At 63.7% G+C, this 56,013-nt stretch carries 52 protein-coding genes, 1 riboswitch and 1 other annotated feature (2 of these 54 only partly in view); of the genes, 15 read left to right on the top strand and 37 right to left on the bottom strand.

What is annotated here, in order from left to right:
• Positions 1-496: the beginning of a pyruvate:ferredoxin (flavodoxin) oxidoreductase gene (nifJ, locus tag I2C21_RS06230; protein ID WP_195278812.1), read on the bottom strand. It extends 3,041 nt beyond the left edge of the window; the window shows 496 of its 3,537 coding nt (coding positions 1-496); it begins with the start codon at positions 494-496; its stop codon lies beyond the left edge, outside the window.
• A gap of 338 nt (positions 497-834) precedes the next feature.
• Between nifJ and I2C21_RS06225 the strand changes: the two genes are divergently transcribed.
• Entirely contained in the window at positions 835-2,355 is a 1,521-nt protein-coding gene (locus I2C21_RS06225; protein WP_195278811.1) for a YifB family Mg chelatase-like AAA ATPase, read from the top strand.
• Positions 2,356-2,412: 57 nt separating this feature from the next.
• Here I2C21_RS06225 and I2C21_RS06220 read toward each other — a convergent pair whose 3' ends face one another.
• From I2C21_RS06220 to I2C21_RS06190, 7 genes are all read right to left on the bottom strand, one after another.
• Positions 2,413-3,651: a competence/damage-inducible protein A gene (locus I2C21_RS06220; protein WP_195278810.1), complete on the bottom strand. Its 1,239-nt coding sequence runs from the start codon at positions 3,649-3,651 to the stop codon at positions 2,413-2,415.
• Positions 3,652-3,739: 88 nt separating this feature from the next.
• On the bottom strand, positions 3,740-6,061 hold the full coding sequence (locus tag I2C21_RS06215; RefSeq protein WP_195278809.1) for a hypothetical protein: 2,322 nt from the start codon (positions 6,059-6,061) through the stop codon (positions 3,740-3,742).
• 222 nt (positions 6,062-6,283) lie between these two features.
• Positions 6,284-7,456, bottom strand: a complete 1,173-nt coding sequence (thiI, locus tag I2C21_RS06210) for a tRNA uracil 4-sulfurtransferase ThiI (protein WP_195278808.1) — start codon at positions 7,454-7,456, stop codon at positions 6,284-6,286.
• Between the two features lie 71 nt (positions 7,457-7,527).
• Positions 7,528-8,541 carry a tRNA 2-thiouridine(34) synthase MnmA gene (mnmA, locus tag I2C21_RS06205; protein ID WP_195278807.1) on the bottom strand — a complete coding sequence of 338 codons (1,014 nt, stop codon included), beginning with the start codon at positions 8,539-8,541 and terminating at the stop codon, positions 7,528-7,530.
• 27 nt (positions 8,542-8,568) lie between these two features.
• Positions 8,569-9,255, bottom strand: coding sequence for an MBL fold metallo-hydrolase (locus I2C21_RS06200; RefSeq protein WP_195278806.1), 687 nt, complete (start codon positions 9,253-9,255; stop codon positions 8,569-8,571).
• 24 nt (positions 9,256-9,279) lie between these two features.
• Positions 9,280-11,142 carry a tRNA uridine-5-carboxymethylaminomethyl(34) synthesis enzyme MnmG gene (gene mnmG, locus I2C21_RS06195; RefSeq protein ID WP_195278805.1) on the bottom strand — a complete coding sequence of 621 codons (1,863 nt, stop codon included), beginning with the start codon at positions 11,140-11,142 and terminating at the stop codon, positions 9,280-9,282.
• A 48-nt stretch (positions 11,143-11,190) separates the two neighbouring features.
• Positions 11,191-12,090 (bottom strand): diacylglycerol/lipid kinase family protein, encoded by a 900-nt coding sequence (locus tag I2C21_RS06190; protein ID WP_207724886.1) that lies wholly within the window; start codon positions 12,088-12,090, stop codon positions 11,191-11,193.
• A gap of 167 nt (positions 12,091-12,257) precedes the next feature.
• Between I2C21_RS06190 and I2C21_RS06185 the strand changes: the two genes are divergently transcribed.
• Both I2C21_RS06185 and I2C21_RS06180 read left to right on the top strand, forming a co-directional pair.
• Entirely contained in the window at positions 12,258-12,974 is a 717-nt protein-coding gene (locus I2C21_RS06185) for an AzlC family ABC transporter permease (RefSeq protein ID WP_186963160.1), read from the top strand.
• Positions 12,968-13,336: a branched-chain amino acid transporter permease gene (locus tag I2C21_RS06180; protein WP_101692434.1), complete on the top strand. Its 369-nt coding sequence runs from the start codon at positions 12,968-12,970 to the stop codon at positions 13,334-13,336. Before I2C21_RS06185 ends, I2C21_RS06180 begins: the two co-directional genes overlap by 7 nt.
• A 59-nt stretch (positions 13,337-13,395) precedes the next feature.
• Here the strand turns inward: I2C21_RS06180 and I2C21_RS06175 are convergent, their stop codons facing one another.
• The 5 genes from I2C21_RS06175 to I2C21_RS17515 all read right to left on the bottom strand — a co-directional run bounded on the left by I2C21_RS06175 (position 13,396) and on the right by I2C21_RS17515 (position 17,149).
• A complete protein-coding gene (locus I2C21_RS06175; protein WP_195278804.1) occupies positions 13,396-14,217 on the bottom strand; it encodes an HAD-IIB family hydrolase in 822 nt (273 codons plus the stop codon).
• Positions 14,218-14,238: 21 nt separating this feature from the next.
• Positions 14,239-14,820, bottom strand: coding sequence for an energy-coupled thiamine transporter ThiT (locus I2C21_RS06170; protein WP_235964107.1), 582 nt, complete (start codon positions 14,818-14,820; stop codon positions 14,239-14,241).
• 78 nt (positions 14,821-14,898) lie between these two features.
• Positions 14,899-15,013: riboswitch (TPP riboswitch) on the bottom strand.
• 47 nt (positions 15,014-15,060) lie between these two features.
• Positions 15,061-15,981 carry an RluA family pseudouridine synthase gene (locus tag I2C21_RS06165; protein ID WP_101692436.1) on the bottom strand — a complete coding sequence of 307 codons (921 nt, stop codon included), beginning with the start codon at positions 15,979-15,981 and terminating at the stop codon, positions 15,061-15,063.
• Positions 15,956-16,447 carry a signal peptidase II gene (lspA, locus tag I2C21_RS06160; protein WP_101692437.1) on the bottom strand — a complete coding sequence of 164 codons (492 nt, stop codon included), beginning with the start codon at positions 16,445-16,447 and terminating at the stop codon, positions 15,956-15,958. Before lspA ends, I2C21_RS06165 begins: the two co-directional genes overlap by 26 nt.
• Positions 16,448-17,017: 570 nt before the next feature.
• Complete coding sequence (locus tag I2C21_RS17515) at positions 17,018-17,149, bottom strand: hypothetical protein (protein ID WP_286167222.1); 132 nt, start codon at positions 17,147-17,149, stop codon at positions 17,018-17,020.
• A gap of 180 nt (positions 17,150-17,329) precedes the next feature.
• On the opposite strand from I2C21_RS17515, the gene I2C21_RS06155 reads away from it, so the two are divergent.
• Positions 17,330-17,518 (top strand): YlcI/YnfO family protein, encoded by a 189-nt coding sequence (locus tag I2C21_RS06155; protein ID WP_195278803.1) that lies wholly within the window; start codon positions 17,330-17,332, stop codon positions 17,516-17,518.
• A 65-nt stretch (positions 17,519-17,583) separates the two neighbouring features.
• On the opposite strand, the gene ileS is transcribed toward I2C21_RS06155, so the two are convergent.
• The 10 genes from ileS to I2C21_RS06105 form a co-directional block, all read right to left on the bottom strand.
• Positions 17,584-20,379, bottom strand: a complete 2,796-nt coding sequence (gene ileS / locus I2C21_RS06150; RefSeq protein WP_195278802.1) for an isoleucine--tRNA ligase — start codon at positions 20,377-20,379, stop codon at positions 17,584-17,586.
• Between the two features lie 91 nt (positions 20,380-20,470).
• Positions 20,471-20,716: a binding site (T-box leader), on the bottom strand.
• A 52-nt stretch (positions 20,717-20,768) separates the two neighbouring features.
• Positions 20,769-21,533 carry a DivIVA domain-containing protein gene (locus I2C21_RS06145; protein WP_193535783.1) on the bottom strand — a complete coding sequence of 255 codons (765 nt, stop codon included), beginning with the start codon at positions 21,531-21,533 and terminating at the stop codon, positions 20,769-20,771.
• Between the two features lie 72 nt (positions 21,534-21,605).
• Positions 21,606-22,079, bottom strand: coding sequence for a cell division protein SepF (locus I2C21_RS06140; protein ID WP_101692442.1), 474 nt, complete (start codon positions 22,077-22,079; stop codon positions 21,606-21,608).
• A gap of 83 nt (positions 22,080-22,162) precedes the next feature.
• Positions 22,163-22,873, bottom strand: a complete 711-nt coding sequence (locus I2C21_RS06135) for a YggS family pyridoxal phosphate-dependent enzyme (protein ID WP_195278801.1) — start codon at positions 22,871-22,873, stop codon at positions 22,163-22,165.
• 35 nt (positions 22,874-22,908) lie between these two features.
• Positions 22,909-24,201: a biotin/lipoyl attachment domain-containing protein gene (locus I2C21_RS06130; protein WP_101692444.1), complete on the bottom strand. Its 1,293-nt coding sequence runs from the start codon at positions 24,199-24,201 to the stop codon at positions 22,909-22,911.
• Between the two features lie 44 nt (positions 24,202-24,245).
• Positions 24,246-24,497, bottom strand: a complete 252-nt coding sequence (gene hfq / locus I2C21_RS06125) for an RNA chaperone Hfq (RefSeq protein ID WP_101692445.1) — start codon at positions 24,495-24,497, stop codon at positions 24,246-24,248.
• Positions 24,498-24,626: 129 nt separating this feature from the next.
• Entirely contained in the window at positions 24,627-26,678 is a 2,052-nt protein-coding gene (mutL, locus tag I2C21_RS06120; RefSeq protein WP_195278800.1) for a DNA mismatch repair endonuclease MutL, read from the bottom strand.
• A gap of 46 nt (positions 26,679-26,724) precedes the next feature.
• Complete coding sequence (locus I2C21_RS06115) at positions 26,725-27,423, bottom strand: CPBP family intramembrane glutamic endopeptidase (protein WP_195278799.1); 699 nt, start codon at positions 27,421-27,423, stop codon at positions 26,725-26,727.
• Between the two features lie 38 nt (positions 27,424-27,461).
• Positions 27,462-30,059, bottom strand: a complete 2,598-nt coding sequence (mutS, locus tag I2C21_RS06110; RefSeq protein ID WP_195278798.1) for a DNA mismatch repair protein MutS — start codon at positions 30,057-30,059, stop codon at positions 27,462-27,464.
• A gap of 149 nt (positions 30,060-30,208) precedes the next feature.
• Positions 30,209-30,418, bottom strand: a complete 210-nt coding sequence (locus I2C21_RS06105) for a helix-turn-helix domain-containing protein (protein WP_186963173.1) — start codon at positions 30,416-30,418, stop codon at positions 30,209-30,211.
• Between the two features lie 91 nt (positions 30,419-30,509).
• Between I2C21_RS06105 and I2C21_RS06100 the strand changes: the two genes are divergently transcribed.
• The gene (locus I2C21_RS06100; RefSeq protein ID WP_186963174.1) at positions 30,510-30,776 is read left to right on the top strand and encodes a hypothetical protein; all 267 of its coding nucleotides are present in this window, start codon (positions 30,510-30,512) and stop codon (positions 30,774-30,776) included.
• Here the strand turns inward: I2C21_RS06100 and miaB are convergent.
• Positions 30,756-32,159, bottom strand: a complete 1,404-nt coding sequence (gene miaB, locus I2C21_RS06095) for a tRNA (N6-isopentenyl adenosine(37)-C2)-methylthiotransferase MiaB (protein ID WP_243207910.1) — start codon at positions 32,157-32,159, stop codon at positions 30,756-30,758. The two genes, I2C21_RS06100 and miaB, sit on opposite strands and share 21 nt — an antisense overlap.
• A gap of 190 nt (positions 32,160-32,349) precedes the next feature.
• Here miaB and I2C21_RS06090 point away from each other — a divergent pair, with 190 nt between their 5' ends.
• The 6 genes from I2C21_RS06090 to I2C21_RS06065 are packed head-to-tail and all read left to right on the top strand — an operon-like array spanning position 32,350 to position 37,903.
• Positions 32,350-33,417: an alanine racemase gene (locus tag I2C21_RS06090; protein WP_193535769.1), complete on the top strand. Its 1,068-nt coding sequence runs from the start codon at positions 32,350-32,352 to the stop codon at positions 33,415-33,417.
• A 30-nt stretch (positions 33,418-33,447) separates the two neighbouring features.
• Positions 33,448-33,891, top strand: a complete 444-nt coding sequence (gene dtd, locus I2C21_RS06085; protein ID WP_195278797.1) for a D-aminoacyl-tRNA deacylase — start codon at positions 33,448-33,450, stop codon at positions 33,889-33,891.
• 26 nt (positions 33,892-33,917) lie between these two features.
• A complete protein-coding gene (locus I2C21_RS06080; RefSeq protein WP_195278796.1) occupies positions 33,918-34,529 on the top strand; it encodes an MBL fold metallo-hydrolase in 612 nt (203 codons plus the stop codon).
• A 39-nt stretch (positions 34,530-34,568) separates the two neighbouring features.
• The gene (hemZ, locus tag I2C21_RS06075; protein WP_195278795.1) at positions 34,569-36,065 is read left to right on the top strand and encodes a coproporphyrinogen dehydrogenase HemZ; all 1,497 of its coding nucleotides are present in this window, start codon (positions 34,569-34,571) and stop codon (positions 36,063-36,065) included.
• A gap of 21 nt (positions 36,066-36,086) precedes the next feature.
• Positions 36,087-37,034 (top strand): uridine kinase family protein, encoded by a 948-nt coding sequence (locus I2C21_RS06070; protein WP_193535761.1) that lies wholly within the window; start codon positions 36,087-36,089, stop codon positions 37,032-37,034.
• Positions 37,035-37,078: 44 nt separating this feature from the next.
• Positions 37,079-37,903, top strand: a complete 825-nt coding sequence (locus tag I2C21_RS06065; RefSeq protein ID WP_195278794.1) for an Mrp/NBP35 family ATP-binding protein — start codon at positions 37,079-37,081, stop codon at positions 37,901-37,903.
• 77 nt (positions 37,904-37,980) lie between these two features.
• On the opposite strand, the gene I2C21_RS06060 is transcribed toward I2C21_RS06065, so the two are convergent.
• The 4 genes from I2C21_RS06060 to I2C21_RS06045 all read right to left on the bottom strand — a co-directional run bounded on the left by I2C21_RS06060 (position 37,981) and on the right by I2C21_RS06045 (position 42,554).
• Positions 37,981-39,438, bottom strand: a complete 1,458-nt coding sequence (locus I2C21_RS06060; protein WP_195278793.1) for a M20/M25/M40 family metallo-hydrolase — start codon at positions 39,436-39,438, stop codon at positions 37,981-37,983.
• Between the two features lie 31 nt (positions 39,439-39,469).
• Positions 39,470-40,030: an MntP/YtaF family protein gene (locus I2C21_RS06055; protein ID WP_193535757.1), complete on the bottom strand. Its 561-nt coding sequence runs from the start codon at positions 40,028-40,030 to the stop codon at positions 39,470-39,472.
• A gap of 107 nt (positions 40,031-40,137) precedes the next feature.
• On the bottom strand, positions 40,138-40,554 hold the full coding sequence (locus I2C21_RS06050; protein ID WP_186963179.1) for a hypothetical protein: 417 nt from the start codon (positions 40,552-40,554) through the stop codon (positions 40,138-40,140).
• Between the two features lie 233 nt (positions 40,555-40,787).
• Positions 40,788-42,554, bottom strand: coding sequence for an ABC transporter ATP-binding protein (locus tag I2C21_RS06045; RefSeq protein ID WP_101692498.1), 1,767 nt, complete (start codon positions 42,552-42,554; stop codon positions 40,788-40,790).
• A 156-nt stretch (positions 42,555-42,710) separates the two neighbouring features.
• Between I2C21_RS06045 and I2C21_RS06040 the strand changes: the two genes are divergently transcribed.
• Positions 42,711-43,649 (top strand): AEC family transporter, encoded by a 939-nt coding sequence (locus I2C21_RS06040; RefSeq protein ID WP_186963181.1) that lies wholly within the window; start codon positions 42,711-42,713, stop codon positions 43,647-43,649.
• 57 nt (positions 43,650-43,706) lie between these two features.
• Here the strand turns inward: I2C21_RS06040 and I2C21_RS06035 are convergent, their stop codons facing one another.
• Complete coding sequence (locus I2C21_RS06035) at positions 43,707-43,994, bottom strand: DUF1294 domain-containing protein (RefSeq protein WP_195278792.1); 288 nt, start codon at positions 43,992-43,994, stop codon at positions 43,707-43,709.
• Positions 43,995-44,131: 137 nt separating this feature from the next.
• Between I2C21_RS06035 and I2C21_RS06030 the strand changes: the two genes are divergently transcribed.
• Positions 44,132-45,217 (top strand): S-layer homology domain-containing protein, encoded by a 1,086-nt coding sequence (locus I2C21_RS06030; RefSeq protein ID WP_195278791.1) that lies wholly within the window; start codon positions 44,132-44,134, stop codon positions 45,215-45,217.
• A 142-nt stretch (positions 45,218-45,359) separates the two neighbouring features.
• Here I2C21_RS06030 and I2C21_RS06025 read toward each other — a convergent pair whose 3' ends face one another.
• From I2C21_RS06025 to I2C21_RS05990, 8 genes are all read right to left on the bottom strand, one after another.
• Entirely contained in the window at positions 45,360-47,225 is a 1,866-nt protein-coding gene (locus tag I2C21_RS06025; protein WP_193535751.1) for a DEAD/DEAH box helicase, read from the bottom strand.
• A 175-nt stretch (positions 47,226-47,400) separates the two neighbouring features.
• Positions 47,401-48,090: a methenyltetrahydromethanopterin cyclohydrolase gene (locus I2C21_RS06020; protein ID WP_195278790.1), complete on the bottom strand. Its 690-nt coding sequence runs from the start codon at positions 48,088-48,090 to the stop codon at positions 47,401-47,403.
• A gap of 15 nt (positions 48,091-48,105) precedes the next feature.
• Positions 48,106-49,068, bottom strand: coding sequence for a methenyltetrahydromethanopterin cyclohydrolase (locus I2C21_RS06015; RefSeq protein WP_195278789.1), 963 nt, complete (start codon positions 49,066-49,068; stop codon positions 48,106-48,108).
• 209 nt (positions 49,069-49,277) lie between these two features.
• Entirely contained in the window at positions 49,278-50,030 is a 753-nt protein-coding gene (locus I2C21_RS06010) for a GntR family transcriptional regulator (protein ID WP_101692507.1), read from the bottom strand.
• 17 nt (positions 50,031-50,047) lie between these two features.
• The gene (locus tag I2C21_RS06005) at positions 50,048-50,551 is read right to left on the bottom strand and encodes a shikimate kinase (protein ID WP_101692508.1); all 504 of its coding nucleotides are present in this window, start codon (positions 50,549-50,551) and stop codon (positions 50,048-50,050) included.
• 19 nt (positions 50,552-50,570) lie between these two features.
• Positions 50,571-51,956: an MATE family efflux transporter gene (locus tag I2C21_RS06000; RefSeq protein WP_195278788.1), complete on the bottom strand. Its 1,386-nt coding sequence runs from the start codon at positions 51,954-51,956 to the stop codon at positions 50,571-50,573.
• A 5-nt stretch (positions 51,957-51,961) separates the two neighbouring features.
• Positions 51,962-52,546, bottom strand: a complete 585-nt coding sequence (locus I2C21_RS05995) for an HD domain-containing protein (protein ID WP_101692510.1) — start codon at positions 52,544-52,546, stop codon at positions 51,962-51,964.
• Positions 52,547-52,689: 143 nt separating this feature from the next.
• Positions 52,690-53,532 carry a DegV family protein gene (locus I2C21_RS05990; RefSeq protein WP_186963190.1) on the bottom strand — a complete coding sequence of 281 codons (843 nt, stop codon included), beginning with the start codon at positions 53,530-53,532 and terminating at the stop codon, positions 52,690-52,692.
• 285 nt (positions 53,533-53,817) lie between these two features.
• On the opposite strand from I2C21_RS05990, the gene spoIIP reads away from it, so the two are divergent.
• Both spoIIP and ytvI read left to right on the top strand, forming a co-directional pair.
• Positions 53,818-54,993 carry a stage II sporulation protein P gene (gene spoIIP / locus I2C21_RS05985; protein ID WP_186963191.1) on the top strand — a complete coding sequence of 392 codons (1,176 nt, stop codon included), beginning with the start codon at positions 53,818-53,820 and terminating at the stop codon, positions 54,991-54,993.
• Between the two features lie 90 nt (positions 54,994-55,083).
• Positions 55,084-56,013 carry the 5' portion of a sporulation integral membrane protein YtvI gene (gene ytvI, locus I2C21_RS05980; protein WP_180956820.1) on the top strand. The gene runs 249 nt beyond the window's last position, so the window shows 930 of its 1,179 coding nt (coding positions 1-930); its start codon is at positions 55,084-55,086; its stop codon lies off the right edge, out of view.

Raw genomic sequence — 56,013 nt, 5'->3', positions numbered from 1 at the left:
GAACACGGGACTTGATGGCAGCCAGATGGGCCACAGCAGCCAGGTCCATGACCTCCTGCACATTGCCCTCGGCCAGCATGGCAAAGCCGGTCTGGCGGCAGGCCATGACGTCGGAGTGGTCACCGAAGATGTTCAGCGCGTGGCTGGCCACAGTACGGGCAGACACGTGGAACACACAGGGCAGCAGCTCGCCGGCGATCTTGTACATGTTGGGGATCATCAGCAGCAGACCCTGGGAAGCCGTATAGGTGGTGGTCAGGGCACCGGCGGCCAGAGAGCCATGAACGGTACCGGCGGCACCGGCCTCGGACTCCATCTCGATCACCTTGACGGTGGTGCCGAAGATATTCTTACGACCCGCGGCGGCCCACTGGTCCACATTGTCGGCCATGGGGCTGGAGGGGGTGATGGGGTAGATACCCGCAACCTCGGTAAAGGCGTAGGATACATGGGCGGCCGCTGTATTGCCGTCCATCGTTTTCAGCTTACGAGCCATGAAACGATTCCTCCTTGTGTGTTTTCCTTTTCAGCAGCGTCCTTATTCTATCACCAACCATTCTGTTTGTAAATCGCCCTCCCCGCAGAAAAAACGCTTTTCATTAAAAAATCACGATTATAAATTATAATGCCCGTATTAGCTAATTAAACTCACTGTTTCAATTGAAAAAAGCATATAAATACGATATGATAAACGCGGGTTTTTTCTTTTTAACAAATGGGAATCGTGGACAGCGTTTTTCCACGCCGCCCCCATCCCCGGGGGACATTTCTTCTATGATTTGCTAAGCACGGTTCTTTCATACCGTTACTGTTTTGGAAAAAGGTGGAGTCAAAATGTTCTGTCATGTGCGCTCCCTGGGTCTTCAGGGGCTCAATGGATATGAGGTCCTGGCTGAGTGCGACCTCTCCAATGGCCTGCCTGCCTTTGATGTAGTGGGCCTGCCCGATGCGGCGGTGAAGGAGGCCCGCAACCGGGTGCGCTCCGCCGCGAAAAACTGTGGGTTTTCCTTTCCTGTCTCCCGCATCACGGTCAACCTGGCTCCTGCCGACCGGCGGAAAGCGGGTACGGTCTACGACCTGCCCATGCTGGTGGGCATTCTGGCGGCCGGAGGACAGCTTCCGCCCCTGCCGGCAGGTGCCGCCTTTGTGGGGGAGCTCTCCCTGGCCGGGGCGCTGCGCCCGGTGACCGGCATGCTCCCCATGGCCCTGGCCGCCCGCCGTGTCGGGATCACCGACCTCTATGTCCCGGCCGACTCGGCCGCCGAGGCCACATTGGCCGGCGGTCTCACCGTCTATCCGGTGGAAGACGTGGGCCAGCTGGTGCGCCATCTGCGGGGAGAGGAGGCCCTTGTTCCCGCCCCCCGCTGGGTCCCTGGCGATCCCACAGGTGCGGAGCTGGACTTTGCCGACGTAAAAGGACAGGACCAGGCCAAGCGGGCCCTGGAGATCGCCGCGGCCGGAGGGCACAACCTGGCCATGATCGGCCCGCCCGGCTCGGGGAAATCCATGCTGGCCCGCCGGCTGCCCTCCATTCTGCCCCGACTCAGCGAGCGGGAGGCCCTGGAGGCCACCCAAGTCCACTCCGTCCTGGGACTCACCTCCCGTGAGGCCCCCATGGTAACCCGCCGGCCCTTCCGCTCCCCCCATCACAGCATCTCGGCCACCGGCATGGCCGGGGGCGGCTCTCCCATTCCCCGGCCCGGGGAGATCTCTCTGGCTCACAACGGGGTACTCTTCCTGGATGAGCTGCCCGAATTTCACAAGGACGTGCTGGAGTCCCTCCGCCAACCCCTGGAAGAGGGACGGGTGCAGATCGCCCGGGCCGCCGCCAGCGAGATCTTCCCCAGCCGCTTCATGCTGGTGTGCGCCATGAACCCCTGCAAATGCGGCTGGTACGGCCAGCCCGGCGGCCGGTGCCGCTGCTCGGAGGGGGAGGTCAAGCAGTATCTTGGGAAGCTCTCCGGCCCGCTTTTGGACCGGGTGGATCTCTATGTGGAGGTCCCGGCCCTGGACTTTGACGCACTCTCCCGCCGCGCACAGGGGGAGAGCTCCTCCGTCATCCGCGCCCGGGTGGAGGCCGCCCGGGCACGCCAGAGCGCCCGCTTCGGCCCGGACGGCCCGGACTGCAACGCCCACATGGGTCCCCAGGAGATCCAGCGCTTCTGCCCCCTGGACCAGGCGGGGCAGGAGATCATGCGGGGGGCCTTCCAGCGGCTGGGCCTCACTGCCCGGAGCTATGACCGCATTCTGCGGGTGGCCCGCACCATCGCCGATCTGGACGGGACCGAGGCGATCCAGCCCCACCACCTGGCCGAAGCAGTGCAGTACCGAGAGAGCCCCTATTTCCGCCGCTGATGCCACATGTAAAAACGCTCTGTATTTTGATAAACTCAAAATACAGAGCATTTTTCTTTATTTGGTCAGATAGCGGCGGACCAGGTCGAAAGCATTGTGGGCGGCAGCGGTACGCACCCGCTCCCGGCCACTGCCCGCGTGGAGCTCCCGCAGCCGGGTCCCCTCCGGTGTGGCGATGGCCACATAGACCAGCCCCACCGGGTTCCCCCGGTCATCGGAATCGGGCCCGGCCACGCCGGTGGTGGAGACCGCGATGTCGCATCCCAGGACCCGGCGGGCTCCCTCCGCCATGGCGCGGGCCACCGGCTCGCTTACTGCCCCGTACTCCTCCAGCAGGGCATGGGGCACACCCAGGACCCCCTCCTTGACCGCATTGGTGTAGCTCACCACGCCGCCCCGGAATACGGCGGAGGAACCGGGCAGATCGGTCATGCGCTTGGCAATCAGGCCCCCGGTGCAGCTCTCGGCACTGCCCAAGGTAAAGCCCCGCTCCCGGAGCAGGGCAAACACCGCCTCCTCCAGGGAAGAGATGTCCGCACCGTAGATCTTGTGGCCGAAGAGCGCGCGCAGCTCCTCCTCTACCGGAGCAATGAGAGCCCGGGCCTCGGCCTCGGTAGGGGCCTTGGCGGTGATGCGCAGCTCGCACTCCCCCTCCTTGGCATAGGGGGCCAGGGTGGGATTCTCCATGGCGTTCATCTTCTCCCGCAAGAGTTCCTCCATGCCCGACTCGCCGATCCCAAAGAGCTTGAGGGTGCGGGAGACGATGGCCCCCTCGGACAGGCTTCGGAGATAGGGAACCGCCCGGTGGCGGAACATGGCGGTACACTCCCGGGGCGGGCCGGGCAGCATAAGCACGTGGACCCCGCCCTCCTCAAAGGCGCAGCCGGGGGCGGTACCCCAGTCGTTCTGGAACACCACGGCCCCCTCGGGCACATAGAACTGCTGGGCGTTGTTAGCGGTCATCTCCCGCCCGATTCTCTGGAAAAAGGAGCGGCAGCGCGCCTCGGCCTCGGCGTTGTAGACCAGCTTGCGGCCAAAGCACTCCGCCAGGACATTTTTCGTCAGGTCGTCACAGGTGGGTCCCAGCCCTCCGGTGGTGATGATGAGGTCGGCCCGGGATTTGGCCAGCTCCACAGCGGCGCGGAGCCGTCCGGGATTGTCCCCCACCACGGTGTGGTAGTAGACGTTGATGCCCAGGGCGGAGAGCCCCTGGGAAAGCATCTGCGCGTCGGTATTGGCGATGTTGCCGAGCAGCAACTCTGTACCGACCGCGATCAATTCGGCGGTGTGTGACATGGCAAAAGACCTCCTCACGGCTTGGATGGGGACAAAAAGGGCCCCCGGTATGGAGTGTAATACCGGGGGTCCTGTACGTCAAGGGAGATTATTTGGTGATCTGGAAGGAGCGGGTGAGGGGTGCGGCCATGTAGTTTCCGCCCAGGATGCAGACGGTGACCACATAGCGGCCCGGCTCAGTGGGAGGCGTGGTGGTGGAAGAGTAAATGCGCCACTTGCTGGTCATGCCGGAATAGAGGTAGTGGACGCTGCTCTGATCTTCCACAGCTTCCCCATCACAGGTGAGGGTGGCCTTGAAATCAAAGCTCTTGGCATCAGCGGCGGAGAGCTTGCCGTTCGGAATCTCCCGATTCCAGGTCAGGTGGGTGCCGCTCAGGCGCATCTTGACCAGCAGGAAGCCCATGCCCACGCCGGTCTCATAGTTCTTGTTGTCGGTGACCACGGCCACAGTGTACAGGCCGGCCCGGTTGGGGGTACCGAAGGAGATGCGCACGCTGTCCAGGATACCGGGCAGCTTGTTGATGACGGTGAGGATCTGGCCGAAGGTGCCGGTGTCGATGTTCAGCTTGTCCAGCAGGTCCAGCAGCTCCTGGGTGCTCAGCAGCTCCCGCAGCTCGCCCACGGTGATGCCCTCCCGCATCATCTGGGTCAGAGTCTTCTGACCGATGGCCTCCAGCGCCTTGTCGATGGTCTGGATGAGCAGAGAGTTGTCGGTGTAGCGCTCAGGCAGGTCCAGATAGAGGCCGGTGGTGACGTTGCTGGTGACGCCGGCGTAGATGGTGTAGAGGTCGAACTGGTCAGCGGGGCTGGTGGTGATGAAGTTCTCGGGCAGCTCGTCTCCAGCAAAGATGTTGGTGGAGTTGACCTTCACGGACACCTTGGCCTTGTTGACGGTGACAGTGCCCTCGGCATTCTCGCTGGGACGGAAGTTGGCGTCGCCCTTGTAGCTGACGTGAATGGACTGCTCACCGGCACCCATCTGAGGATAAGTACCCAGGTTTACATTGCCCAGGTCATAGCTCTTGCCCTCCAGAGGGACCCAGCTCTTGATACCGGAGTCGATGCCGCCGTCAAAAAGAATGGCTTCACTGTAGTATGTGATTTCAAAATCGTCGGCGCTCAGGGTCTCCTTGGCGGGGAGGGTGGAGTTCTCCCAGTCAATGGCATTATCGAAGATGGCCTGCTCCATGACGGAGGCGTCCATGTTGTAGGTGAAGGACACACCGGGCTTGAGGGCCACGATGCTGGCAGGGCGACTGTCGGTCATGTTCACTGTCACGATCGTGGAGTTGCCCTTGTACACCTTCGTATCGCCCACGGAGATCTTGATCTCCCACTCGCCGGTGCCGAACTTTATCAGGCCGGTAAGATCGGTCTCGTTCAGGGGCTTGAAGCTGTCGGTAATGCTGGTCTTGTCCACGTTGTATTCCACGGACACCTGACCATCGGAGGCAGGGGTGATGGAAGCTACCACGGCGTCATAGATGGCGGCGGCGGTGGCGTCATAGTCATAGCCCTGCTCAGCGTCAAAGACTAAGCCCACCTCGTAGGGAGCGGGGTTCAGGTTGAACTGAACCTGCTCGCGGTCGGTAAAGGTAACGTCAATCTCAGCGGAAGTGCCATAGATGGTGTCGGTCCCGGCGTAGGAGACACGGATCTTCTGACTGCCCTCAGAGATGGCGGGGTAGGTCACAGGAATGCCCAGCACAGTGCCCTTACCGCCCTCCAGGGGCATCCAGTCCTTGCCCTGCTCGCCGACGGAGCCGGTGGTGGCGGTGGCATAATACTCGATCTTCACATCGCTCAGGGTCAGCACAGGGTCAGTGGACTCCACCACGGTGTTGAAGATACTCTGATACAGGGTTTCAAAGTCAACCGTGGCATCCTCGTTGTAGGGCAGGCCTACGGTGCAGCCCTCGTTCAAAGTAATGGAGGAGGACAGCTTGGCGACCTTGTGCAGGGTGACCTCAGCGGTAGTACCGGCCAGACGGACCTGGTAGTTTCCGTCCTCGTTCGCGGACAGGGCCGGGTGGGTAAACGTAGTGGGAACAAACACGACTTTCTTTTCACTGGTAAAGCCATTCACAGAGCCCCAGGCGTCATTGGTCAGGAGACCGTTTTTGCCGGTGCAGTAATACTCCCACTCCAAACTCTCATCTTCCACCTGGTCTTTGTTGGCAACCAGTGTGTTAAAAAGAATCTGCTCGACCTCTTCAAGGCTTGCGTCCTCGGGAATCACGGCTTCGCCGCTCTGAAGCTGGGGCGCAGCGAAAGCCACGGCCTCCTCTGCAGCTTCCGTGACCTTGGTCAGATCGGCCTCGGCAGCCAGCGCGGCCAGGGACGTGCCCTGCACCAGGGTGAGGGTGGCCAGCACAGCGGCCAGTCCTCTGCGGATGTCTGTGCGCTTCATGTCAAATCCTCTCTCCTTTGCAGTCATCATAAATAAATGCCTGGAGGTGCGGACCACAACACATCCCCGCACGCTCCAGGCACTCATTATAACTCTCAAAAGGAAAAAAGCAATGACTTAGCGCAATATTTGTCACTCTATTCCAACAGAAATTTTCATTTTTTACAGATACGGAAATATATTTTCATCATTTCCAGCATTTGTTACTTTTGACTTGTGACTTTACGGGTCGATCTTGATGCGCTCGATGCTCTCCACGGCCTGGGCCACCATGGCGTCGATGTCCAGTTCCGCCTCGGCGGCCTCGATCTCCCCGGGCAGGGGGCGCAGGCGGGGATGGCGGGGAGTAAAGACAGTGCAGCAGTCCTCATAGGGCAGGATGGAGGTCTCGAAGGTGTTGATCTTCCGGGCGATGGTGACGATCTCCTCCTTGTCCATGCCCACCACCGGGCGCAGGATGGGGAGGGAGCACACGGCGCTGGTGGCCTTCATGGCCTCCATGGTCTGGCTGGCCACCTGGCCCAGGCACTCGCCGGTGACGATGGCCCCGGACTTGGTCCGCTCGGCTACCTTCTCGGCAATGCGCATCATAAAGCGGCGCATGAGGATGGTGAAGAGCTCCTCGGGGCACTTGCGGCGCAGCTCCTCCTGGATGGCGGTGAAGGGCACCACATGGACCATGAGCCGTCCGCACCAGGGGGTGAGGAGCTTGGCCAGGGTGAGCACCTTCTGCTTGGCCTCCTCAGAGGTATAGGGGTAGGAGAAGAAGTGGACCATCTCCAGGGCGATGCCCCGCTTGGCGATCATCCAGGAGGCCACGGGGGAGTCGATGCCGCCGGAGAGCAGGCTGACCGCCCGGCCGTTGATGCCCACGGGCAGACCGCCCGCACCGGGCTCGGGGTCGGCGTGGACATAGGCGGCGTAATCCCGCACTTCCAGATAGACGGTGAGCTCCGGGTGGTGCACGTCCACCTTCAGGTTGGGATAGAGCTCGTCCAGCTCCCCGCCCACATACTGGGAGAGCTGGATGGAGGTCATGGGGAAGGTCTTGTCGGCCCGCTTGGACTCCACCTTGAAGGTCCGGGCGGCGGAGAGCCGGTCCCCCAGGTACTCCTGGGCGGTCTTGAGCATGGCGTCCTTGTCCTTGGCGCAGGCCCGGGCCCGGGAGAGGCCCACCACGCCAAAGAGACGCTTCATGGCCTCATAGGCCCCGTCCAGATTGCAGGAATCCTCCTGGGGCTCCACATACAGGGTGGACTGCTTGGTGTACACCCGGAACTTGCCGAAGGGCCGCAGGCGGCGCTGGGCGTTTCCGATGAGTTTGTCCTCAAAGCTGCGGCGGTTGAGGCCCTTGAGCACGATCTCGCCCAGCTTGAGCAGAATGATTTCATCCATGGATGGTAACTCCTTTATCTCAAAATCTCCCGCCCCGCTCCGGGGCGGGCAGGTATGCAGGGTTCCATGGGTCAGCAGATCCATCCGCTGCCCAGCACAATATCCCCGTCGTAGAACACCGCCAGCTGCCCCGGCGTGGGGGCCCGGGCCGGGGTGAGCATGCGGATCTCCACCGCGTCCCCGTCGGGACAGAGGATGGCGGGGGTCTCCACCTTGGAGTGGCGCAGGCGCACAGTGCATGCCCGCTCCCCCTCCAGGCCCTCTATGGCGATCCAGTTCAGGTCGGTGCACCGGGTCCGGTCCGCGTGGAGGTCGGTTCCGTCGGAGAGCACCACTTCATTGGTCTCCGGCCGGATGGCCGAGACAAAATACCGGTGGGGGCCCGACACCCCCAGGCCCCGCCGCTGGCCCAGGGTATAGTGGTGGATGCCCTTGTGCCGGCCCAGGACGCGGCCCTCCCGGTCCACAAAGTTGCCGGGGGGCGGCGTGTTTCCCCGGCGGTCCAGCCAGGCGGCATAGTCTCCGCCCGGGATGAAGCAGATCTCCATGGAGTCGGGCTTCTCCGCCACGGCCAGGGCGGCCTCCCCGGCCAGGGCGCGGACCTCCCGCTTCTCATACTCCCCCAGGGGAAAGACCACCCGGCGCAGGATGTCCTGGGGCAGGCGGGAGAGCATATAGGACTGATCGTTGGCGGGCCGTCCCTTCCGCAGCAGGGCCCTTCCGTCCGCCCCTGTGCCCCGGCGGGCATAGTGGCCCGTGGCCACATAGGGCGCGCCCAGGCGGTCGGCCAGGGCCAGCAGGGCAGGGAATTTCACCGTGGGGTTGCACAGGGCGCAGGGCAGGGGGGTCTTGCCCGCCAGATAGGTCTGGGCAAAGGGGGTGCAGACCCGCTCCTCCAGGGCGTCCCGGATGTCGGCCGTCTCAAAGGGCAGGCCCAGCTCCTTTGCCACGGCGGCGGCATCCTCGCCGCCCCCCAGGCCGATGTCCAGCCACAGGCAGGTCACGTCGTACTTCTCCCGCAGAAGACGGGCCGCCACGGCGGAGTCCACTCCGCCCGACAGGCCCAGTACCAGCTTTTCTCTCATGGGTCACTCCATTTCTGTTTTTTCCTATCAGATTTGATCGAGCTCCAGCCGCCGGAGCGGGAAGGGCTTTCCGTGCCCGGGGTAGAGCATCCGTCCACCGGACTGCCGCAGGACCTTCCAGCTCTCCCGGCAGTCCTCCAGGGACTCCACCGACACCGGGCGGTGCCGCCGGATCAGGGGACCGGACATGGCCGCATCCCCGCAGAAGAGGGTCCCGTCCTCGGTGAGGAGGGACATGGAGTCGGCTGTGTGTCCGGGCGTGTCCAGAAAGCGGACCCCCAGGCTGGACTCCAGCTCCCGCCGGCGCATCCCCTCCAGCGGGATGCAGCGGTTTTCCATTCCCCGGGAAAGGGGCGGGAAGGCGGCCGTCTCCTGGCCCAGCAGGTGGGTCAGACCGCCCACCAAGTTCTCCCAGCGGCCGGGCGCGCGGCCCAGCCCCGGGTCTTTTCCGCTTCTCAGCCGCTCCAGTCCCAGCGGGTGGAGGAGCACCCGGGCCCGGGTGCCCTTGAGGAGCCCCTCCAGTCCCCCCGCGTGGTCGGCATGGGCGTGGGTGAGGAAGATCCATTGCAGCTCGCTCAGTCCGATCCGCCGGCTGAGCTGCCGCAGCAGCTCCTCCGCAGTTCGCTCACAGCCGGTATCCACCAGCAGATACCCCGCCAGGGTGGGGAAGAGGTAACAGCCGGCCCCGGCGGGGCCCAATGACAAGGGACGCATGGCATTCCTTCCTTTCTGCGGTCCTCACCGCTCCAGCGCCACCAGAAGCACCGCCAGATCGGCGGGGCTCACGCCGGAGATGCGGCTGGCCTGGCCCAGATTCAGGGGCCGGATCCGCTGGAGCTTCTGTCGTGCCTCCAGCCGCAGCCCTTCCATATGTTCATAGTCCAGATCCGGGGGGAGGGGGCGGCCCTCCAGCTTGCGCATCTCCTCCACCTGCCGGAGCTGTTTGTCGATGTATCCCTGGTATTTGACCGCGATCTCCACCGCCTCAGCCGTGGCTTCGGGCAGAGACGGGCGATCCGGGTCAAAGGGGGCGAGATCCCCGTATCCGATCCGGGGCCGCCGGAGCAGGTCGGCCAGCCGCGCTCCATTGGGGGCGGGAGGCTCCCCATGCCCGGCCAGCATGGCGTCCAGGGCGGGAGATGGGGCGGCTCCGGTGTGCTCCAGGCGTTTGCGCTCCTTCTCCACGGCGGCGTATTTCTCCAGCACCCGGCGGTAGCGCTCCTCACTCACCAGTCCCACCGCGTGTCCCACGGGACACAGGCGCTGGTCCGCATTGTCCTGGCGGTGGAGGAGACGGTACTCCGTGCGGGAGGTCATCATGCGGTAGGGCTCCTGGGTACCCTTGGTCACCAGATCGTCGATCAGGACCCCGATGTACCCCTGGTCCCGGCCGATCACCATGGGGGGACGGCCCAGCAGCTTCAGCGCGGCGTTCACCCCCGCCACAAAGCCCTGCACCGCCGCTTCCTCATAGCCGGAGGAACCGTTAAACTGTCCCGCTCCGTAGAGTCCCTGGACCACCTTGCTCTCCAGGGTGGGGAGGAGCTGGGTGGGGTCCACACAGTCGTATTCGATGGCGTAGGCCGTCCGGGTCATCTCGGCGTGCTCCAGCCCCGGGATGGTGCGCAGCATGGCCATCTGCACGTCCTCGGGCAGGGAGGAGGAGAGGCCCTGGATATAGAGCTCCTCGGTGTCCAGGCCCATGGGTTCGATGAAGAGCTGGTGGCGCTCCTTATCGGCAAAGCGGACCACCTTGTCCTCAATGGAGGGACAATAGCGGGGTCCCACCCCCTCGATCATCCCGGAGTAGAGGGGGGAGCGGTCCAGATTGGCCCGGATGACCGCATGGGTCTCCTCGTTGGTATAGGTGAGCCAGCACACCGCCCGGTTTTCCGGCGGCTGCTCGGTCTCAAAGGAGAAGGGGACTGGAGTCCGGTCTCCCTCCTGGCGCTCCATCCGGGAGAAATCCACACTCCGTGCGTGGACCCGGGGGGGCGTGCCCGTCTTGAAGCGGCGCAGGCTCAGCCCCAGCTTCTCCAGGCTCCGGGTGAGGGGGAGGGCGGCGGCCAGCCCGTCAGGGCCGGAGTCCCGGGCCAGCTCCCCCACGATGGTGCGCCCGCCCAAATGGGTACCTGTGGCGATGACCACCGCGCGCACGGTATAGATCCCGCCGGAGGCGGTGCGCACGGCCCGGACCGCTCCGTCCTCCGTGAGAACGTCGGTGACCTCAGCCTGCTTGAGCCAGAGGTTCTCCTGTCCCTCCAGGGTGCGCTTCATGACCTTCTGGTATTCCCGCCGGTCGGCCTGGGCCCGCAGGGACCAGACCGCCGGTCCCTTGCCCTTGTTGAGCACCCGGTATTGGATGCAGGCCGCATCAGCGGCCCGGGCCATCTCGCCTCCCAGGGCGTCCAGCTCCCGGACCAGGTGGCCCTTTCCCGTGCCGCCGATGGCGGGATTACAGGGCATATTGCCCACCGCGTCCAGATTGACGGTGAAGCACAGGGTGCGCAGGCCCAGACGGGCGGCGGCCAGAGCCGCCTCGATCCCGGCGTGGCCGGCGCCGATAACGGCGATATCATATTCTCCAGCGTGATAGTCCATATTCGCTCCTAACAGTCGGTTCTTTGCACGGGCGGGAAGGGGGCCGCGCTATTTTCCATAGACGATCTCCACCGCCCGGGGAAGATTCTCAATTTCGGCCACCCGGGGCGCCCCGCCATACTCCCCGTCCAGGGTCCAGGGCAGCTCGCCGGCACAGGTCACCCGCAGGCGTGTGGTCTGGAAGGCCACCACCGCCCCGCCCGGCTCGGGCTTGGCCTGCATCAGCCCCATCACGATGCTCTGGAGCTGGGCGGCATTCTGGGGCTGACGGATCAGGACCACCTCAAACTGCCCGTCGTCCAGTTCCACCCGCTCGGTGTTGGCCCCCTTGAAGCCCCCTACCGACACGGTGTTGCTCACCATCCCGAAGAGGAAGTCCCCCTCCTCGGTGCCCCCGTCGTGCTCCACCCGCAGGCGGTAGGACTGAAGGGAGGGCAGCCGTGCCGCTCCCTCCAGCACATACGCCAGATGTCCGAATGCGTTTTTAAAGGGCTGGGGCGTATCGTAGGCCACATCGGTAAAGGCCCCGAAGGCCGCCACATAGATAAAGTACTCCCCATTGAAGCGGCCTATGTCCACCGGCCGGGGCACCCCTGCCCCGGCGGTCTCCATCCGGCCCGCCAAGCTGCGGGGCAGGTGGAGGTTCCGGGAAAAATCGTTGGTGGTCCCGGCGGGGATATAGCCCACCGGCGGGCGGTTGGTGAGGCCCATGAGCCCGGTGATGGTCTCGTGGAGGGTCCCGTCTCCCCCGCAGCACACCACCCGGTCAAAGCTGCCCCCCAGATCGGCGGCCACCGCTGCGGCGTCCGCCTTGCCCTGGGTGGGGTGGATGGTCACCAGCCAGCCCTGCCGGGTAAAGCAGTCCACAACATCGGAAATATGGCTCTTGCTCCGCCCCTTGCCCGCATGGGGATTATAGATAAACAGCAGACGTTTCACCGCAGACATCCTTCCTTTCCTGCGCCCCCGACCGCAGGGTGGGGCGCACCTTCTTACAGTAGACATTATTATACAAGAATCCGCCAAAAAAACAACCTCAGGCCCGGGACTTGCTTTTTTCTCTCCACTTTAGTACAATGCTGTATCAGATACCATAGAGTTGGAAGTGATTTCACATGGACCGCAAATCCCTGGCCGCCGCCTTCCCGGTGACGGTCCCCGTCCTGATGGGGTATCTGGCCATCGGCATGGCCTTTGGCTTCATGCTCCAGGCCATCGGATACAATTTCATCTGGGCCTTTTTCATGAGTCTGACCATCTACGCCGGCTCCGGGCAGTATCTGGGGGTGAGCCTGCTCTCCTCGGCCGCCGCTCTGAGCACCGTGGCCGTGATGACCCTGCTCATCAATTTCCGCCACCTGGTCTACGGGCTCTCCATGCTGGAAAAATTCCGGGGCATGGGTCTGCGCAAGTTCTACATGATCTTTTCCCTCACGGATGAGACCTATGCGCTGCTCAGCTCGGTGCAGCCCCCCGTGGGCGTGGACCCCAGGAATTTCTATTTCTCCATCGCCCTGCTGGATCAGTCCTACTGGATTTTAGGCTCGGTCATCGGCGCGGTAGCGGGGGCTCTTCTGCCCATCGACACCACCGGCATCGACTTTGCCATGACCGCCCTCTTTGTGGTCATCGCCGTGGACCAGTGGAGCGCCTACAAGCGCCATCTCCCCGCCCTGCTGGGGGCCGGGGTGACCCTGCTGAGTCTCTTCCTGGTGGGGGCGGAGAATATGCTTCTGCCCGCCCTGGGCGTGATCGTGCTGGTGCTGCTCCTGCTGCGCCAGCGTCTAGATGAGCGCGGCACCGCCGCCGGAGAGGAGGAAACCACATGCTGACCCCTATACAGGCCGTGGCCGCCATCGCCGTGATGGCGGTGGTCACCTTTTTGACCCGGGCCCTGCCCTTTCTCCTCTTTGACCGGGGAGACCATCCGCCCAAGCTGGTGCTCTATCTGGGCCGGGTGCTGCCCCCCGCCATCATCGCCATGCTCATCATCTACTGTCTCAAGGGTCCGCTTCTGGCCCTGCGGGACGGCTTTCCCCATCTGCTCTCCCTCCAGGCCGCGGGGGAGTGGCTCCCCGCCTTCCTGTCGGTACTGGTGGTGGCCCTCCTCCACCTGTGGAAGCGCAACACGCTCCTCTCCATCTTCGGAGGGACGGTGCTCTACATGGTACTGGTCCAGGCGGTCTTTCCCTGAGAGGCAAAGCTGCCCTCCGGCGCAGGATTGCGCGCCGGAGGGCAGTTTTTTCACGCTTTTCACGGCCGGGTCGGATAGCGCCCGTCCAGGATGCCGATGATCTCGGCCACGCAGCTCTCATCGCAGGAGGAGACCAGGCGGGCTCCCCACTCCCGCACCACGGGGGCGCAGTTGGACGGGGCAAAGGGGATGGCCGAGCGCGCCAGCATGGGGATGTCGTTCTCATTGTCTCCCACGCAGTAGATGTGCTCCGCCCCGATCCCCAGGCGGCGGGCCAGTTCCTCCACCATGCCGCCCTTGTTGCTCCCCTTGGCGGTGAGCTCCAGCAGCACCTGGTTGGAGAAGATGGCCTCATAGTGCTCCCCCCAGCGAGAGAGGATGTACTCCCGGGCCCGCTCCAGCACGCTGCGGCGGTCGTGCTCCAGCAGGACCTTGGAGAGGGGGCCGGGGATGTCCCGGATGGCCTTCTCCTCTCCGGGCGCGCCCACCCGCGCCAGATGGTTGCGGGTGATGATGTTGGGATTGTGGAGATAGATGTCGTCCCCGTGGTAGGCCTCCAGCCCGATCTCGGGGACCACGAAGGTCAGCTCCATCAGGTCCCCCAGGACCCGCTCGGGCAGGAAGGTCTCACAGACCATCTCTCCCCGGTCGAAATCGTACAGGGCCGAGCCGTTGGACAGGATGACCGGCGCATTGATGGGGGCCAGGGAAGCGCAGGGGGCAAAGGCAGGCCGGGCCCGGCCCGTGGCCACCGTAAAACGTCCGCCCTCCGCCGTAAAGTAGGCGATGGCCTCCACATTCTCCCGGGACACGGTCAGATCCGTCCCGTAGAGGGTGTCGTCAAAATCACTTACCAGCAGTACGCCGTCAAACTTGCCCAAGGGATCACCCTACCTTCCTTCTTATTCGATGTCCGCGCCGGTCAGATACCGCCCCATGGGCCGGTAGAGCAGCGCCCCGATGACCAGCGCCAGCACCATGTTGGGCAGCATATACACCCCGTTGTAGAGCAGGGAGTAGAGCCAGGGGCTGGTCATGGTCATGCTCAGAAACTCCTCCGGCATGTACTCGGCCCAGATGGTGGCACCCACCACATAGTGCACCAGGAACCGCCCGGCGCAGCCCAGCACGGTCCCGGCAAAGATGCCCCAGCGGCGGCCCCGGAACACACCGGCCAGCCCCAGCGCCGTGAAGGCCAGCAGATAGTCCCCCAGGATGGACTGCCACCCCAGAGCGAAGCCGCCGTCAAACATAAATTGCAGGATGCCCAGCACAAGGCCACCCAGCAGCCCGTCCTTCCACCCCCAGCGCACCGCGAAGAGCAGCACCGGGAACATGGCCGGGGTCAGGGAGCCGCCGTTAGGCAGCTCCAGAAATTTTACATAGCTGAGGATCTGGGCGGCCGCCACCAAAAGGGCCCCCTCACACAGCATGCGCACCCGGGTCCGGCTGGCCCGGGGCCTGGCTTCCATGGTCAGGTTCATATCGTTTTCCTCCTAAAAAGATGTACCGCAGCGCAGCCCCTGGGCGCAGTGCGGTACGAGTGAAACGACATGGTCCTTCCCCGTATGAATCCAACTTCCTACGCCGGCATGATCCGGATCAGGTCAAGGGTCCCCGCGCGGCGCTACGCGCGGATCTCAGCCGGACTTGCGCCCGACACCCCTGGGATTTGGAGTTGTTCTGTGGTTATACCCTATTCTATACCGGCCCCGTTTCCCTTGTCAAGGCGCGGCACTCATCCGGCGCAGCTTGGCCAGCACGGCCTGGAACCAGTCGGGCAGGGGGCACTCCACCGTGATGCGCTCCCCGGTGCGGGGGTGGACGAAGGAGAGCCGCCGGGCGTGGAGACACTGGCCCGCCAGGCCGGGGTAGGGACGCTTGCTCCCGTACACCACGTCCCCCAGCAGGGGGTGGCCGATGGACGCCATATGCACCCGGATCTGGTGGGTGCGCCCGGTCTCCAGACGGCACTGGATGTAGGCGTATCCGCTCAGCCGCTCCAGCACGGTCCAGTGGGTGACGGCCTCCCGCCCCTCCGGGTCCACCGCCATGCGCTTGCGGTCGGTGCGGTGCCGGGCGATGGGTGCATTCACTGTGCCCTGGTCCTCCCGGAGGTTGCCCACGCAGATGGCCTCATACTCCCGGTAGAGGGAGTGGTCCTGGAGCTGTTCGGCCAGTCCCAGATGGGCAAAGTCGTTCTTGGCGGCGATGAGCAGGCCGGAGGTGTCCCGGTCGATCCGGTGCACGATGCCGGGCCGCAGCTCCCCGTTGATGCCCGAGAGGCTGTCGCCGCAGTGGTGGAGGAGGGCATTGACCAGCGTGCCGTCCGGGTGGCCGGCGGCCGGGTGGACTACCATGCCAACGGGCTTGTTGACCACGATGACGTCGTCGTCCTCATACACCACGTCCAGCGGAATGTCCTGGGGCAGGATGTCCACCGGCTCTGGCTCCGGGAGGGAGAGGATCAGCGTATCCCCTTCGGTGAGCTTCTCGTTCTTTTTCACGGAGGCGCCGTTTTTCCGCACCGCCCCCTCCTCCAGCAGCCGCTGGGCGGCAGAGCGGGTGAGGCCCTCCACCGTCCGGGCCAGGAAGCTGTCGGCCCGCTCTCCGGTCCGGTCAGCCCGCAGTTCCAGCGTCGTCATGGCCGCTCTCCTTTCCCTCCAGCTTCTCATAGAGGAAGAGATAGTAAGCGCAGAAGCCGATGCCCCCCAGCACCACGCAGATGTCGGCCACGTTAAAGACCGCGAAATTCATAAAGGTGGTCTCAAACATATCGGTGACAAAGTTGAAGAGGGCCCGGTCGATGAGGTTGCCCACCGCCCCGGCCAGCACCACCGCCACGCATACCCGGCCCAGCCGGGTCCGGGTGACCCAGCCCTTGACCAGCACCAGGACCAGCAGGACCGACACGACCAGCGAAAGCAGGGTGAGCATCCAGGTGTGCTCGGAGAACATGGAAAAGGCCGCCCCGGTGTTCTGCACATAGGTCAGATCCATCACATGGGGCAGGAAGGGGATGGACTCCCCCAGCGGGATGTTGGCCCGCACCAGGTATTTGACCACCTGGTCGATGGCCACCAGGGCCGCAACAAGCACTGCATACAGCATGAAAAGGCTCCTTTGGAAGTTAGAATCGTTTTATTTTATCACGGTTCCGGCGGTGTGGCAACTGGAGTACGCCTGCCCGGCGGGGGGAGCGCGCCTATTCGGCGGGAACCCCTCTTTCTTTTCCAAAAGAAAGAGGGGGGAAAGAAAACGCCGGAGGGGGAACAAGGGTGATTCCCCCTCCGGACCTCCCCCTCAGTGCATCCCCGGCGGAAAAGAGGGACCAGCGTCAGCAGAGGTGCATGCCCATATCCGTGAGAGCCTTTCGCCGCTGACGAGAGGTTTTGGTCTGGCACTTTTGGTAGCGCTCAACTTCGACCCTCGTCGGGAGAGAGCACCCAGTTAACTACCAGGCTCACCAGGTACCTCATAGGCGGAAAGCCATTGCCTTTGGCTCAACGGACTTTTGCAATTGCTGAGACTTTCAGCTTAGCCCGTTGGGGCGTACTTGGAGGGGGTGCCGGGGGAACCATCCCCCGGCCCGTTCTTTCCCACCGCTTTCTTACGGAAAAGAAAGCGGTGCCCCCGCCGGGCAGGCGTGGCTGTCCAGCCAGGACACCGGCAAAAGGCCGATTATTCCTCCGGCTCCACGGGGATCTTGCCGTGCTCCTTCTCGTACTGCTCCAGATAGGTCTCCACCGCCAGGCAGAGCTGCATATTGATGGAGCGCTTGTCCCGTTTGGCTAAAACTTTAATTTTTTCCATATGCTCTTTTTCCAAGCGCAACGGATACGGATTGGCCTGTACAGACATCGTCGTCACTCCTAATGACTCTAATAGATGCTATTATCATACCCGCTCTACTTTTTTACAACAATAGTTCTAATAGATACAAATAGATATTGACTATATCTATCTAAATGATATTATATAGATACAAAGGAGGTGACACCTATATCTAATTCCAAAAAAGACCAGTGCATTTCCGTCCAGGTCCCCCCGGAACTCAAGGCCAAAGCCCGCGCCCTGTCCAAGCAGACCAACCGCTCCCTGTCCCGCTATGTCCGCCTGGTGCTGCGCAGCCATATCCGGGAGTATGAATTGCTCTACGGCCCTGTCTCTACCGATCCGTGATAAAAGCCCGCTCCCGGAAGGTTCCGGGAGCGGGCTTTTTATAAAATCGGATTTTAAGGGGCAGATTAACCCTCCACCACGGCGGCGCAGCGGTCGCACAGCTCGGCGTGGTGACCCTCGGTCCCGATGGAATCGCAGTGGTTCCAGCAGCGGGGGCACTTGGGGGCTTCAGAGAGCTTCACGGCGATGGTGCAGGGGATGAGGGACTCCTCGTTCCGCTCGCCCTCCACCGCCTCGGTGGTAACGATGACCTTGGACACGATGCACAGGCTGGCCAGGTCCACGCCGGCCAGGAAAGCGGCGTCCGCCTCAGACACGGAGAGGGTGATCTCGGTGTCCTGGGCCTTCTTAAACACGCCGGCATTGCGGGCGTTCTCCAGGGCCTTGTTCACGGCGTCGCGCAGGCTGACCAGCTTCTCCCAGCGGGCCTTGGCGGCCTCGTCCAGGGCATAGGCGGCGTTGTCGCCGGGCATCTCGTTGAAGAGAACGCTCTCGCCGTCCACGTCCTTGGCGTGCTTCATGGCGTGCCAGATCTCGTCGGAGGTGAAGGCCAAGATGGGGGCGATGAGCCGGGTCATGCCGTCCAGGATGCTGTACAGGGCGGTCTGGGCGGAGCGGCGCTCGGCCTCATTGCCGCAGTAGAGGCGGTCCTTGATGATGTCCAGATAGAAGTTGGACATATCCACAACGCAGAAGTTGTAGACGGCGCGGTAGACAGCGTGGAACTCATAGCGGTCGTAGGCGGCACGCACGGTCTTGACCAGCTCGTTGAAGCGGTACAGCGCGTAGCGGTCCAGCTCCATCAGGTTCTCCACGGCCACGGCATCGGTGTCGGGCTCGAAGTCGCAGAGGTTGCCCAGCATGTAGCGGGCGGTGTTGCGGATCTTCAGGTAGGCCTGGGAGAGCTGCTTCATGATGTCCTTGGAGATGCGCATGTCCTGGGTGTAGTCGGCGCTGGCCACCCACAGGCGGAGCATGTCCGCACCGTAGTCCTTGATGACCTCCTCAGGGGCCACGGCGTTGCCCAGGGACTTGTGCATGGCTCTGCCCTCGCCGTCCACGGTCCAGCCGTGGGTGATGATCTGCTTGTAGGGAGCCACGCCCTTGGCGGCGATGGAGGTCAGCATGGAGGACTGGAACCAGCCGCGGTACTGATCGCCGCCCTCCAGGTAGACGTCGGCGGGGAAGTGGAGGTAGGGGCGCTCATCCAGCACGGCGGCGTGGGTGGAGCCGGAGTCGAACCACACGTCCATGATGTCGCTCTCCTTGGAGAAATGGGTCTTGCCGCACTTGGGGCAGACAAATCCCTCGGGCACCAGCTCGTCGGCGGTCTTGTCAAACCAGATGTTGGAGCCGTGCTCCCGGAAGAGAGCGGAGATGTGGGCGATGGTCTCGGGGGTGACGATGTCGGCGCCGCACTCATCGCAGTAGAAGATGGGGATGGGCACGCCCCACACGCGCTGGCGGCTGATGCACCAGTCGTTGCGCTCGGTGATCATGCTGGTCATGCGGTCCTTGCCCCAGTCGGGCTTCCACTGGATGGAGTCGCAGGCCTGGACGGCGGCGTCCTTGATGGCGTCCACGGAACAGAACCACTGCTCGGTGGCACGGTAGATGATGGGGTTCTTGCAGCGCCAGCAGTGGGGATAGGAGTGGGTGATGTTCTCCTTGGCGACCAGGAAGCCCTCCTTCTCCAGGTCCTCCACCACCATGTCGTTGCCCTTGGCGTAGAACTGGCCGTTGTAGCGCTCGTCGGTCATGACGCCCTTGGCGTTGACGGGAACGGGCACGCCGATGTGGGTGAGGCCGGCCTTGTCGTACTGCTGGCAGATCTGGAAGTCTTCGGCGCCGAAGCCGGGGGCGGTGTGGACGCAGCCGGAGCCGGCGTCCAGGGTGACGTGCTCACCGTTGAGGATGACGCTCTCCCGGTCGAAGAGGGGATGCTTGGCGGTCATCAGCTCAAACTCGCTGCCCTTCAGGGTCGCCAGGACCTGGCAGGCCTCAAAGTCGATGTGGGCGGCCTTGCAGACGCTCTCGGCCAGATCCTTGGCCAGGACGTACACGTCCCCGCCCGGCACCTGGAGGAGGACATAGTCAAACTCGGCATTCAGGCAGATGGCGAAGTTGCCGGGGATGGTCCAGGGGGTGGTGGTCCAGATCACGAAGTAGACCTTGGAGAGGTCGGCGTACTGGCCCAGCTTGCCCTTGTCGTCCTGGACGGGGAATTTTACGAAGATGGTGGTACAGGGATCGTCGGCGTACTCGATCTCGGCCTCGGCCAGAGCGGTCTGGTCGGCGGGGCACCAGTAGACCGGCTTCATGCCCTTGTAGATGTAGCCCTTCTCGGCCATCTTACCGAAGATCTCCACCTGCTTGGCCTCAAACTCGGGCTTGAGGGTCAGGTAGGGATTCTCCCACTCGCCCAGCACGCCCAGGCGCTTGAACTGCTCCCGCTGCTTGTCCACGAAGTCCAGGGCGTACTCCTTGCACTTCTCCCGGAACTCGGAGGTGGTGAGCTCATCCCGCTTGATCTTCTTGTTCTTGAGGATGGCAGACTCGATGGGCAGACCGTGGGTGTCCCAGCCGGGCACATAGGGGGCGCAGTAGCCGGTCATGTTGCGGTGCTTGACGATGATGTCCTTGAGGATCTTGTTGAGGGCGGTGCCGATGTGGATGTTGCCGTTGGCGTAGGGAGGGCCGTCGTGGAGCACGAAGGTGGGCTTGCCCTCGTTCTTCTTCATCAGCTTGTGGTAGAGGTCGTGGTCATACATCTCCTGGAGCATGTCCGGCTCCCGCTTGGGCAGGCCCGCCCGCATGGGGAAGTCGGTCTGGGGCAGGTGAACGGTCTGGTTGTAATCCATGGGTTGGTTCTCCTTTTATACTCAGATTTGATTGGTCAGTTCTCTCCCGGGCGGTCCGCAGACAGCAAAAAACGCCTTTGTCTCCTGAACTTCAAGAGACAAAGGCGTTTTGAACCTCTGCGGTACCACTCTTCTTGCCGCGCAATGCGGCCCCTCGGTCCCACGGGCGCAATACCCCCATGGGCGGGCGGATAACGGCCGCCGGCCGTCCCCGCTTACTGTCCTTCAGCGGGCCGCTCCGAGGTGATCTTCCCGCCGTACCGCTCTCCGCCTTGCACCAAACGGCGGCTCTCTGGGCAGCAAATACGGCGCTACTGGTCCTCATCTGCGCGTTTTTCCTATAAAGCGTTACTATCTTATCCGCTTTTCCCGGTTCTGTCAAGAGGGGCTCACTTGATTTCGTAGTCCTTGCCGAACTGGAGATTGGAAAAGTCGATGCGCCGGGTGGGGGCGGTGTCGTCCTCCTCGCTCTCGCTGGGGGCGGGCGCGGGGGTCTCGATGGGCTGACGGATGGGGCGCTTGTGGCGCTCCCCCTCGGCGGGGTTCATGTTCAGCTCCATGAGCTCGGCGTACAGGCCGCCGTCCTGCTTGTCCTCCACGGGCACCTCGATGGTGATCTTCTCCTCCTCGCGGACGGATTCCTCCACCGCGTGCTCGATGGCCTGGGCGGTCTCGCTCACCGGGTCGGCCTTGGGTGCGGCGGCCGTGAGCTTGCTCAGTCCGTTGAGGTAGTCCATCTCGTGCTGGTAGAGCTCCTTGAGCTTGCCCACATACTCGGCGGTGGCCTGGCGGGCGGCGCTCAGCCGGGCCTCCTCATTGGCCAGCTCCTGCTGGAGCTGGATGCGGCGGACCTTGGCGTCGGCCTCCACATTCTGGAGCAGCTCGTTCTTCTTGGCCTCGGCCTCGGCCACCATCTCATCGGCCATCCGCTGGGCGGTGAGCAAGGCCTTGCGCATGGCGTCCTCGGTGGAGCGGTATTCCTCCACCTTTTCCACCAGGACCTTCATCTTGCTCTTGAGCACGGCGTTTTCCTTATAGAGCGCGGTATAGTCCTCGGTGAGCACGTCCAGGAACTCGTCCACCATGGCCATGTTGTAACCTCCGAACGAAGCCTTGGCAAAGGCGTGCTCGGAGACTTCCTGAGGCGTCATCATAATTCCAATACCCCATTTCTCTTATTGCTTCTCTACATGTTCCGGGGCTGCCCCCGGCGGCCCGCTCTCCGCTTAGAAGTAGAGGCCGTTGTTTTCCAGCTCGTCGATCAGATCGCCCAGAATATCCACATTGTACGGGGTGATGATGTAGGTGGACAGGGCGACCTTCTTGATCTTGCCCTCGTTGGCGTAGGCCACGCCGGAGAGGAAGTCCAGCAGGCGCCGGGCAATCTCCTTGTTGGTCTGCTCCAGATTGAGCACCACCGTGCGCTTCTCCCGCAGGTGGTCGGCGATCTCGGCGGCATTCTCAAACCGGTCGGGCTTGACCAGCACCACCTGGAGCTGGGTGGTGGTGTGGATGTTGACCACCTTGTTGCTGCGCCGCTCGGGCTCCAGGTTGAACGAGGCGCTCTCCTTCTTGGGGGCGGACTTGCGCTCGCTGAAGTCGTTCCGGCTGGTATCTTCAAAGTCGTCCTCGTAGCCGTCCATGTCCTCTTCATCCTCATAGGGACGGGCCAGACGCTTCAAATCATCGATAAATCCCATGTTTGTTCCCTCCTGCATGGCAATACGTTGGGGCTATCCGGACCGCGGACCGGTCCGGCAGGAGGCCTGTGCCTCCATCCGGTTTACCCGGGCTGTCCCATGGGCGGCCGGGGCCCGAAGAGGGCCGTCCCCACCCGGACCAGCGTGGCGCCTTCCCGCACCGCGTCCTCATAGTCGCGGCTCATACCCATGGAAAGGCAGTCGATAACAGATTTATTATCGTCCATTTTTTCCTTTATGTCAACAAAAAGCTGGCGCATTTGGGCAAAAAACGGGCGGTTTTCCCCCTCATTCTGTGCCACAGGCGGAATGGCCATCAGCCCACGCAGGCGCACATGGGGCAGCTCGGCCGCCCGGGCGGCCAGAACGGGCAGCTCTGCCACACTCACGCCGCTCTTGCTCTCCTCGCCGCCCACGTTGACCTCCAGCAAAATATCCTGCACCACGCCCACCTTGGCGGCCTGCTGCTCGATGGCCTCCAGCAGGCGCTGGGAGCCCACCGACTCGATGAGGTCCACACGGCCCACCACAAACTTGACCTTGTTGGTCTGGAGATGGCCGATGAAGTGGAGCTTGGCCCCCTCATAGGCGTTGTCAGCCAGGTGGGCGGTCATCTCCTGCACCCGGTTCTCTCCGCACACCTCCACGCCGGCGGCGATGGCCTCCCGGATGGTCTCGGAGGTCTGGACCTTGGTGGCAGCCACCAGGGTGATCTCACTCGGGTCCCGCCCTACCTCTCGGGCCGCGGCGGCAATGTTCTCCTCTACCTGCCGGATCTTTTCTGCCAATGACATCACAAGCACCTCTGTTTCTCTCTGGTTTGAACGGATCAGCGCACTACTTTTCCGTCAAACAGGTCTTTTCCTGTCACAATGATCTCATCTCCGGAGCGCAGGGCCTTCTTATCGGTCCCCGGTACGCCGGTGGTCACCGGCGTCACCACGCAGTAGCCCTCCCGCTGGTCCACCACGGTCACTTCCTTGAACTCGGCCTGTACGCCGACGATGGCATAGACGCCGGTGACCTGGCGCACCGTGGTCTCTCCGGTCTCCTCATTGGTCTCGCTGCGCTCCTCCGTACGGATGGCCTGGGTGGGCACCCGGATGCCGCTCTTGCTGCGGAACACCAGGTCCACCGTCTGCTTGCGCAGCAGGGTAGTGTCCGCCAGGAAGCGGTCGGTGGAGAGGATCACGGTCATCCGTCCGCCCTGGGGCGGACCGAGGCGCTCCACCTCCATGTCCACCGAGCCCGACCAGTCCCGGGAAAAGCGGACGGTGATGTCCTTCCCCTCGGTCAGGTTGGCGGCCTCCTCCTCCGAGAGGGCGCAGACAAAATACCAGGTGGAGCTGGTGATGAGCTTTCCCACCGCAGTGGTGTCCTGCTGGGGCGTCTGGGCGCTCAGCTTGTCCAGATCTGCAGGAGTCAGGTTTTCCAGTCCGTCCGGGGTCAGGAGGGTCTCAAAACCGTCCACCATGCCGGAGAAGGTCCCCGACTGGCTGACCGTGACGCGGGTGGTGTCCTGACTGGACTGGGACTGAAGGGCGCTGATCTGGGCATTGAGCTCCTGGATGCGGTTTTGCATCTCGGCTACGGTGGTGCCCCCCTCTTCCTCCGTGCCGAAGGCGTCGGCCCGCTGGTAGATCAGGCTCTTGAGCTCCAGCGTCTGGTCCTCCAGGCGGGTAAAGTCCTCGGAGGCCACCGAGGAGCGCAGGGTGGTGATGGCATCGATGATCTCCCCGCTCAGCCGGGCGTTGTCCCCGGCGTCGGCGCTCTGGGTCAGGGCGTACTGGAGCTGATCCCGCTCATTTTCCAGCGCCAGCAGGGTATTGCGCCGCTCGGCAGCCTCGGCGCTGCCGTAGAGCACCGCCACAGTCTGCCCCCGTGCCACCTTTTCTCCCTCGTTGAAAAGCTGGTCCACCACGGCTCCGTTCCCCTGGATGACCTGCTCCTCCCGCACCAGGAAGCCGGTGGCCTCCATGGCGTCGTCCACCGTGCAGGCATAGGCCGTGGCGGTGGTAAAGGGATCGTTCATGCTGTCCCAGACATATACGCCCAGGTAGATGAGCAGGGCCGCAAAGAGCACCAGCATCAGGATTCGGTTGAGGAGGGGTCCCTGTTTCATGTCGTTCCTTTCTTCCCGCGCCGGAAGCCCGCCCGCTCAGGATCTTATCCCTCCGGCTCCTCCGCGGAGAGGGGCGTGGGGCGCAGATCCACCGGACGTTCCGGGATAATGGTGGAAATGGCGTGTTTATAGATGATCTGCTGCTTGCCCTCGCTGTGGACCACCACCACAAAGGCGTCAAACCCGGCGATCTGTCCCCGGATCTGATAGCCGTTCATGAGGAATACCGTCACATTGGCGCGGGTGCTCCGGGCCCGGAGCAGAAACAGTTCCTGAAGATTGTTGGTCTTTTGCATCACAGTGCACTCCTTTTCTTTCTAGGGCCTGTCCTAAGACGGCCGTCGGAATGCCACTATAATACCCAATTATTGGAAGTCTCGCCTGCGAAATCGGTCGACCGGGGGAGACTTTTTGTTCCCGGTCCCTCAGGCCCGCTTGAACTGCTTTTCCAGTTGGCCCCGGGTGAGCTCAATGGCCACCGGGCGCCCGTGGGGGCAGTATTTCACCGCTCCGCTCAGGACGGCTTTGGCCACCCGCTCCAGCTCGTGGGGATCGTTCTTCTGCCCGCCCTTGATGGCGGCCTTGCAGGCCATGGTGTGCATCACACCGTCCCGGGCGGCGGCCGGGTCGGCCCGCCCGGTGGAAAGCAGCCTGCCCGCCAGCTCGGAGAGGGTGGATTCAATGTCTCCGGCGTCCACATAGTCGGGACACTGACGCACGATGAGTCCGCCGCCGCCGAAATCCTCCACCTCAAAGCCGAAGTCGGCTAGGAGCTGCTGGTTCTGGAGCAGCACCGCGCCCTCCTCGGCAGGGGGCGTAAAGACCACAGGCGTCAGCAGCATCTGGCACATGGGCGTATAGCCCGCCGCCTTGAGCCGGTCAAAGTGCATCCGCTCATGGGCGGCGTGTTTGTCGATGAGCAGCACCCGCTCCCCCTGTTCCACGATGATATAGGTGTGGAAGATCTCCCCGGCCAGCCGCCAGGGCTCCGGCTCGGGCTCCTCCGCCACAGGGGGGAGGACCTCCGGCGCGGCGGGCGCGGTTTCGGCTTTGGCCTCCGGCTCCGGATGGGTCGGAGGCGGGGAAACCGGCCGTTCATCCGTAGAGGAGGGTTCCTCCCGCTCCGGGACCGCGGGCGCCGGGCGGGGGCTGGGGGACGCGGGGGCGGTGCGCGCCTCCGGTTCTGTCCGGGCCACGGGGGCGGATGCCGGTTTCGCCGGGGTGCTGACCGGGGCCGGGGCGGCCGGGGTGCGGGGCGCCGTGTAATCGTGCAGGGGCAGACGCTCCCCCGGCAGGGGGGCGGTGCGGATCCGCTCCAGGGCCGAGAGGCCCGGCCGGACCGGGTGCCGGCGCTCCGGAGCGCCCTCCGCCGCGCCCTGGCTCGTCAGGGCGCGATACTGCTGGGCCGTCATGGTCTGGAACCTGGTCTGGTTGGGGGTGACGCTGTCGTGGGCCCGGGGCCGCTCCAGCACGGCGGTGGGGCGGGTCTGATCCTGCTCCAGGGCGGCCCGCACGGCGTAGTACACCGCGTCAAAGACCTTGCGCTCGCTGCCGAACTTGACCTCCTGCTTGGTGGGGTGGACGTTCACGTCCACCGCGTTCAGCTTGGTGGTCAGGTGGAGGACACACCCCGGGAACTTGCCCACCATCTTCTGGTTGGCATAGGCCTCCTCCAGGGCGGCCATCATGGTGCGGGACTTCACATAGCGTCCGTTGACAAAGAAGTGCTGGTATCCCCGGGTGCCCCGGCAGCAGGTGGGGAGGGAGGTGAAGCCGTTCACCGTCATCTCCTCCCCAGAGCCGGTGACGCTCCGCAGGCCCAGGGCCATCTCCCGTCCCAGGACGGCGTAGACCGCGCTCTTGAGCTGTCCGTCGCCGGGGGTGAGGAGCTCCTGCCGGCCGTCCCGCAGGAAGCGGATGCTCACCTCCGGGTGGGAGAGGGCCTGCCGCTGCACGGCGGCAAAGACGGCCGCCCCCTCCGCCGAGTCCTTTTTCATGAATTTCAGCCGGGCGGGGGTGTTGTAGAAGAGGTCGCGCACCACCATCGTGGTGCCCTGGGGACAGCCGGCCTCCTCCCGGGAGACCACCACGCCCCCTTCCAGCTCTACGGAAACCCCTACGCTCTCCTCCGCCGTCCGGGTGAGCAGGTCCACCCGGGAGACCGCCGCGATGGCGGCCAGAGCCTCCCCCCGGAAACCCAGGGTGCCGATGGCCTCCAGGTCGTATTCACTCCGGATCTTGCTGGTGGCATGGCGCAGGAAAGCGGTCTCGGCCTCCTCCGCGGCGATGCCGCAGCCGTTGTCCGTCACCCGGATGAGGGTCATGCCGCCGTGCTGGATCTCCACCGTGACGGCAGTGGCCCCGGCGTCGATGGCGTTTTCCACCAGTTCCTTGACCACCGAGGCCGGCCGCTCCACCACCTCGCCGGCGGCGATGAGGTCGGCCACATGGGGGTCCAGAGGTTGGATATGAGGCATAGGGATTCACCAGACTTTCTGAATGAGAGATAAGGCGGACAGGTGCTCAGCCCGCCACGATGCGCAGCAGAGTCAGTCCGTTGATGGCCATGTGCAGCAGCACCGCGCTCCACAGGGAGCCGCCCCGCTCATAGCACCAGGCCAGAAGGGCCCCCGCAGGCAGGTACTGCACCGCCAGGAGCAGATAGCGCAGGTCCATCCTTCCGTAGGAGAACACAAACTGCCACACGCAGTACAGGGCGAAGAGCCCCATCGAGAGCAGGTAGGCCGCTCCCCGGCTGTACCGCCGGACGCCCCCGAAGAGCAGTCCCCGGAAGAGCAGCTCCTCCACGATGGGCATGAGGACCACCACGATCATTCCGGTGGCGCCGGGGGAGAGGAGATACTCCAGGGCATAGCCGCTCTCGTTTGGGTTGCGTACGGGCAGGGGGATCTGCCGGACCAGAACATCCAGCGCGATCCAGGCCACCAGAGCGGCGGCTATGGACTTCAGATTCTTGCCCGGACAGGAGAACAGACGGTCCAGGTTCCGCTTCCACAGGCCGGAAAAGAGTACAAAGCCCAGCAGCACAGAAATGAGATAGTAGACCACGTTGGACTCCGCCACCGGGAGCTCCTCCCAGGCATTGCGCTGCACCCAGGCCATCAGGAAGGGGAAGAGGGCCACATAGAGGACCGACAGCGCCCCGCCCCGGAGCCATTCCCCCGGGCTGAGCTTCTCCTGCCAGATGGGGATTGGATTCATCTGTCATCCCTCCTTTTGCCGGGACCGCCCTCCGGCGGTCAGAGTTTCTGCTTGAGTTCGTAGATCAGATTCATGGCCTCGATGGGGGTGAGGGTGTTCACATCCACCCGGCGCAGCCGCTCGGCCACCTCCCCGGCCCCCAGGTCCAGGAGGCTCATCTGGCTCTCCCCGGACGGAGCCGGTGCGGCAGGGGCAGACACGCCGCCCTGTTCCAGCTCGCTGAGGATCTCCCGGGCCCGGCGGATGACCCGGTCGGGGACCCCCGCCAGCTTGGCCACCTCGATGCCATAGCTCTGGTCAGCGCCGCCCCGGACGATCTTGCGCAGGAAGAGGATATCGTCCTTCTTCTTTTTGGCGGCGATGTTATAGTTCTTCACCCCGGGGATCTGCCCCTCCAGCACCGTGATCTCGTGATAGTGGGTGGCAAAGAGGGTCTTGGCCCCCAGCCGCTTGCGGTCGGCGCAGTACTCCAGCACCGCCCGGGCGATGGACATGCCGTCATAGGTGCTGGTGCCCCGGCCGATCTCGTCCAGGATGAGAAGGCTCTTGCTGGTGGCGTTTTTCAGGAGCTCGGCCACCTCGCTCATCTCCACCATGAAGGTGGACTGGCCCGCGCTCAGATCGTCGCTGGCCCCGATGCGGGTAAAGACCCGGTCCACGATGCCGATGCGGGCGTACCGGGCGGGTACGAAGGAGCCCATCTGGGCCATGAGCACAATGAGTGCCACCTGCCGCATATAGGTGGATTTGCCCGCCATGTTGGGGCCGGTCAGGATGGCCACCGTGTTCTCGCCGGCGTCCATCCGGGTATCGTTGGGGACGAAGAGTCCCCCCTTGAGCATCTGCTCCACCACCGGATGGCGTCCCTCGGTGATCTCAATCACGTCGGAGAGGTCCACCTCCGGCCGGCAATAGCCCCGGTCGGCGGCCACGGCCGCAAAGGAGGTGAGCACATCCACCTGGGCCACGGCGGCGGCCGAACGCTGGATGTCTCCCACCCGCCGAGCGGTCTCCTCCCGGATGGCACAGAAGAGCTCGTGCTCCAGGGCGGTGATCCGGTCCTGGGCCGTGAGGATGGAGTGCTCCAGATCCTTGAGCTCCTGGGTGATGTACCGCTCGCAGTTGACCAGGGTCTGCTTGCGGATATAGGTCTCGGGCACCTGATCGTAGTAGGACTTGGAGACCTCGATATAGTAGCCGAACACCTTGTTGTAGCCCACCTTCAGGCTCTTGATGCCGGTGCGCTCCTTCTCCCGGGCCTCCACAGCGGCCACCATGTCCTTGCCGTGGACCAGGATGTCCCGCAGGCGGTCCACCTCCGGGTCGTAGCCGTCCCGGATGAAGCCGCCCTCCCGGACCGAGAAGGGGGGATCGTCCTGGATGCCCCGGCCGATGAGCTCCCGCAGGTCGGAGAGGTCGTCCAGCTCCTCCCGCAGGGACTGGAGCAGGGGAGAGGACAGCCCCTCCAGCAGCTCCCGCAGATGGGGGAGCCTGCCCAGGCCGCCCGAGAGGGCCACCAGATCCCGTCCGCCGGCGGTGCCGTAGACGATGCGCCCGATGAGCCGCTCCAGATCGGTGATCTCCCGCAGGCAGAGGATGATCTCCTCCCGGGCAATGGGGTCGTTCACCAGGGCCTCCACCGCGCCCAGGCGACGGTGGATGGCGGCGGGAGAGAGGAGGGGCCGCTCCATCCACGTGCGGATGAGGCGGCGGCCCATGGCGGTGCGGGTCTTGTCCAGCACCCAGAGGAGGGAGCCCTTCTTCTCCTTGGCGCGCAGGGTCTCGGTGAGCTCCAGGTTCCGCCGGGCGGTGAGATCCAGCTCCATGAACTGCCCGGAGGTGAAGTAGGTGAGGGTGGAGAGGTGGGAGAGGTCGGTCTTCTGGGTCTCATAGAGGTAGGAGAGCAATCCTCCCACCGCCTGGACCGCGTGGCTGTCCCCCTCAGGCAGGGCGCTCACCCCGCTCTGGAACTGCTTTTTCACGGCGGCCCCAGCTGTTTCGGGACGGTAGCGCTCCTCCCCGCCGTTCTCACAGCGGCACTCCAGCTTGTCCCGCAGGAAGGCCCCCAGGGCCTCGTTCCGGCTGGCCCCCTCGGAGAGGAGGGCCTCCCGGGGTGAGAAGCGGCCCAGCTCGTTCTGGAGGTGCTCCAGGGCATCCCCGCCGTGGAAGGAGGTCACTGAGATCTCTCCGGTGGAGATGTCACAGAAGCACAGCCCGGCCCCCCGCTCGTCCAGATAGATGGAACAGATGAAGTTGTTGCGCCCCTCGTCCAGCATGGAGGAGGCGATGACCGTGCCCGGGGTGATGATGCGGATGATGTCCCGGTCCACCAGCCCCTTGGCGGTGGCCGGGTCCTCCATCTGCTCACAGATGGCCACCTTATACCCCTTGGCGATGAGCCGGGCGATGTAGGCGTCCGCGCTGTGGTAGGGCACGCCGCACATGGGGGTGCGCTCTCCCTCCGGCTTGCTCCGGTCCCGGCTGGTGAGGGTCAGCTCCAGCTCCTTCGACACCAGCTTGGCGTCCTCATTGAACATCTCATAGAAGTCCCCCAGACGGAAAAAGAGGATACAGTCCGGGTGGTCCTCCTTCATGGCGATGTACTGGCGCATCATGGGGGTGGTGTCTGCTGGCATGGTCAAGGCTCCTTTTCTTCTGTGGTGTATCCCGGGTGCGGGGATGCAAGGGGGAGTCCAGAGGGGGATGCCCCCTCTGGGCTTTCTTTCCCACCGCTTTCTTTGCAAAGAAAGCGGTGCGCCCGCCGCGCAGGCGCGTTCTCAAAATCTTACGGCTCGTCCCGCAGGCCCAGCAGATAATCGGCGCTGACCTCAAAATACTGGGCCATACGGATGATCGTAGAAGCGGTAGGTTCCCGCTCGCCATATTCGTAGCGCTTATAGGCACTGTACGACAATTCCAGAATGTCTGCAAGTTCGTCTTGCTTTTTCTGGTGGAGCAGCCGCAGCTCCTTCAAACGTTCTGACAATACACTCATGCCGTGTTTCCTCTTGACAGCTCCATTTGGAGCTGATATGATTAGAACATCTCCAAACGGAGCTGTTATCTTAGGATGGGGGAATCCAACGATGCCCGACTTACTGGAATATCTCAGTCCCTATATTCAGGAGCAGGCGCAGCGGTTCCTCACGGACCCGGAGTACGAGCAGAACCGCGCCTACCGGGACTTTCACCTGGACTGGCTGCGCGCCCACCTGGGGCCGGAGGCCCTTGGCCATCTGGAGGACTTCTGCGGCCTCCAGGCCCTGGCCGGGGAGGCCAAACAGCATGCGCTCCTCCGCGCCGCCCTGGCCGCAGGCGTTCGTCTGGGGAGCTTAGGCCAGCTCGCCGAATAGGGACCACTTGTTGGCCCCGGTGATGGCCACGTCCACAAAGCTTCCGATGAGGGACTCCTCCCCGGTGAGGCGGACCAGCCGATTGCCCGGGGTGCGGGCGGTGAGGCCCTTCTCGTCCTTCCCATCCACCAGGCAGCGGACGGTCTTGCCGATGTAGGCCGCGTGCTTCTCCTCAGAGATCTGATCCTGCCGGTCCACCAGGCGCTGGAAGTTCCGAAGCTTCTCCTCCCGGGACATGGGGTCGGGCATGCTGGCCGCGGGGGTACCCACCCGGGGGGAGTAGATAAAGGTGAAGAGGGCGTCAAAGCGGACCTCCTCGATGAGGCTCAGGGTCTCCTCGAACTCCTCGGTGGTCTCCCCGGGGAAGCCCACGATCACGTCGGAGGTGATGACCACATCGGGGATCTGCTCCCGCAGGCGGCGGACCTTATCCAGGTATCCCGCCCGGTCGTACACCCGGTTCATGGCCTTGAGGATGCGGTCGCTCCCAGCCTGGAAGGGGAGGTGGAAGCAGGGGGCGATCTTCTCGGAAGAGGCCATGGTCTCAAAGAGCTTCTGAGAGGCGTCCTTGGGATGGCTGGTCATAAAGCGCAGCAGGAAGTCGCCGGGGATCCCGGCGGCTTCTTTCAGCAGATCGGCAAAGTCCATGGGCTCGTCCAGGTCTTTGCCGTAGGAGTTGACGTTCTGGCCCAGCAGGGTGATGTCCTTGTAGCCCTCGGCCACCAGGCCCCGGATCTCCTCCAGAATGACCTGGGGACGGCGGCTGCGTTCCCGGCCCCGGACATAGGGGACGATGCAGTAGGTGCAGAAGTTGTTGCACCCGTACATGATGGAGACCCAGGCCTTCACGCCGCCCTGACGCACCACCGGGATGCCCTCGGCGATGGAACCGGCCTCGTCGGTGTGCTCAAAGACCCGCTTTCCGGTGGCCCGGAAGCGCCACAGCAGCTCCGGGAAACGCCACAGGGCGTGGGGGCCGAAGAGGAGATCCACCTGGCGGTAGGACTCCCGCACCTTTTTGGCCACATGCTCCTCCTGGGCCATGCAGCCGCACAGGCAGATGATCTGGTTGGGGTTGGCCCGCTTGGTGTGGGTGAGGGCCCCCACGTTGCCCAGCACACGCTGCTCGGCGTGCTCTCGGATGGCGCAGGTGTTCACCAGCACCAGGTCGGCCTTGTGCTCGTCATCGGTAAAGCCGTAGCCCATCTCGCTCAGGTAGCCCCGCAGACGCTCGGAGTCGGCCTCGTTCTGCTGGCAGCCATAGGTGTCCACCATGGCCAGAGGGGTGTGGTCCATCTGGGCGTTCATGGCGTGGATCTTCATGCAGTAGTCCATCTGCACCGCGATCTGCTCGGCGGTGATCTGTGTCGTCTCTCGCTTCAAGTCGGTTCCTCCGCTTTCTGTTTGTCCAAAGGGTATTATCAAGAAATTGTACCACTTTTCCGGGCAAAACACAAGGTTTCCCTCCCGCTTCCGCCCTGCTTTTCATTGACGATAGATGGGGGAGGCGTTATAATGAAAGTTAACCTGTCCCCTGCGGGGGAACATGACCGAGACAAGCGAGGCGAGGGCTGTGAAAACACTGGTTTTGGAGAAAAAAGCCCTGAAACACAATATTGCCGTGGTGAAAGAGCGGGCGGGCAGCGCCGCCATCTACGGGGTCCTCACCGGGGACGGCGGCGGCGCGGGCACCGCGGAGCTGGCCCGCTTTCTCCGGGAGGAGGGCGTCCGCCGCTTTGCCGTGTCCGAGCCAGAGGAGGCCGAGGCCGTGCGCAAGGCCGGTCTGGTGGATGAGGAGATCCTCATGCTCCGGGCCACCACCGACCGGGAGGAGCTGGACCGCCTGCTGGACCTGAATGTGGTGTGCACCGTGGGCTCGGTGGACACCGGCCTCGCCCTCAACAGCGCGGCGGAGGCCCGCTCCACCGTGGCTGAGGCCCACATCCAGGTGGATACCGGTCTGGGCTTCGGCGGCTTCCTGGCCGGGGAGCCGGAGAAGATCGTGAACATCTACCGGAATCTGCCCAACGTGGCCCTCTCGGGCATCTATACCCAGGTCCACTCCATCCACGCCGACGGGCACAACGCCGCCGAGCAGCTCAAGCAGTTCCACCGGGTGGTGGAGGCGGTACACCAGGCCGGCTTTGAGACCGGGATCGTCCACGCCGCCGGTTCCTACGCCCTGATGCACTACGACTTTGCCCGGATGGACGCGGTGCGGGCCGGGTCGGTCCTGCTGGGCCGCTGCCGCCGCCGGCGGGGAGACGGCCTGCTCCGGGTGGGCTACGGCGAGGCCGGCATTGAGGAGACCCGCTGGGTCCCCAAGGACTACACTGTGGGCAACGAGTCCACCGTCCGTCTCCACCGCCCCACCCGGATCGCCGTGATCCCGGTGGGCTATCAGAACGGCTTTGGGGTCTCCCGGGGGCGGGATGCAGGGCTCCTGGCCACCCTGCGCCGCTGGTGGCGGGCCCGCCACATCACCGTGCGGGTCAACGGGCAGAAGGCCCGGGTCCTGGGCCGCATCGGCGCCATCGAGACCCTGGTGGACGTGACCGACCTCAAGTGCTCGGCCGGCGATCTGGTCTACTTTGACATCGACCCCATGTATGCCCGGGGCATGAAGCGGGAATACCGGTAGCTCCACACGATACAGATAAAGGATGATAGTATGCGCGCAGTTGTGACACGAGTGAAAAACGCCTCCGTCGAGATCGACGGCCGGGTCAACGGCTCCATCGATCAGGGCTTCCTGGTCCTGCTGGGTGTGGGCCCCAACGACACCGAGGCCCAGGCCATCAAGATGGCCGATAAGGTCTGCGGCCTGCGGGTCTTTGAGGACGAGAACGGCAAGATGAACCGCAATCTGGAGGCGGTGGGGGGAAGCCTTCTGGTGGTCTCCCAGTTTACCCTCTACGCCGACACCAAGAGCCGCCGTCCCGGCTTCACTGGGGCCGCCAAGCCCGACATCGCCGTCCCTCTCTACGAGAAGTTCATGGCCGAGTGCGAAGGCAGAGGGTTTCACGTGGAACATGGCGAATTCGGCGCCGATATGCAAGTGTTCTCTCAGAACGACGGCCCCGTCACCATTCTCTTTGACACCGACCACATGTAATACGATCTCTGACTGAGGTGATTTCCATGGTAATCAAGACCATTTTGCTCCCCGCCGTGTCCACCAACTGCTATCTGGTGGCCGATGAGGCCAGCAAGCGCTGCGCCATCGTCGATCCCGGCGACCCCGATCCCCGCATCCTGTCCACCGTCCGTGCGGAGGGGTGGGAGGTGCAGTGCATCCTCCTGACCCACGCCCACTACGACCACACCATGGGCGTGCCTGCTCTGCGGCAGGAGCTGCCCGGCGTGCCCGTCTACGTCCACCCCGGCGATGCGGAGATGCCCAAGCCCTTTTTCCGCATCGAGGAGATGGGGGAGCTGACCTTCTACCAGGACGGAGACCACGTGCAGGTGGGCGGGGTGGACCTGGAGGTCCTCCACACTCCCGGCCACACCCAGGGCTCGGTGGTCCTGCGGGTGGGGGACACCCTGCTCACCGGCGACACCCTCTTCAAGGGCTCCATGGGCCGCACCGACCTGCCCGGGGGAAGCTATGACGCGATGCGCGCCTCCCTCCGCCGCCTGGGCGGACTGGAAGGGGACCTGACCGTCCTGCCCGGCCACATGGACCCCTCCACGCTGGACCATGAGCGCAAATACAACTACTATCTGAAGGAGGCGATGAAGGAAGACTGACTCTGTTTCCCGGGAAACAAAGTCCCTTCCGTCCCTCTTATGCATCTGACCTTACAAGGACATGACTACCGATATGCCGCCGAGCAGATGATGCTCACCCTCTTTCCGGAGGAGCGGCCCGACTATACCCCCGCCCCCGAGGGGGCAAACGCAGTTCTCCTCACCCTTACCCCTCAGGGGGACACCCTGCACGCCCGGGCCGTCCTGCGCTGGCAGGGGAAGGAGACCGTGGGGGAGGACTCCGCCCCGGTCCCCGGTGGGGAAGATCCCCTGGTCCGGGACCGGGTGTGCCAGCGTATCCTGAAGCTGGCCTTCTACCGGGCCGGGGTGGCCGCCCTGGGCCACGAGCCCCCCTGGGGGGCCCTCACCGGCGTGCGCCCGGTCAAGATCCCCACCCGCGCCATGGAGCGGGGAGCCACGCCCCAAGAGGCCGAGCGGGAGCTGCGGGAGACCTACCGGGTCTCCCCGGGCCGGGCCTCCCTGGCCCTGGACTGCGCCCAGGCCAGCCTGCGGGCCAAGCAGAGCCTGCGGGAGGACGAGGTATCCCTCTACATCGGCATCCCCTTCTGTCCCACCCGGTGCGCCTACTGCTCCTTTGTCTCGGCCGACGTGGGCCGGACCCTCAAGCTCCTCTCGCCCTTTCTGGAGGTCCTCCTCCAGGAGGTGGACGCCACTGCGGAGGAGCTGCGCCGGGCCGGGTACGCCGTGCGCTCCCTCTACGTGGGGGGCGGCACCCCCACCACCCTGAGCGCCCCTCAGCTGGATCTGCTGCTGGGCCGGGTGGAGGAGCGCTTTGACCTCTCCCGCTGTACGGAATACACGGTGGAGGCGGGGCGGCCCGACACCATCACCGCGGAAAAGCTCGCCGTCCTGCGCCGCCGGGGGGTACAGCGGGTGTCGGTCAATCCTCAGACCATGCAGGACGCCGTCCTCGCCGCCATGGGCCGGGCCCACACCGCCGCCGACATCCTGCGCTCCTTTGAGCTGGTGCGCGCCTCGGGCATCCCCTGCGTGAACATGGACCTCATCGCCGGACTGCCCCAGGATACGCCGGAGGGCTTCCGCGCCTCCCTGGACCAGGTCCTGGCGCTGGACCCGGAGAACGTGACCGTCCACACTCTGGCCCTCAAGAAGGGCTCCCGCCTGATGGGGGACGGCACGGGGGAGAGCCCCGTTCTCCCCACGGCGGAGGATGTGGACGCCATGCTCTCCTACGCGTGGGAGACCCTGCGCGCCCACGGGCAGGTGCCCTACTACCTCTACCGTCAGAAATACATGTCCGGCTCCTTTGAAAATGTGGGCTGGGCCAAGCCGGGTTGGGAAAGTCTCTACAATATCTGCATGATGGAGGAGCTCCACACCATACTATCTCTTGGAGGGGGCGGCGTGACCAAGCTGGTCCACCCCCGCACCGGGCGCATCGAGCGCATCGCCAATCCGAAATATCCCCACGAGTACGTGGACAGTCTGGAAAAGCTTCTGCGCGGCAAACATCAGGCCGCCGACTTCCTGCTCCAACTGCGTCAGGGGGAGTGATCCCCCCGGAAAGGAGGCTTTATGGCCTATTCCCTCACGGAGATTCGGACGCGCACCCGACACGATCCCGCTGCCTTTCTGGCCGAGTGTGACGAGGCCTACCAGGAGCGCATCCGCCACGCGGCCGACGTCATCGTCCAGCGCATGGAGAAGAGCCCCATCGTGCTCCTCTCCGGCCCGTCGGGCTCCGGCAAGACCACCTCCGCCCTCAAGCTGGAGGAGGAGCTGGAGCGCCGGGGTGTGAACACCCACACGGTCTCGCTGGACAATTACTTTCACCCCCCCAGCCATCCCGCCGCGCCCCGCACCCCGGAGGGGGACATCGACTTTGAATCCCCCCAGCTGCTGGACATGGCCCTGCTGGACGAGACCTTCACCCGCCTCTCCCGGGGGGAAGAGGTCACCATCCCCCGGTTTGAGTTCTCCCGCCAGATGCGCAATGACGCCAAGGGCTGGCCCCTCCACCTCCGGGACAACGAGGTGGCCATCTTTGAGGGCATCCACGCGTTGAACGACGACATCGCCGGGCGCCATCCGGAGGCCACCGCCCTCTACGTCTCAGCCCGCTCCAACGTGCTGGAGGACGGGGCGGTCCGCTTCAAGGGCACCTGGATGCGCATTACCCGCCGGGCCGTGCGGGACTGCAACTTCCGGGGCACCGACCTCACCGACACCCTGTCCATGTGGCACAACGTCCGCCGGGGAGAGAAGCGGTATATTTCCCCCTACAAGGGCCGGGCCCACATCGTGGTGGACTCCTCGCTGCCCTATGAGGCGGCGGTCTTCGCCAATTACACCGCCCCGCTGGCCCAGGCTCTGGAGAGTCTGCCCCCCAGCAATCCCCGCTGGAAGGAGCTCCACGACCTGCTGGATGCCTTCCGGTGGTTTGAGCCCATCGACCCCGCGCTGGTCCCGCCCAGCTCCCTCATCCGGGAGTTTATCGGCGGCGGGACATACCGATACAAGTGATCCCCATTTACCTGGAGAAATACAAGAAAGAAGGAACATGACCCATGTCTGAATGCACCCACAACTGCTCCTCCTGCGGCGAGAGCTGCTCGGAGCGCACCAGTCCCCAGAGCTTCCAGGTCCCGTCCCATGAGCTCTCCCACGTCAAGAAGGTCATCGCCGTGGTCAGCGGAAAGGGCGGCGTCGGCAAGAGCCTGGTGACCTCCTCTCTGGCCTGCGCCATGGCCGGCCTGGGCAAGAAGGTCGGCATCCTGGACGCCGACATCACCGGCCCCTCCATTCCCAAGGCCTTCGGCATCCACACCCGGGCCGCGGGCAGCGAGCTGGGCATCTACCCCGAGACCTCCAAGAGCGGGGTGGAGGTGATGAGCCTCAACCTCCTCACCGAGAATGAGACCGACCCCGTCATCTGGCGCGGTCCGGTCATTGCCGGCACTGTCAAGCAGTTCTGGACCGATGTCATCTGGGGCGAGCTGGACTATCTCTTCGTGGATATGCCTCCCGGAACCGGTGACGTGCCCCTGACTGTGTTCCAGTCCCTGCCCGTGGACGGGATCATCATGGTCACCTCTCCTCAGGATCTGGTGAGCATGATCGTCACCAAGGCCGTCAAGATGGCCGAGATGATGCACATCCCCGTGCTGGGCCTGGTGGAGAACTACAGCTACTTCCAGTGCCCCGACTGCGGCAAGCAGCACGCCATCTTCGGCGAGAGCCACATCGACGCCGTGGCCACCGAGCACGGCCTGAAGGTGCTGGCCCGTCTGCCCATCGATCCCAAGCTGGCCGCCGCCTGCGACCAGGGCGAGATCGAGTCCTTCCAGCCCAACTACCTCTCCGAGGTGGCCGGGATGCTCACCCAGATGTAAGCCCCTCTTATTCAAGAAAAGCCGCGGCCCGCGATCGTATGATCGCGGGCCGCGGTTCTATTTTTATCGTGTTTGTTTTAAATCCCGGCCAGCACACCGGCCAGAGTGACGGCATAATCGGGCAGGGTATCCAGAGGGGCCCGCTCATCCACCGAGTGGGCGTCCAGGATGTCGGGACCCGCGCTCACCATCACCATACCGGGGGCCTTTTCTCCCAGGACGGAGGGCTCCAGCCCCACATGGACGGCGGTCACTTCCATTTCCCGCCCCACGGCCTCCTGATAGCTCTGACAGAGCACCTGGATCAGGCGGCTCTGGGGATCGCCCGGCCAGCCAGGGTAGTAGGAGACCTCCCGCAGGGTGAAGCTCGCCTGGGTCGCCGCCGCGTCGTGCATGGGGAAGAGGATCGCTTCCTCCTCCCGCCGGGCGCAGCGGATGAAGGCCAGCACTGCCGCTTCCTCCCCCCGGAGCTGGACGGCCGCCACATTGGCCGATACCCCCACCACATTCGGAAAGGCCGGGTGCATGGCGTATACCCCGTGGAAGAGCCCCGCGGCCAGGCCGCACACCGCCCGGACGGTCTCGCCGCCCCACACCTGCTCCGGACAGGGCACGGGCTCCACCTCCACCCGGGCATGGGGGTCGCTTTCGCCGTAACGCCGGGTAATCTCCGCCCTCAGGGCGGCCACCTGCTCCTGTAAAAGCCCCTCCTGTCCGGCCGGAAGGACCAGCACCGCCTGGGCCGAGGCGGGAATGGCGTTGTGGGCCGAGCCGCCGGAGAACTCGGCTACCTCCCAGTCCGCCGCCCGATCCTGGAGGAAGGACGCCAGGGTCTGCACCGCGTTGAGCCGTCCCCGGTGGATGTCGTCCCCCGAGTGGCCACCGGTGCCGCCGGTCAGAGCAATGTGCCAGCCCTCCGTCCCGGTGGCCGCTCGCCGATCCAGGGTACGGACATAGGTCTCCCGCCGGCCCCCGGCCGAACCGGCAATGGCCCGGCCGAAGTGGAACCCATCCGTGTTCAATAGGCCGTAGGCCCCCGCCAGCCAGCTGGGGTCCACCTGGGCCGCCCCCTTGAGGCCCACCTCCTCACTGACCGTGAACAGGAGGCGCAGGGGGCCGTGCTCCACGCCCTGCGCCAGCAGGTAGAGGACCACGGCGTTCCCCAAATTATTGTCCGCCCCCAGGGTGGAATTGCCGTCGGTGCGCACAAAGCCGTCCCGCACCACCACCCGGGGCGGGTCTCTGCGGGGATCAAACCCGCTGCCCGGGCGGACGGTGCACACCATGTCCATGTGTCCCTGGAGGATGAGAAGGGGAGACTCCTCCCGGCCGGGCGTGGCGGGTACGTCCGCCATCACGTTCCCCGCCCGGTCCCGGACGGGGGAGAGGCCCAGTCCCTTCAGCCGCTCCACCAGATAGCGGCTCTCCGCCTCCTCCTGTCCGGACCCGTGGGGCCGGGCGGAGAGGCCCTGAAATTCCTCCAAAATACCCGCAATGACGGCCTCCCGGCCGCCCAAGTACTCCAATCTTGTCATATGTAACCGTCCTTTCTATGGTCCCCCTGCCTCAGAGCAGGACTTCCCAGGCGCCCAGCAGCACCAGCAGGCCGCCCGAGAGGGGAAGGGCATACCGCCCCAGCAGCCGCTCCGCCGCGCCGCAGCCCAGCCGGTGTCCCAGGGGAAGGGCCACCAGTGTCACCAGAAAATTGCTTCCCGCCGCCGCCAGGGTGGGGATCCCGGCCGCGCCGGCTGCCACGCCCGCACCCGCGTTGTTTACCGCCAGCGCGGCCGCCAGCGAGACCCAACCCGCCAGCCCGGGCGACGACGGCTCTTCTTCCGCCGCCTCAGTGCGCCCCCGCAGGTAATCCAGTAAAAACCAGCATCCAATGCCCACCAGGGCCAGCCCGCCCAGCACTTCCGCCGTCTCCGGGGGGAGCACTGCGGTGGCCGCGTTCCCCAGCAGCAGCGAGAGGGCTGTGATGAGGGTAGTCACTCCCGCCAGCACCAGCGAGGGCCCGGGCGAGATGGAGAGCCCGCGCCCCCCATAGGCTGCCGCCAGCAGCACCGTGTCCAAATTACAGGCCAGCGCAAAACAAATCGCGCCGGTCAACGCCGTCCATAGCTTCATATCGAGCCTCCTTTTCCCCCATCCTATGGAAGGTTGGGGAAAAGGGTGCTCTGTTGTTCTCTTAATGCGGCTCCACCCGAAATTCCACCTGGGTCAGATATGGCCCATTACGGTGTATCTTCCCGGTCCTCCTGGGAGCGGAGCAGCCGCAGGGAAAAGTTTCCCTTATAACTGTTCCCCTCGATCCGGACGATCAGGTCCTTTTTTCCACACACATCCACACAAAAAGAGGCATCCTCCAGTTCCGACCAGCAGTAGAGCACGGTCCCGTCCCGTTCCCGCAATTCCAGGTCCAAATTTCCGGCCTGCGTCTTTACCTGGACCACCAGCACATCATAGCCCCCCGCGGCCGGCCGGAAGCGGCGCCACAACAGCCCAGAAAAATAAGAATACCGCCCTGTCCATCGGTCCCGCCAGCCCCAGCAGCCGCCTACGCACAGAGAGGCGCCGCCGCTCAGGACCCCGACCCGCCAGAGCACCAGCAGCACTGCGGCGACCACCCCAACGCTCAGTACCCATTCCATTTCTTTTCCTCCCCCTTGGCTTTACACCTTCTGTAAGGTCTATCATCGAATCTGTTCCATAGGCTTTATGATACCCTGTACCGCACCAAACCGCAAGGAGCAAGCCTTTCCTTTTGGCCCCTTCCGCAGCACATAGGCCCTGTCCTAGCAGAAAGAGAATACCGGAGCCGCACGGAAAATCCGTGCGGCTCCGGCCGTTTTTCTATGGATTTTACCCCAGGGAAGCAGCCGGTTTACTCGGCCGCCACCGCCCGCTGGGCCTCATAGAGGGCGGCATACCGGCCGCCCCGGGCCAGCAGCTCCTCATGGGTGCCCTCCTCGGCGATGCCGCAGCCGTCGATGACCAGAATACGGTTGGCGCTGCGGATGGTGGAGAGCCGGTGGGCGATGATGAGGGTGGTGCGCCCCTTGGCCAGCTCGTCAAAGGCCGACTGGATGCGGTGCTCCGTGACGCTGTCCAGAGCGGACGTGGCCTCATCCAGAATCAGGATGGGGGGATTTTTCAGGAAGATACGGGCGATGGAGATACGCTGCTTCTGTCCGCCCGAAAGCATGACGCCCCGCTCACCCACATAGGTGTTGAGGCCGTCGGGCATCTCCAGAATGTCCTCATAGATCTCAGCCCGGCGGGCGGCCTCGATGACCTCCTCCTCGGTGGCGTCGGGCCGTCCGTAGCGGATGTTGTCGTAGATGGTCCCCGCAAAGAGGAACACATCCTGCTGTACGATGCCGATGTTCTCCCGCAGGGAGCGCTGCTGAAGCTCGCGCACGTCCCGGCCGTCTAGGAGGATGCGCCCCTCAGTCACATCGTAGAAGCGGGGGATGAGCTGGCACAGGGTGGACTTTCCGCCGCCGGAGGGGCCCACCACCGCCACGGTCTCCCCGGGATGGACATGGAGGGAGACTCCCTCCAGTACGGCAGGGGAGGTGCTCTCGTACCGGAAGGTGACGTCCTCCACCCGGATGTCGCCCGCCACCGGGGCGGAGGCACCCAGCTCCACCGCGTCGGGGGCATCCTGGATCTCAGGCTCCAGCCGCATGAGGTCCACAAAGCGCTTGAACCCGGCGGTGCCCTGCATGAGCATCTCCATAAAGGCCGACAGCTTGCGGATGGGGCTGATGAAGGTGGTCACATAGAGGGAGAAGGTGGTCAGTGTGATGAAGTCCATCTCCCCCTGCATGATGAGGATGCCGCCGTAGGCGATGACCAGCACCGGCAGGATGCCCATGGCAAACTCCATTCCGGAGAAATAGATGGCCATCGTGCGGTAATAGCCCCGCTTTGCGTTGCGGTAGCGGTCGTTGGCCGCCTCAAACTTGGCCCGCTCAGTGTCCTCATTGGCAAAGGCCTTGGCGGTGCGCATACCCGAGATGCAGGACTCCACCTCGCCGTTGATGCCTGCCAGCTTCTGCTTGACCTGGGTGGAGGAGCGCATCATCCGCTTGCGCTGGAACACGGAGAACAGCAGGAAGACCGGCACCACCACAAAGACGGCCAGCGCCAGCTTCCACTGCATATTCAGCATCACCACAAAGGCCCCCAGCAGGGTCACGGCCGAGATGAACATATCCTCGGGGCCGTGGTGGGCCAGCTCGGCGATCTCGAAGAGATCGCCGGTGACCCGGCTCATCAGGTGGCCGGTGCGGTTCTTGTCATAGAAGGAAAAGGAGAGGGTCTGCATATGGGCAAAGAGGTCCCGGCGGATGTCCGCCTCAATACGCACGCCCATCAGGTGGCCCCAATAGGTGACGATAAAGCTCAGCCCGGCCTTGAGCACATAGGCCAGGATGAGGATGGCCATGACGGCAAAAAAGGTGGCGAACAGCCGGTCGGGCAGCAGGGTCTGCATGGCCCAGCGGGATACCTGGGGGAAGGACAGATCCACCGCGGCAATGCCCAGGGCACAGATCATATCCAGCAGGAAGAGGGCCATATGGGGCCTGTAATAGGACGCGAACAGGCTCAGATACCCCCGTTCCCGGAATGCTTTGGGTGACATGATATTCCTCCTCATTCTCAATTGAATCGAAATCAGTATAGGACAAGGGGGGATATTTTGTCAATTTTGAGTGGACTTTTTATTTACAAATGCTGGTCCAAAACAGTATAATAAAATTTGCGTGAATTTTTAGGTATCTCATAGGAGGAGATCTGCTTGAGCAGCTTTTTTCAAAATCTGTTGATCGTCATTGGACAGGTGGGGACGCTTTTTCTGCTGATGAGCGTTGGCTATCTGCTGGCCAAACTGGGAAAGCTCACCCCCGAGGCGCTGCCCCAGCTCTCATTCCTTTTGCTGTATGTGGTGACGCCCTGTATCATCATTGACTCCCTCCAGGTGGAATATGACCCGGCGCTGCTGCACGACATGGTCTTTTCCTTTGGTCTGGTCATCCTCAGTTATCTGGTCCTGGCTCTGCTCTGCCAGTGCTTTTTCCGCCGGCAGGACTTGGACCGCCGGGACACTCTCCGTTTTGCCGTCATCTTCGGCAACACCGGCTTTATGGGCTTCCCCCTCATGTCCGCCATCTTGGGGGACGGAAGCCTGGTGTACTCCATGCCGGTCTTTGTGGCCTTCAACCTGCTGGTGTGGACCTACGGCGTCTACCTTATGGGCGGCCCCAGCCGCTTCTCGGTGAAAAAGGTCCTGCTCAGCCCGCCCATCCTGGGCATTCTCATTGCGCTGCCCCTCTTCTTTGCGGAGATCCGCCTGCCCTCCCCGGTAGGCAATACCATCGGCTATCTGGCCGATCTGAACACCCCTCTGGCCATGCTGGTCATCGGCGCTCAGATGGCGGCCGCCGACCTGCCCGCCACCTTCCGCAACACCCGGCTCTACCTGGGCGCCGTCATCAAGCTGGTGGTGGCTCCCGTCCTGACGGCCCTGATCCTGCTGCCCTTCCACCTCAACCCCATCAGCTTTGTGGCCGTGGTGATCCTGTCCGGTGTGCCCACGGCCGGCGTCACGGCCATGTTTGCCGAGCAGTTTGACCGGGACACCGAGAGCGCGGCTCAGATCGTCACCCTCTCCACCCTCCTCTCCATCATTACCCTTCCGGTCGTGGCGGTCGTGGCGGAGCGGATCGCCGGTCTCTAAGGCCCAGCCCCAGAACCACATCAAAAAAGCGGGTCTGCATCAGCAGACCCGCTTTTTTTACCCGCCGCCGGGGAGGTGGCGTCCCAGTGCCAGCCAGAGGGCCAGCCCTCCCTGAAGTATCAGGATGGCAGGGAGTCCGTAACGAAAGTACCAGTGCTTGGTCTTGTGCCGGAAGACCTGCATCCCCACGATCCCGCCCAGGGCGCCCCCCAGAAGGGCCAGGAGGAAAAAGGTCCGCTCCCGCACCCGCCACTCGCCCCGCCGGGCCCGCCGTTTATCCCAGCCCATCAGGACAAATTCCACCAGATTGACTAACACCAGGGCGGCCAGTACTGCGCGCCACATAGGCATTCCTCCTTTGGCCGACAGTATACCCGCTTTTTTCTCCCCGGTCAATTCCGTATTGGGGGGAACTTTTTCCCCGCCCCGCCGTCTAATGGGGCAGAACACATTCTGACACACTCTCTAGGAGGCGTTTTATCATGGCTCACACCCTGTTCCGCCGTCTGGCCCCTCTGGGCCTGGCGCTCACCCTTGCCGTCCCCGCGCTGGCCGCCGGGATGGACGCCTTTGTCCCGGACGGGACCTATCCGGGCTTTTCCGACGTATCCGCCGGGGCCTGGTATGCCGCCGACGTGGAGCAGGCCGTGAAGCTGGGCCTGATGAAGGGCAAGGGAGACGGCCGCTTTGATCCTCAGGGCCAACTCTCCGCTGCTGAGGCCATCACCATGGCCGCCCAGGTCCATTCCGCCTACACCGGGCAGAGCTTTACCCCCGGCGGCTCCCCCTGGTATGAGAACGCGGTGGACTACGCCGAGGAAAACGGCCTCATCCTGCGCAAGGAGTTCTCCGATTACAGCGCGCCCATCACCCGCTCGGATATGGCAGGTATCTTTGCCTACGCCCTGCCGGTGGAGGAGCTCCCCCGGATCAACCGGGTGGCCTCCATCCCCGATGTGACCTCCTCCACTGCCCACGCCGGGGCTATTTATCTCCTCTATAACGCCGGGGTACTGGCCGGAACGGGGGATGGCACCTTCTCCCCGGATGCCCCCATCGACCGCTCCAGCGCCGCCGCCATCCTCAACCGTCTGGCCCTGCCGGAGAGCCGGGTGACCTCCGCCCTGGACACCCCCGTCGACGGGACCACCGTGGAAAATACCGACGGCGCCTTCCGCCTCACCTTCGGCGCGGGGAACTGGGAAGAGATTCAGCAGGACGGAGCTGCCGGTCTCACCTTCACCGACCAGAACGGCACGCTGAAAGCCCTCTCCTTTGCCAAATCCGGCCAGAATGCCGCCACGCTGGCAGACTTCTCGGTCTCCCGGCTCACCGCGCTGCGGGACGCCCTGGGCGGTGTGGAGCTGCTGGAGCAGCCCGACGTCATCCTCTTCCGGGGTCTGCCCGCTGTATTCTATCGTTATCAGGAGGGAACGACTGTGTACACCGTGTTTTCCGTGGAAAACTCCAATTCCTATGTAGAGCTCACCCTGGCCGCCCCGGCCGGGTCGGAGGACGCCTATCCCGCCCTGCTCCACACAGCCTATACGCTGGATCTGGCCCTGTAAAAGTCCGCTTAGGGCTTGTTATGAAATAGCGTTTTAAAAAACCGTTGCCGGGAACTGTGTAATATCAGTTCCCGGCAACGGTTTTCATATACCTATTTTCAATTGAGAAGTCGAAAACGCTATCCCTTGCGGCAGGCCCTTTTTAGTCGTCGCTCAGATAGTAGGGCTTCATGAGGCTGGAGGAGAGCTCGGTGGAGTCCTTCACCCCATCGGTGCGCAGCTCCACCTCGCGGGGACGGCCGGGGCCCTTGCCGCGGCCATTGCGCTTCTTTTTCCCGCCGCCCAGCACGTCCAGGGCCTTGGCCGGCATGCTCTTCTTCTGGGCGGGGCGGGCCTGCTTCTCCTCCTTGGGGGAGTGGGACGGGCGCTTCTCCTGCCCGTTCTCCTCTCCCGCGGGGCGGGGAGACTTGCTCCGGCGGGCTGGGCGCTCCTTGCGGGGCTGCTCCTTGCTCTGGAACATCCGGGGCCGGGGGGCCAGCAGGCGGGCGGTGGCGTCCATAATGACATCTCCGGCCAGGGGATCGGTATGGTGGAACTCCTCCTCCCGGCGGTTCCCACTCTCCCGGACAGGACGGGCGGGCGCGGTGGCGGTGAGCGCCTCCTCCAGAGTAGCGCTGGCACGGTAGCCGCGGGCACGCTTCTTCCGGGCCGGAGTCTGCTCCGCCGAAACCGTCGGGGCGGGACGCTCTCCCTTCTTTTTGGGGGCAGGAGCGGGCTCTGCCGCCTGGGCCTTCTGGGCGGCCTTGGCCTTGCGCTCTTCGGCGGCGGCCTTGTTGGCCGCGTCCCGGGCACGGCGGCGCTCCTTGGCGGCCGCCCGGGCCTCGGCATCCTCCGGATTCACCGGGCGCCCCTTCTTGTCCCGGGGCAGAGGCTCAAAGACCTCCATTGGCCAGGGGTGATCCTCCACCACCGGGATGGAGCGGCCCATGAGCTTTTCGATGCCCTTGAGCTCATCCTTCTCATTGATGTCGCAGAAGGAGACGGCGGTGCCGCCGTGACCGGCCCGGCCGGTACGGCCGATGCGGTGGACATAGGTCTCTGGCACATCGGGGAGGTTATAGTTGAACACGTGGGAGAGCTCCTCGATGTCCAGGCCCCGGGCGGCGATGTCGGTGGCCACCAACACCTTGACCCGGCCGCTCTTGAAGTCGGAGAGGGCCTGCTGCCGGGCGGTCTGGCTCTTGTTGCCGTGGATGGCGGCGGCGGTGATGCCGCTCTTCTGGAGATCTCCGGCCACTTTGTTGGCCCCATGCTTGGTGCGGGTAAAAACCAGGGCGTTCTTCACATTGCCCGCCATGAGCAGGGAGGAGAGGAGTTTGGTCTTATTGCCCCGGTCCACATAGTAGAGCTTCTGGTCGATGACCTCCACCGGGGAGGAGACCGGGTCCACCGCCACCCGGGCCGGGTCGTGAAGGAGGGAGTCCACCAGCTCGGTGATCTCGGCGGGCATGGTGGCCGAGAAGAAGAGGGTCTGCTTGCGCGGGGGAAGCCACTTGAGGATCTTCTTCACATCGTGGATAAAGCCCATATCCAGCATCCGGTCGGCCTCATCCAGAACAAAGATCTCCAGGCCGGAGAAGTCCAGCAGCTTCTGCTGGTAGAGGTCGGCCAGACGGCCGGGGGTGGCCACCAGGATGTCCACACCCTTGCGCAGCCGCTCCACCTGGGGAGCCTGGCCAACGCCGCCGAAGATCACGGTGGAGCGCAGCTTCAGATGCTTGCCGTAGGCCTCAAAGCTCTCCTGGATCTGGAGCGCCAGCTCCCGGGTGGGGGTGAGGATCAGGGCACGGATGGGCCGGCCCTGGACGGACTCGGCGTTGAGCCGCTGGAGGATGGGGGTGGCAAAGGCGCAGGTCTTGCCGGTGCCGGTCTGGGCGCAGCCCAGTACGTCCCGCCCGGTGAGGGCCGGCGGGATGGCCTTTTCCTGGATGGGGGAGGGGCGCTCATACCCCAGTTCGGCCAGGGCCCCCAGGATGGGCTCGATGAGGCCGAGTTCACGGAATGTCATGTGTCTCGAAATCCTTTGCAATTTATTCTCTCCAGAGCGCTGTGCTGCCCCGGTACGCACCTGCGCCCGCCGGACAAGACCAGCGGGCGCAGATGTGGAAAGTCTATGATTCAGTATATCATATTTCTTTGGAAATACAAGTGGATTTCCCCGAATGCGGGCCCTGGATATACGTTTAAACGGCCCCGGTTCCGGACGAAGCGCCATAGGTCTTTCCGTCCTCCAGGCAGTGCAGGCGCAGGCGGAAATCTCCCCAATTCCGGGCCAGTGTCTCCAGGTCGGCGCGCGTGCTCCGGACCCAGATGCTGCATACCCCGTGGGCAGCGATGGCGGCGCGGTGGGCGGCACGGACCGCCTCCCCGTCCAGAGAGGGGAGCACCACCGGGCAGCAGCTCCAGCCCCACAGGATCTCCTCCTGGGGCACGCCCTGCTCCAGGAGATAGGATACCGCCCGGGGCACTGCCGCGGCGGCTTCCACCACCACGGCGCACAGGCTGGCCGGAACGGCCAGCACCACATTGCCCCGCGCTCCGCCGGCGTTTTCCCCATAGGCCAGTGCCCAGGCGCCGTCCGCCTCCTGCAGGCCCACCAGCCCCTCACGGGAGGTAAAGCTCTCCGAGGCCAGCACCGGGTCGTCGCACAGGATCTCCACAGTGGGGACCTGCTCCTCGCCCAGCCTCTGCTGGGACACGTTTACGATGGCTTTCCCGCCATAGAGTCCCTCGGTCAGCGTCCGGGCGGAACTCCATCCGCCGGGGACCTCTTTCCCGGCGTCCAGAACGCTGCCCTCCAGGCGGCAGTGGTTGGCGGGGCTGTTCTCACACAGCGCGGCAAAGGCCGCGCGGGCACACTCCAAGCTGGTCATATTCGTCACCTCACATCAGATTCCGAGAAAGCTCCGCTCCAGCGTGTCATAGCCCAGACGGCCGGAGGAGAAGGCATGTCCCGTGCGGAGATTGTGGAAATTGATCTTGCAGGGGGCGTCCCAGTCCCGGGGGACATGGGCCCAGTTGTGCCCGCTGCGGGCAAAGAGCTCCTCAAAGGAGACGCCGTAGATGTCCTGGTTCTTGTCAAAGGTCAGATCGGGGAGGATGCGCTCAATCTCCTCATCGGTGCAGTCCACCCAGAGATTGGTCTCCTGCCCATAGATCAGGCAGTCGTTGACCCGGCCGTAGGCCACATACTCGTCGGCCACCGCGCCGAAGATGGGGGCGCTCCCCGAGGCCTGCACCACACAATCCGTATTAAAGCCCCGGTCCAGCAGGGTGGGGAAGGTCTGCTCCACGTTGCGGGCGCAGACCTGTACCGCTCCGGCCAGGGTCCCGGTCCGGGCGGCCAGCAGATAGAGGCCCGAGGGATCAATGCCGATCTCCCCGGCCAGCTGGGTGGTCATCTCCTCTCCAGGCAGTTCTGTGGTCTGGAGATGGGCTACCGCCCGGGCGGTACAGGGGTCCCGGTAGGGCGTGGCGCGGGCATAGGCGTCCATGCCCCCAATGGCCCGGAAGGGGCCGGAGAAAGTGGTGCGCACTCCATGGTAGTTCATCACATAGATGGCGTCGTGGCAGGAGAGCTCGGCCACCGTGGGGCGGTCCACCGTAATGGTGGCGGCGGGGACCAGATGCTCCCCGATCCACATGGTGGTAAAGTCCAGCCGGCCCAGTCCGCCCAGGCAACTCTCGGTAAAGAGCTTGCCCGCACGCCAGCCCGCCTTTTCCTCCACGCCCATGTCGATGACCGTGGCGCCGTTGGCCAGGGTGTGGGCCCGCACCTGGAGCTGTTCCTGGTGGGGAAGGATCTCCTCCTCCACCATGGCCAGGGCCCGTTGATTGATGGAAAAATCCAAATGAAAACCTCCTTTTTGATCCGGGGTCCTTTTGGTTCTTCTATTAGTAGTATTATTCTACTATCGAGATAGTACCACACCTTTCCGTTGTTATCAATAGCAAATTATCTTATTTTAAAATTGAATTTGTATAGTTTGTCTATTCCATGTCAAAAAAGGACCGCGCCCCCTGCCTCCAGGGAACGCGGTCTTTCTGATTCCAATTTGATTTACCAGCCCTTGCGCAGCACCTTGAGGGGCAGATACCCCTTGCGGTAATAGGATACCGCATGGCACACGATCTCCAGATCCCGGGAGTAGACAATGTCGTCCATCACCAGGAAGAGCTCTTCCGGTCCCACATGGAAGAGCTTCTGCAGGGCCTCGTCCGCCTGCATCACGTCGAAGGTGGACATGCTGTATGCCACCGACACGCCGCAGCACTCCTTGAGGAAGAAAAAGCAGTTTTCCTCCCGCAGAACCTCAAACTGCTCCCGGTGTCCGGCGGCGATCTTGCCCTCTACATGGTCATTGGCAAAGGCCACCGGGGTGTCGTCGGCATAAAAGAGCTTTCCCACCTCCAGATAGGAGTCGGAGTTCTGCTCCAGTCCGGAGTCCTTGTCCTCCACAAAGCGCAGGGAAGTCACCTCATACCGGGGCTGACACCCCATTCGGGTGATCATCCGGATCAGACCCGGGTCGGTATCCATCCGGCACTCCCGGGCCACTTTGGGGTTGGCCAGGGTCCCCTTGCTGCGCTGACGGGTGACCAGCCCCATCTCCTCCAGCGAGGCCAATACATCCCGCAGCGCATTGCGGCTCACGCCCAGACGCTGGGCCAGCTGATCTTCACTGGGCAGCTTGAAGGGCTGGTCTGTTTCGTAGCCGCGGATGAAGTCAATGAGCGCCAACTTGGTCTTATAGGACAATTCCGCACTGTCCACCGGCGAAATGTGCAGTCCTTTCCGTGTACGCTCTTCCATATGGCTCCTCCTTTCGCTCACGCGCAGCCGATCAGGGCCTGAAGCACCGCGGCCAGGGTCTCCTCCAGGGAACCTTTATCACCGTCCACGATGATGTCGGCGTATTTCTCATACAGCGGGGTGCGGTACTCATAGATGTCCCGCAGTGTCTCGCCCGGCTGGAAGGCGATCCCCCGGGAGCCCATGTTGTGGATGCGCTCCTCCAGCACCTCGCAGGGGATGCGCAGATAGATCACCTTGCCCAAGCTCTTCAGGTGCTCGATCCCCCTGGCCCGGCAGATGACACTCCCGCCCGGGGCGATGACGGTGCGCTCACAGTCCACCGAGCAGATGGCATCGGCCTCCAGATCCAGAAATTCCTCTGTGCCGTGGGCGTCAAGCACCTCCTGGAGCAGCGCGCCCTCCCGCTTTTGAATGAGCAGGTCGGTGTCTAGGAAATCAAAGCCCAGGGTCTTGGCCAGAAGCACCCCCACGGTGCTCTTCCCCGAGCCGGGCATACCGATCAGCGTGATGTTGTTCATGGCAGGAAATCCTCCTTTTTTATACCGTCTTGGGTCCGTGGGTCTCCTGGGCCCGGCGGCGCAGGATGCGGGGGAAGCGCCACAGGAAGATGAGACCCGTGGTGATGGCAGCCAGCACGTCGGCGGCGGGTTCCGCCACAAAGACGCCCAGCACCTTATCCGTAAAGAAGTTGGGCAGGATAAAGATCAGGGGAATGAGCAGGATGATTTTGCGCAGCAGAGCCAGGAAGAGGGAGACCTTGGCCTCTCCCAGAGCCACAAAGGTCTGCTGGCAGGAGAACTGGATGCCCAGCATGAACATACCGGCGGCATACACCCGCAGAGTCCACACCGCGATACTCACCAGCTCTGGCTCGTCGTTGAAGATGGATACAAAGACCTGGGGGAAGAGCTCGATGGCACCCCAGGCAGCAGTACTGAAGGCCAGCGAGGAGAAGAAGAGCAGGCGGAAGGTCTTTTTCACCCGGTCGATCTGTCCCGCGCCGTAGTTAAAGCCCACAATGGGCTGGGCCCCCTGGGAGAGCCCCTGGAAGAGCATGCTGAAAATCTGCATGATGCTGGAGCAGATGGTCATGGCGCCCACGGCAGGGTCCCCGCCGAAGGCCTTGAGGGAGGAGTTGAAGGAGATGTTCACCAGACTCTCGGTGGACTGCATGATGAAAGGGGAGACCCCCACCGCCAGCACCGGGGCCAGCACCCGGCCATCCAGGCGGAAGTAGCGGCGCTGGAAGCGCAGCCGGGTCCGCTTTCCGCTGAGGAAGCGCAGCACCCACACCGCCGAGACGGCCTGGGCGGTAATAGTGGCCAGGGCCGCGCCCTGTACACCCATCCCGAATCCAAAGATAAAAATGGGGTCCAGTACGATGTTGGTGACCGCTCCGATGAGGACCGTGGCCATGGAGACGGTGGAAAATCCCTGGGAGGTGATAAAAAAGTTCAATCCCAGCGAGATCTCCACAAAAATGGTGCCCCACAGGTAGATGGTGAGGTAGTCCGAGGCGTAGCTCAGGGTATTCTCCGTGGCTCCGAAGAGGAGGAGCATGGGCTCCCGCACTACCTGGAAGCCCGCCGTCACCAGGATGGAGAGCAGGACCAGCAGGGCGGTACAGCTGCCCAGGATGGCGTTTGCCTCCTCCATCTTGCCCTCTCCCATGCGCACCACCGCCCGGGAGCCGCCGCCCATACCCACCAGGGCGGAGATGGCCGAGACGAACATGATGACCGGGAAGCAGATGCCCAGTCCTGTGAGGGCCAGGTCACCCACCCCCTCAATGTGGCCGATGTACATCCGGTCCACGATGTTGTACAGGGCGTTGACCAGCTGGGCCGTCACCGCCGGCACGGCCAGACGCACCAGCAGCGGGCCGATGGGATCTCTGCCCAGATCGTTTTCACGCTTTGCCACAGGAATTACGCCTCCTCATTTTCCAGGAAATACGTGGCCTCCATATCGGCCACGCTCAGGGCAAAGGCCAGGGGGTACTGCTGGAGGGCCTGCCCCACCAGCCGGGCGTCCTCTCCGCCCGAAAATCCCATGTGCCAGCGGATGGCCATGGCCTCCTCCCGGGTGAGACGCATGAAGCCGCTGAGAATATAGACCGACTTCTCCCCGTGTCCATAGGGCAGGTTATCCTCGTAGAAGAAGGTGGGGACCGCCTGCCACTTGCCGTCGGGTCCCTTGACGTTTCGGGTGCCCGTCTTATAGCATCCGATCTTGCACACGTCGTGGAGCAGGGCGGCGATGGCGATGCTCTCCTCCCCGTACTCCAGACCGTAGAGCTCTTTGACCCGCTCCCGCTCCAGATACTCCCGCAGGCAGTGATACACGTTCACGCTGTGGTCACACAGGCCGCCCACATAGGCCCCGTGGAATTTGGCCGACGCAGGGGAGGTGAAAAAGTCGCTCTTATTCTGAAGATAATCCAGCAGGGCCTCGCTGCCCTCCCGGTGGATATGTGTGGTGAAGAGTTCGATGAATTCCTCCCGTGCACTCATATTGGTTCCTCCTTTGGGACGCAAAGATGGGCCATAAAACGGCCATATGAAAGATATTATAGCACAGTTTTCCCCATCTGTCATTTGCGGACAAAAGCGGATGGCCTTCCCAGGGCGGGAAGGCCATCCGCTGTGTTTCTCTCTTACTTCCGGACAAAATAGGCGATGCCGGTGGCGCCAGGGCCGGCGTGGGTGCCCACCACGGCGCCGATGTCACTGGGGAGCACGGTCATCCCCTGGGTCTCCGCGGCAAAATAGGCCATGCAGTCGGCCATGGCCTGGGGCGCGTTGGAGTGGCCGAAGGCCACCGGCAGCGTGGTGTCAATGGGCTCCTTCTCCTCCATCCACTTACGGATGAACTGGAAGCCCGCCTTTCTGCCCCGGCATTTGCCCACTGAGATGACCAGGCCGTCCTCAATGGTGATGATGGGGCTGATGCCCAGCAGGCCGCCCACCACAGCGGTGGCGCCCGAGATCCGCCCGCCCATCTTCAGGTACTTGAGGGTGTCCACTACGGCCAGGAGCCGCACCCGTCCGGCCAGCTCCTCCACCTGTCCCTTCAGCTCGGACAGGGAGAACCCCTTGTCCCGGAGCAGACAGGCGGCCTCCACCAGAAGGCCCATGCCGAAGGTGACGGTCTGGGCGTCCACCACGGCGATGTTGCTCTCATCCACGATGCCCCGGGCGATCATGGCGGACTGGTAGGTGCCCGACATGGCGCTGGAGATCAGAATGGCCAGCACCTGATCCCCGTTTTCGGTCAGCCGCTCAAAGGTCTGGATAAAGGTCTCGGGGGGGATCTGGGCGGTGGTGGGCAGGGTGTCCACCTGCTCCAGCCGGGCATAAAATTCCTCTTTTGTGATTTCCACGCCGTCCTGGAAGGCCTCTTCGCCAAAGAGGACCGTGAGGGGGAGAATCTCCACCCCCAGCTCCGCCGCGCGGGCAGGGGAGAGGTCGCTGGTACTGTCCGTCAAAATCCGTATCATCTTCCAAACTTCCTTTCAAACACACGATCAAAGCCGGGGAACCATGCCGGGTATCCCCCTCCACAGAGGGCTGTCCCCTGGAAAAATGCCTGTTTTCTTGCCCATCGCGCCCGGGTAAGCCGGTAAACGTGGCAAACTGGTCCGCCTTATTATATCGGAAAGCGTCCAAATGTCAAGGCGCAGGGCATCCGGAAGCTTTTTCCGGGACAGGCATATCCCTCTGCCCGGGCGCATATGCTTGACCAACCATTTCGTCCCCCCACCGAAGAGAAAGGATGATGTCTCATGCGTACACACAGCCGCATTCTCTGGTCCCGCCTGTTCCGGCGCTGCGCCGCCTTCTTTCTGGCCACCCTGGCAGTATGGGCCCTCCTGGCCGGGACAGGCTGGGGGCTGGCCGCCGGGAGTCTGGACGCCCTCACCTCCAGTCCGCTCTTTGTCTCCGCCGCCCTCCAGGCCGAGCTGGGGAATGTGGAGACTGGAACCACGATGGACGAGCTGGACTTCTGGCAGCGTCTGGTGGTGGATCAGTCGGCGCTGCTGCGCCAGGGCGCTGGGATCGACGACACCGATCCCCTGGCCGCTCAGCCCACCCCTTCCGCCGCGCCCGCGCCCTCTGCCACGCCCCCCCTGGAGGAGGAAGAGCCACCCGCAGTCACCGCCGCGCCCGGGGACATTGTGGAGCGCACCCTGGTCCCCACCAGCACCGACGGATATGCCTATGCCGACGGCCTGTATCTCTATAACCGGACCAACCTGTCCGTCGATCTGGCTGCGGCCGCCTCGGCCCCCATCAAGGCCCAGCTTCCCCAGCAGGGTCCCCAAATCCTCATCATACATACCCATGCCACCGAGGCCTACACTCCGGACGGCAGCGACGTCTACACCCCCAGTGACCAGAATTCCCGTACCCTGGACGAAAACTACAATATGATCCGGGTGGGAAATGAGATGGAGCGGGTCTTTACCGAAATGGGCCTTTCCGTGCTCCACGACAAGGGCGTCTATGACTATCCCGCCTACAATGGGGCCTATTCCCGCTCGGGGGCCGCCATCCAGAAGTATCTCGCCCAGTATCCCTCCATCCAGCTGGTGCTGGACGTCCATCGGGACGCTCTGGTGGGGAGCGACAACACGGTGTACAAGGCCGTGACCAAGGTAGACGGCGTCAAGACCGCTCAGGTCATGCTGGTGCTGGGCAGCGGCTCCACCCACCCCAACTGGATGGAAAATCTGGCCCTTGCCGCCCGCATCCAGCGGAGCATGGACACCCTCTATCCCACGCTGGCCCGTCCCATGACCCTGCGCAGCTCGGTCTACAACCAAAATCTGACTCCCGGCTCCCTGTTGGTGGAGGTGGGTACCCATGGCAATACCTTGCAAGAGGCCCTCAATGGCGCCCGCTGCTTTGCCCGGGCCGCAGGCCAGGTCTTTCTGAATCTCACCCCATCCGGCAGCTGACGCAAAAAAATTTACAGATTCCTCTCCTTTCTTCGCCGAATCCATGCTATACTGCTCTCATATACACCAACAGAAATGGGAGGTCTTTCCATGGAAGATCAGGAACTCTCCTGGCGGGAGCGGGGCCGGCTCTGGATGCGCCTTGGCATCCGGCTATTGCTCACCCTGCTTGTACTGGCCGCGCTGGCCCTGGCGGGGCCAGCCCTGCTGTCCCTCTTTATGCCCTTTGTACTGGCCTTTGTGGTGGCCTGGCTCCTCAATCCCCTGGTGCGGGGAATCCAGCGGCGGCTGGGGATCTCCCGTAAATTTCTCTCCCTGGTGCTCATTCTTCTGATCCTGGCGGTGGCGGGGGGCGTACTGGTGGCCTTTATCTGGAACATCGCCCAGGAGATTATCTCCCTCTATGAGGACTGGAGCTCCATCTCCACCGCGCTTCAGGAGGCGCTCTCCTCTCTGGATCACGCCTTCTCCCGCTTTATGTCCCTGATTCCGGCCGATATCCGTACCGCCAGCGACGCCTATCTGGAGAGCCTCTTTACCTGGCTCCAGGGGGCTGTGACCACCGCCCTGGGCAGCTCGGCGGCCTATGCCACCCGGATCGCCAAGCAGGTTCCCTCCTTCGCGGTGGGCACCGTGGTCTTTTTGATGGGCTCCTATTACCTGACGGCCGACTATCCCCACATCCGCTATCTGGTCTCCAAGCGCTTTACCGGCCGTTCCCGCCACTTTTTGCAGGAGGTGCGGCAGGCCGCTCTCTCCGCCTTCGGCGGCTATGTGAAGGCCGAGTTTATCCTCTCGGTGGGGGTCTTTTTCATCCTGCTGGCGGGCTTTACCATCATTGGACAGCCCTATACGCTGCTGCTGGCCTTTCTTCTGGCCATTATGGACTTTATCCCCATCATCGGTGCGGGCACCGTCATGGTGCCCTGGGCGGTGGTGGACCTGGCCCTGGGAAATCTCCGGGAGTCCATTGAGCTCATGGTAATCTGGGGCCTGATCGCGCTCTTCCGCCGGGTGGGA

Origin of the sequence: Clostridium sp. J1101437_171009_A5 (assembly GCF_015547905.1) — a bacterium.
Classification (GTDB): Bacteria; Bacillota; Clostridia; order Oscillospirales; family Oscillospiraceae; genus Pseudoflavonifractor_A; species Pseudoflavonifractor_A gallinarum.
This window is presented reverse-complemented; position numbering and strand designations above follow the sequence as displayed.

What these genes read in the sequence shown, in the direction of transcription:
- I2C21_RS06225 (WP_195278811.1), top strand. Translation starts at nt 835, where the DNA reads ATGTTCTGTCATGTGCGCTCCCTGGGTCTTCAGGGGCTCAATGGATAT.
- I2C21_RS06220 (WP_195278810.1), bottom strand. Translation starts at nt 3,651, where the DNA reads ATGTCACACACCGCCGAATTGATCGCGGTCGGTACAGAGTTGCTGCTC.
- I2C21_RS06215 (WP_195278809.1), bottom strand. Translation starts at nt 6,061, where the DNA reads ATGAAGCGCACAGACATCCGCAGAGGACTGGCCGCTGTGCTGGCCACC.
- thiI (WP_195278808.1), bottom strand. Translation starts at nt 7,456, where the DNA reads ATGGATGAAATCATTCTGCTCAAGCTGGGCGAGATCGTGCTCAAGGGC.
- mnmA (WP_195278807.1), bottom strand. Translation starts at nt 8,541, where the DNA reads ATGAGAGAAAAGCTGGTACTGGGCCTGTCGGGCGGAGTGGACTCCGCC.
- I2C21_RS06200 (WP_195278806.1), bottom strand. Translation starts at nt 9,255, where the DNA reads ATGCGTCCCTTGTCATTGGGCCCCGCCGGGGCCGGCTGTTACCTCTTC.
- mnmG (WP_195278805.1), bottom strand. Translation starts at nt 11,142, where the DNA reads ATGGACTATCACGCTGGAGAATATGATATCGCCGTTATCGGCGCCGGC.
- I2C21_RS06190 (WP_207724886.1), bottom strand. Translation starts at nt 12,090, where the DNA reads ATGTCTGCGGTGAAACGTCTGCTGTTTATCTATAATCCCCATGCGGGC.
- I2C21_RS06185 (WP_186963160.1), top strand. Translation starts at nt 12,258, where the DNA reads ATGGACCGCAAATCCCTGGCCGCCGCCTTCCCGGTGACGGTCCCCGTC.
- I2C21_RS06180 (WP_101692434.1), top strand. Translation starts at nt 12,968, where the DNA reads ATGCTGACCCCTATACAGGCCGTGGCCGCCATCGCCGTGATGGCGGTG.
- I2C21_RS06170 (WP_235964107.1), bottom strand. Translation starts at nt 14,820, where the DNA reads ATGAACCTGACCATGGAAGCCAGGCCCCGGGCCAGCCGGACCCGGGTG.
- I2C21_RS06165 (WP_101692436.1), bottom strand. Translation starts at nt 15,981, where the DNA reads ATGACGACGCTGGAACTGCGGGCTGACCGGACCGGAGAGCGGGCCGAC.
- lspA (WP_101692437.1), bottom strand. Translation starts at nt 16,447, where the DNA reads ATGCTGTATGCAGTGCTTGTTGCGGCCCTGGTGGCCATCGACCAGGTG.
- I2C21_RS17515 (WP_286167222.1), bottom strand. Translation starts at nt 17,149, where the DNA reads ATGGAAAAAATTAAAGTTTTAGCCAAACGGGACAAGCGCTCCATCAAT.
- ileS (WP_195278802.1), bottom strand. Translation starts at nt 20,379, where the DNA reads ATGGATTACAACCAGACCGTTCACCTGCCCCAGACCGACTTCCCCATG.
- I2C21_RS06145 (WP_193535783.1), bottom strand. Translation starts at nt 21,533, where the DNA reads ATGATGACGCCTCAGGAAGTCTCCGAGCACGCCTTTGCCAAGGCTTCG.
- I2C21_RS06140 (WP_101692442.1), bottom strand. Translation starts at nt 22,079, where the DNA reads ATGGGATTTATCGATGATTTGAAGCGTCTGGCCCGTCCCTATGAGGAT.
- I2C21_RS06135 (WP_195278801.1), bottom strand. Translation starts at nt 22,873, where the DNA reads ATGTCATTGGCAGAAAAGATCCGGCAGGTAGAGGAGAACATTGCCGCC.
- I2C21_RS06130 (WP_101692444.1), bottom strand. Translation starts at nt 24,201, where the DNA reads ATGAAACAGGGACCCCTCCTCAACCGAATCCTGATGCTGGTGCTCTTT.
- hfq (WP_101692445.1), bottom strand. Translation starts at nt 24,497, where the DNA reads ATGCAAAAGACCAACAATCTTCAGGAACTGTTTCTGCTCCGGGCCCGG.
- mutL (WP_195278800.1), bottom strand. Translation starts at nt 26,678, where the DNA reads ATGCCTCATATCCAACCTCTGGACCCCCATGTGGCCGACCTCATCGCC.
- I2C21_RS06115 (WP_195278799.1), bottom strand. Translation starts at nt 27,423, where the DNA reads ATGAATCCAATCCCCATCTGGCAGGAGAAGCTCAGCCCGGGGGAATGG.
- mutS (WP_195278798.1), bottom strand. Translation starts at nt 30,059, where the DNA reads ATGCCAGCAGACACCACCCCCATGATGCGCCAGTACATCGCCATGAAG.
- I2C21_RS06105 (WP_186963173.1), bottom strand. Translation starts at nt 30,418, where the DNA reads ATGAGTGTATTGTCAGAACGTTTGAAGGAGCTGCGGCTGCTCCACCAG.
- I2C21_RS06100 (WP_186963174.1), top strand. Translation starts at nt 30,510, where the DNA reads ATGCCCGACTTACTGGAATATCTCAGTCCCTATATTCAGGAGCAGGCG.
- dtd (WP_195278797.1), top strand. Translation starts at nt 33,448, where the DNA reads ATGCGCGCAGTTGTGACACGAGTGAAAAACGCCTCCGTCGAGATCGAC.
- I2C21_RS06080 (WP_195278796.1), top strand. Translation starts at nt 33,918, where the DNA reads ATGGTAATCAAGACCATTTTGCTCCCCGCCGTGTCCACCAACTGCTAT.
- hemZ (WP_195278795.1), top strand. Translation starts at nt 34,569, where the DNA reads ATGCATCTGACCTTACAAGGACATGACTACCGATATGCCGCCGAGCAG.
- I2C21_RS06070 (WP_193535761.1), top strand. Translation starts at nt 36,087, where the DNA reads ATGGCCTATTCCCTCACGGAGATTCGGACGCGCACCCGACACGATCCC.
- I2C21_RS06065 (WP_195278794.1), top strand. Translation starts at nt 37,079, where the DNA reads ATGTCTGAATGCACCCACAACTGCTCCTCCTGCGGCGAGAGCTGCTCG.
- I2C21_RS06060 (WP_195278793.1), bottom strand. Translation starts at nt 39,438, where the DNA reads ATGACAAGATTGGAGTACTTGGGCGGCCGGGAGGCCGTCATTGCGGGT.
- I2C21_RS06055 (WP_193535757.1), bottom strand. Translation starts at nt 40,030, where the DNA reads ATGAAGCTATGGACGGCGTTGACCGGCGCGATTTGTTTTGCGCTGGCC.
- I2C21_RS06050 (WP_186963179.1), bottom strand. Translation starts at nt 40,554, where the DNA reads ATGGAATGGGTACTGAGCGTTGGGGTGGTCGCCGCAGTGCTGCTGGTG.
- I2C21_RS06045 (WP_101692498.1), bottom strand. Translation starts at nt 42,554, where the DNA reads ATGTCACCCAAAGCATTCCGGGAACGGGGGTATCTGAGCCTGTTCGCG.
- I2C21_RS06035 (WP_195278792.1), bottom strand. Translation starts at nt 43,994, where the DNA reads ATGTGGCGCGCAGTACTGGCCGCCCTGGTGTTAGTCAATCTGGTGGAA.
- I2C21_RS06030 (WP_195278791.1), top strand. Translation starts at nt 44,132, where the DNA reads ATGGCTCACACCCTGTTCCGCCGTCTGGCCCCTCTGGGCCTGGCGCTC.
- I2C21_RS06025 (WP_193535751.1), bottom strand. Translation starts at nt 47,225, where the DNA reads ATGACATTCCGTGAACTCGGCCTCATCGAGCCCATCCTGGGGGCCCTG.
- I2C21_RS06020 (WP_195278790.1), bottom strand. Translation starts at nt 48,090, where the DNA reads ATGACCAGCTTGGAGTGTGCCCGCGCGGCCTTTGCCGCGCTGTGTGAG.
- I2C21_RS06010 (WP_101692507.1), bottom strand. Translation starts at nt 50,030, where the DNA reads ATGGAAGAGCGTACACGGAAAGGACTGCACATTTCGCCGGTGGACAGT.
- I2C21_RS06005 (WP_101692508.1), bottom strand. Translation starts at nt 50,551, where the DNA reads ATGAACAACATCACGCTGATCGGTATGCCCGGCTCGGGGAAGAGCACC.
- I2C21_RS05995 (WP_101692510.1), bottom strand. Translation starts at nt 52,546, where the DNA reads ATGAGTGCACGGGAGGAATTCATCGAACTCTTCACCACACATATCCAC.
- I2C21_RS05990 (WP_186963190.1), bottom strand. Translation starts at nt 53,532, where the DNA reads ATGATACGGATTTTGACGGACAGTACCAGCGACCTCTCCCCTGCCCGC.
- spoIIP (WP_186963191.1), top strand. Translation starts at nt 53,818, where the DNA reads ATGCGTACACACAGCCGCATTCTCTGGTCCCGCCTGTTCCGGCGCTGC.